The 57,671-nt window shown below is 71.0% G+C and carries 30 protein-coding genes and 1 pseudogene (2 of these 31 cut by a window edge); 16 read left to right on the forward strand and 15 right to left on the reverse strand.

Annotated features, from left to right (window positions below; genetic code table 11):
* Together WMF46_RS34510 and glyA are read left to right on the forward strand one after the other, a co-directional pair.
* Window positions 1-452, forward strand: the 3' end of a protein-coding gene (locus WMF46_RS34510) for a dihydrolipoamide acetyltransferase family protein (RefSeq protein ID WP_437981087.1). It extends 865 nt beyond the left edge of the window; the window shows 452 of its 1,317 coding nt (coding positions 866-1,317); its start codon lies beyond the left edge, outside the window; it ends in the stop codon at window positions 450-452.
* A complete protein-coding gene (glyA, locus tag WMF46_RS34515; RefSeq protein ID WP_437981088.1) occupies window positions 449-1,720 on the forward strand; it encodes a serine hydroxymethyltransferase in 1,272 nt (423 codons plus the stop codon). Before WMF46_RS34510 ends, glyA begins: the two co-directional genes overlap by 4 nt.
* A gap of 130 nt (window positions 1,721-1,850) precedes the next feature.
* On the opposite strand, the gene WMF46_RS34520 is transcribed toward glyA, so the two are convergent.
* Window positions 1,851-2,672, reverse strand: coding sequence for a hypothetical protein (locus WMF46_RS34520; RefSeq protein ID WP_437981089.1), 822 nt, complete (start codon window positions 2,670-2,672; stop codon window positions 1,851-1,853).
* Window positions 2,673-2,877: 205 nt separating this feature from the next.
* On the opposite strand from WMF46_RS34520, the gene WMF46_RS34525 reads away from it, so the two are divergent.
* Complete coding sequence (locus WMF46_RS34525) at window positions 2,878-3,225, forward strand: hypothetical protein (RefSeq protein ID WP_437710128.1); 348 nt, start codon at window positions 2,878-2,880, stop codon at window positions 3,223-3,225.
* Window positions 3,226-3,412: 187 nt separating this feature from the next.
* Window positions 3,413-4,048, forward strand: a complete 636-nt coding sequence (locus WMF46_RS34530) for a hypothetical protein (RefSeq protein ID WP_437903788.1) — start codon at window positions 3,413-3,415, stop codon at window positions 4,046-4,048.
* A 204-nt stretch (window positions 4,049-4,252) separates the two neighbouring features.
* Here the strand turns inward: WMF46_RS34530 and WMF46_RS34535 are convergent, their stop codons facing one another.
* Complete coding sequence (locus WMF46_RS34535) at window positions 4,253-4,591, reverse strand: HU family DNA-binding protein (RefSeq protein ID WP_012239209.1); 339 nt, start codon at window positions 4,589-4,591, stop codon at window positions 4,253-4,255.
* A gap of 351 nt (window positions 4,592-4,942) precedes the next feature.
* Window positions 4,943-17,134, reverse strand: coding sequence for a tetratricopeptide repeat protein (locus WMF46_RS34540; RefSeq protein WP_437981090.1), 12,192 nt, complete (start codon window positions 17,132-17,134; stop codon window positions 4,943-4,945).
* 694 nt (window positions 17,135-17,828) lie between these two features.
* Between WMF46_RS34540 and WMF46_RS34545 the strand changes: the two genes are divergently transcribed.
* Complete coding sequence (locus WMF46_RS34545; protein WP_437981091.1) at window positions 17,829-20,330, forward strand: hypothetical protein; 2,502 nt, start codon at window positions 17,829-17,831, stop codon at window positions 20,328-20,330.
* A 57-nt stretch (window positions 20,331-20,387) separates the two neighbouring features.
* Here WMF46_RS34545 and WMF46_RS34550 read toward each other — a convergent pair whose 3' ends face one another.
* Both WMF46_RS34550 and WMF46_RS34555 read right to left on the reverse strand, forming a co-directional pair.
* Window positions 20,388-21,479: a hypothetical protein gene (locus WMF46_RS34550; RefSeq protein ID WP_437981092.1), complete on the reverse strand. Its 1,092-nt coding sequence runs from the start codon at window positions 21,477-21,479 to the stop codon at window positions 20,388-20,390.
* A 242-nt stretch (window positions 21,480-21,721) separates the two neighbouring features.
* A complete protein-coding gene (locus WMF46_RS34555) occupies window positions 21,722-27,763 on the reverse strand; it encodes an AAA family ATPase (RefSeq protein ID WP_437981093.1) in 6,042 nt (2,013 codons plus the stop codon).
* A gap of 249 nt (window positions 27,764-28,012) precedes the next feature.
* On the opposite strand from WMF46_RS34555, the gene WMF46_RS34560 reads away from it, so the two are divergent.
* Window positions 28,013-32,878 (forward strand): AAA family ATPase, encoded by a 4,866-nt coding sequence (locus WMF46_RS34560; RefSeq protein WP_437981094.1) that lies wholly within the window; start codon window positions 28,013-28,015, stop codon window positions 32,876-32,878.
* A gap of 99 nt (window positions 32,879-32,977) precedes the next feature.
* Here the strand turns inward: WMF46_RS34560 and WMF46_RS34565 are convergent, their stop codons facing one another.
* Window positions 32,978-35,002: a leucine-rich repeat domain-containing protein gene (locus WMF46_RS34565; RefSeq protein WP_437981095.1), complete on the reverse strand. Its 2,025-nt coding sequence runs from the start codon at window positions 35,000-35,002 to the stop codon at window positions 32,978-32,980.
* Between the two features lie 346 nt (window positions 35,003-35,348).
* Here WMF46_RS34565 and WMF46_RS34570 point away from each other — a divergent pair, with 346 nt between their 5' ends.
* On the forward strand, window positions 35,349-36,077 hold the full coding sequence (locus WMF46_RS34570; RefSeq protein ID WP_437981096.1) for an enoyl-CoA hydratase/isomerase family protein: 729 nt from the start codon (window positions 35,349-35,351) through the stop codon (window positions 36,075-36,077).
* Between the two features lie 543 nt (window positions 36,078-36,620).
* On the opposite strand, the gene WMF46_RS34575 is transcribed toward WMF46_RS34570, so the two are convergent.
* The 5 genes from WMF46_RS34575 to WMF46_RS34595 form a co-directional block, all read right to left on the reverse strand.
* Window positions 36,621-37,607 (reverse strand): NAD(P)-dependent alcohol dehydrogenase, encoded by a 987-nt coding sequence (locus WMF46_RS34575; RefSeq protein ID WP_437298591.1) that lies wholly within the window; start codon window positions 37,605-37,607, stop codon window positions 36,621-36,623.
* Window positions 37,608-37,811: 204 nt separating this feature from the next.
* Window positions 37,812-38,795, reverse strand: a complete 984-nt coding sequence (locus WMF46_RS34580; protein ID WP_437981097.1) for a helix-turn-helix transcriptional regulator — start codon at window positions 38,793-38,795, stop codon at window positions 37,812-37,814.
* Between the two features lie 204 nt (window positions 38,796-38,999).
* A complete protein-coding gene (locus WMF46_RS34585) occupies window positions 39,000-39,965 on the reverse strand; it encodes a VOC family protein (RefSeq protein WP_437987964.1) in 966 nt (321 codons plus the stop codon).
* 32 nt (window positions 39,966-39,997) lie between these two features.
* Window positions 39,998-41,335, reverse strand: coding sequence for a group II intron reverse transcriptase/maturase (gene ltrA / locus WMF46_RS34590; protein WP_437981098.1), 1,338 nt, complete (start codon window positions 41,333-41,335; stop codon window positions 39,998-40,000).
* A 1,539-nt stretch (window positions 41,336-42,874) separates the two neighbouring features.
* Window positions 42,875-44,452: a hypothetical protein gene (locus WMF46_RS34595; RefSeq protein ID WP_437981099.1), complete on the reverse strand. Its 1,578-nt coding sequence runs from the start codon at window positions 44,450-44,452 to the stop codon at window positions 42,875-42,877.
* Window positions 44,453-44,763: 311 nt separating this feature from the next.
* On the opposite strand from WMF46_RS34595, the gene WMF46_RS34600 reads away from it, so the two are divergent.
* Complete coding sequence (locus WMF46_RS34600; protein WP_437981100.1) at window positions 44,764-45,000, forward strand: hypothetical protein; 237 nt, start codon at window positions 44,764-44,766, stop codon at window positions 44,998-45,000.
* A gap of 476 nt (window positions 45,001-45,476) precedes the next feature.
* Here WMF46_RS34600 and WMF46_RS34605 read toward each other — a convergent pair whose 3' ends face one another.
* The 3 genes from WMF46_RS34605 to WMF46_RS34615 form a co-directional block, all read right to left on the reverse strand.
* The gene (locus tag WMF46_RS34605) at window positions 45,477-45,626 is read right to left on the reverse strand and encodes a hypothetical protein (protein ID WP_437981101.1); all 150 of its coding nucleotides are present in this window, start codon (window positions 45,624-45,626) and stop codon (window positions 45,477-45,479) included.
* A gap of 325 nt (window positions 45,627-45,951) precedes the next feature.
* Window positions 45,952-46,629, reverse strand: a complete 678-nt coding sequence (locus WMF46_RS34610) for a DNA alkylation repair protein (protein WP_437981102.1) — start codon at window positions 46,627-46,629, stop codon at window positions 45,952-45,954.
* 214 nt (window positions 46,630-46,843) lie between these two features.
* Window positions 46,844-47,386 (reverse strand): hypothetical protein, encoded by a 543-nt coding sequence (locus WMF46_RS34615; protein WP_437981103.1) that lies wholly within the window; start codon window positions 47,384-47,386, stop codon window positions 46,844-46,846.
* Between WMF46_RS34615 and WMF46_RS34620 the strand changes: the two genes are divergently transcribed.
* Window positions 47,385-47,597, forward strand: a complete 213-nt coding sequence (locus WMF46_RS34620) for a hypothetical protein (RefSeq protein WP_437988037.1) — start codon at window positions 47,385-47,387, stop codon at window positions 47,595-47,597. The two genes, WMF46_RS34615 and WMF46_RS34620, sit on opposite strands and share 2 nt — an antisense overlap.
* A 251-nt stretch (window positions 47,598-47,848) precedes the next feature.
* Here WMF46_RS34620 and WMF46_RS34625 read toward each other — a convergent pair.
* A pseudogene (locus tag WMF46_RS34625) lies at window positions 47,849-48,178 on the reverse strand (AbgT family transporter); the annotation flags it as partial.
* A 322-nt stretch (window positions 48,179-48,500) separates the two neighbouring features.
* Here WMF46_RS34625 and WMF46_RS34630 point away from each other — a divergent pair.
* The 7 genes from WMF46_RS34630 to WMF46_RS34660 form a co-directional block, all read left to right on the forward strand.
* On the forward strand, window positions 48,501-49,355 hold the full coding sequence (locus tag WMF46_RS34630) for an ABC transporter substrate-binding protein (protein WP_437981104.1): 855 nt from the start codon (window positions 48,501-48,503) through the stop codon (window positions 49,353-49,355).
* Window positions 49,356-49,426: 71 nt separating this feature from the next.
* Entirely contained in the window at window positions 49,427-51,841 is a 2,415-nt protein-coding gene (locus WMF46_RS34635) for a type VI secretion system Vgr family protein (RefSeq protein WP_437981105.1), read from the forward strand.
* 82 nt (window positions 51,842-51,923) lie between these two features.
* Window positions 51,924-55,112, forward strand: a complete 3,189-nt coding sequence (locus WMF46_RS34640; RefSeq protein ID WP_437981106.1) for a DUF2169 family type VI secretion system accessory protein — start codon at window positions 51,924-51,926, stop codon at window positions 55,110-55,112.
* Window position 55,113: 1 nt separating this feature from the next.
* A complete protein-coding gene (locus WMF46_RS34645) occupies window positions 55,114-56,205 on the forward strand; it encodes a pentapeptide repeat-containing protein (protein ID WP_437981107.1) in 1,092 nt (363 codons plus the stop codon).
* On the forward strand, window positions 56,165-56,863 hold the full coding sequence (locus tag WMF46_RS34650) for a DUF3540 domain-containing protein (RefSeq protein ID WP_437981108.1): 699 nt from the start codon (window positions 56,165-56,167) through the stop codon (window positions 56,861-56,863). Before WMF46_RS34645 ends, WMF46_RS34650 begins: the two co-directional genes overlap by 41 nt.
* A 6-nt stretch (window positions 56,864-56,869) precedes the next feature.
* On the forward strand, window positions 56,870-57,250 hold the full coding sequence (locus tag WMF46_RS34655) for a DUF4150 domain-containing protein (RefSeq protein WP_437981109.1): 381 nt from the start codon (window positions 56,870-56,872) through the stop codon (window positions 57,248-57,250).
* 68 nt (window positions 57,251-57,318) lie between these two features.
* Window positions 57,319-57,671: the 5' portion of a hypothetical protein gene (locus tag WMF46_RS34660; RefSeq protein WP_437981110.1), read on the forward strand. It continues 118 nt past the right edge of the window; the window shows 353 of its 471 coding nt (coding positions 1-353); it begins with the start codon at window positions 57,319-57,321; its stop codon lies beyond the right edge, outside the window.

Here is a 57,671-nt window from a genome sequence, read left to right on the forward strand (position 1 = left end):
TCGAGAACTCGTACGTGGTGCTGCGCGACGTCAACCTCGGCGTGGCGGTGGACACGCCCGGCGGCCTCATCGTCCCGAGCATCAAGCACGCGGACGAGCTGTCGCTGCGGGGCATCGCGAGGAGCATCGACGAGCTGGCCGGGCGCGCGAAGTCCGGCAAGATCACGGCCGACGATCTCGCGAACACGACCTTCACGGTCTCGAACCCCGGCCTCAAGGGGAACCTCTTCGGCGGCGCGATCATCTCGCAGCCGAACGTGGGCATCCTCCGGATGGGGGAGATCAAGAAGCGCGTCGTGGTGGTCACGAAGGACAAGGAGGACTCGATCGCGATCCATCCGGTCATGTTCCTCGCGCTGTCGTACGACCACCGCATCATCGACGGGGTGCTGGCGAACTCGTTCCTCTGGCGCGTCACCGACATCCTCACACGCGGGGAGTTCGAGGTATGAGCGCGACAAGCGAAGTGCAGGGCCTGCGGGCACTCAACGAGGTCGATCCCGAGATCGCCGAGCTGATCCGCCTGGAAGAGCGGCGGGAAGCGGACACGCTCCGGCTCATCGCGAGCGAGAACTACGTGTCTCGGGCGGTGCTCGAGGCGACGGGCTCGGTGCTGACGAACAAGTACTCCGAGGGGTACCCGCACAAGCGGTATTACGAGGGTCAGCAGCAGATCGACGTGGTGGAGGAGCTCGCGCGGACGCGGGTGGCCAAGCTGTTCGGGGCCGACCACGTGAACGTGCAGCCCTACTCGGGCAGCCCGGCCAACCTGGCCGTCTACCTCGCGTTCGCGCAGGCGAACGACACGATCATGGGCCTCGGCCTGCCCGCGGGCGGTCACCTGACCCACGGCTGGTCGGTGAGCATCACCGGGAAGTACTTCAAGAGCGTCCCGTACGGGGTTCGCGAGAGCGATCACCGCATCGACCTGGATCAGGTCCGCGACCTGGCGCGCGCCCACCGGCCGAAGCTCATCTGGTGCGGGACGACGGCGTACCCGCGCACGATCGACTTCGCCGCGTTCCGGGCGATCGCCGACGAGGTGGGGGCGATCCTGGCGGCGGACATCGCGCACATCGCGGGGCTCGTGGCCGCGGGGGTGCACCCGTCGCCGGTGGGCATCGCCGACGTGGTGACGTCGACGACGCACAAGACCTTCCGGGGCCCGCGCGGCGCGATGATCCTCTGCAAGAAGGAGCACGCGGGCGCGATCGACAAGGCGGTGTTCCCCGGCCTCCAGGGCGGTCCGCACAACCACACGACCGCGGCCATCGCGGTCGCGGCGAAGGAGGCCTCGGAGGAAGGGTTCCGGGCCTACGCGAAGCAGATCGTGGTGAACGCGCAGGCGCTCGGGCGCGCGCTGGAGTCGCGCGGCTTCCGGCTCATCACCGGCGGGACCGACAACCACCTCTTGCTGATCGACATGACGCCGAAGGGGATCGCGGGCAAGCCGTACGCGCAGGCGCTCGATCGCGCGGGCATCGTGGCGAACTACAACTCGATCCCGTTCGATCCGCGCAAGCCGTTCGACCCGTCGGGGCTCCGCATCGGCACGCCGGCGGTGACGTCGCGCGGGATGGGCGTCGCCGAGATGGAGCGCCTCGCGGCGTGGATGGATGAGGTGGCGCAGAACGTGAACGACGAGGCGCGCATCACGCGCATCGCCGCCGAGGTCGCGGAGCTCTGCCGCGGCTTCCCGGCGCCCGGCATCCGGCTCTAGCCAGCGCTGCGGCCAGCCACGGCGCTGCGACCGAGGACGCCATGGAGAGCGATCTCCTGGCGTCCTCGGCGCTTTTGTGGCCGAGACCCGAGGACGCCGGGGAGAGCGGTCTCCCGGCGTCCTGGCGGCGTCACTTCACGTAAAGCTGCGCGGCGGCGACGCCCGATCCGGAGGTGGCCTTCACGATGTACTTGGCGTTGATGCCGACGGGGAGCGACCAGCGATAGCAGTTGCCCCGACCGCCGAGCGCGGCGTTCGCGCCGCTCGAGTTGTCCTGCGCCAGCACCGATGAGCCCATCGGGATCGGGGTCAGCGCGACCAGGCTGATGTCGAGCTCGGTAATCCCCGCGCCGACGCCGACGATCGTGTAGCACTTGCCGGGCATCAGCTGGATCTGCTGCTCGAGGGTCTGTCCGGCGCTGAACTGCCCCGCGATCGGCCCTCCCTCCTTCGTCATGCCGGGCGCCTCGGTCGCAGCGAGGCTGTTCAGCGGGATCGTCGCGGCGGAGGCGAGGTTCGGATCGATCGCCGACGCGCTGCCGGAGCTGCTCCCGCCGCTCGGGGCCGGCTGCTGCCCGCCGGTCCCGCCGGTCTGCTGGCCCGGGAGCGGGAACGGCCAGGGAAAGCCGCCAGGCTGCGCCGTCGGGGCAGGCTGCGTCGTCGTCGGAGCAGGCTGCGTGGGGGCGGGCTGCGTCGGGGCAGGCTGCGTCGGGGCGGGCTGGTACCCCGGCTGCTGGTAGCCGGGCTGCTGATACCCCGGCTGCTGGTACCCCGGCTGCTGGTACCCGGGCTGCTGATACCCCGGCTGCTGATATCCAGGCTGCTGGTAGTAGCCGGGCGGGGGCTGGTTCGCGTAGTTCGGCGGCGGCGTGGACGCCTCCCGCTGTTGACAACCAGCAGCGAGGGCGGCGGTGAGGATCAGGGCGGGCAGGACGCCAATCTTACGGAGCAAAAGAACCTCCTCGAATTTCCGGCAGAACGCCGCGTTCAATCTCACTGACGGGCTCGCGACGCAACGGGTGGCTCGCGGGAGCTCCCCGACACGCCCCCCGAAGCCCGCTCAACCGAGCTCCAGGTCCGTCCGCCGGATATCGCTTTGGACGTGGCACGCCCTCGCTTTCATCGCGCCCATCCGACGGATTGATGCTGCTTCTGCCATGATTTCCCGGGTTATTGCGGCCAGGCGCGGCTGGCCGGGGTCAAAAAGTGAGGTAGCCTACGGCATGACCGACCACGGCTCCCGAGCGAAGCTCGATCGTCCCGGAGAGTTTGCTCAGTGGTTCCTGGAACGAGAAATGCTGGCGAGCGCGGGCATGGGGCTCGCGGCCGACAGGGCGCGGCTGCACCTCGGACGCGCGGTCACGTTCCTGGAGCAGGGAATGCTGCGCGAGTCGCTGGTGGAGGCGAACTCTGCAGCGTACCTCGATCAGGCGATCCGACCCGAGGCGCTGCTCATTGCGCGCATGTGCATCCTGCGCGAGTTCGTGGGCGAGTCCGGCGGCTGAGCGGCGCGACGGCGCGAGAGGTCGAACGCCCGCGCCGGCTTGCCGGCAGGCTTGCGCCGCCGGCGCAGCCGCGCAAGACGCCTCGCACATAGCCCCCGCCCCCTGGCGGGTGTATGAGCGCCGCGAGCACAGCTGTCCCATCGAGGAGCCGCGGCGTGCGGCAGGGCTGTGCGCGAGGAGGCCGCAGATGACGGTGACGGGTAGGTCGTTGGGTTCAGCAGTGCTCCTGGCGCTGTCGGTGGCAGCGCTGGGCTGCGGCGGCAGCAGCAAGGAGTCGGAGTTCGCGGACGACGCTCCGGACGCGGGGACGCCGCCGCCCCCGCAGCCGACAGCGTCCGTGCCGCCTCCGGACGCCGGCCTGGCCCCGGTCGCGGTGCCCACGGTGGCGCCCTGCGATGGAGTCCAGTCGCTCGCGATGACGACCATGTTCCAGGGCCGCTCCGCCGGCGAGGCGCCGAAGATGCAGCCGGAAGGGGCGCCCGTCTGCAGCGTGGTGCCCGAGGGACAGACGGCCTCGGGGCAAACCTTCATGCTTCAGCCCGGCAATTGCTACACGTTCCTGGCGCAGGCGCTCCCCACCGTCACCGAGGTGGACGTCCAGCTGGAGCTCGACCTGAACGCCGGAGGACAGCCCGGGCTCGCTGCGTTCAACCTGAAACCGGTGCTCGCCGTCGACTCGGACACCGGGCCGACTGCCGCCATCGGAGCCAAGCAGAGCTGCTACCAATGGCCGTTCCCCATCGCGGCGACGGCCAAGCTGGTTGTCAAGGCGCGCACCGGCTCGGGACCGGTGGCGGCGCAGGCCTACAGCCGCAAGAAGTGAGCTGACCTCGCCGCGGGGGCGGCGGCGGCATCGAGCCGCCCGGCCCTCCCCCGGCGGCGGCGCGCGTCGCCGGGGCGCCGGAAGGGCGCCCCGCCGCGCGCGCTGGGCCCTTCCGCCGCCCCGGCGGTGGCGCGCCGAGGCCATGGAGCAAGAACGGCCACGTCGCCGTGGCCGCCCTGCGCTCCGCTGGGAGATCCCGTAAGACTACAGGAGCGCGTCCTTGATGGCCTTGATCGGCCGAGCGCGGACCGACTTGCTCGCCGGCTTCGCGGCGAAGGTCATCGGCTGCTTGGTAAACGGGTTGATCCCCTGGCGCGCCTTCGTCGCAGGGCGCTTGACCACCCGGAACTTCGCGAAGCCGGGCAGCGTGAACACGCCCGACTTCTTCAGCTCGCGATGACCGATCGTGATGAGGGACTCGAGAACGTTCTTCACCTGCTTGCGGCTCAGCTCATCACCGGCAGCTTCGGTGATGGCCTGGATCAGGCCGCTCTTGCTCAACGTCTTCTTCGCGCCGCCCCCGGCCGTCTTCTTACTTGCCATGGCACTCTCCTCGGACATGAGCTCGCGCGCGACACCTCGCCGCGCACAGCCTCAGTGAACCTTACACACGACACAGGACAAAAAAAGACAAAACTGCGGGGAGAAATAGCGATTTCTGAGACGGGGCATCGCGCGGACCCCTGAAAGACCGCGCCGGAGCGGTGCGCCAGAGGGGCAACCCGCCGCCGGGAAGGGCGGCGGCGCGGCGCCGTCGAGGGCCGGAGAGCGTCAAAAAACGCCTGGAATCGCGCGGTTTTGCGCGCTCCACGGTCCTGCGCGCGCCGCCTGGGGCGGCCGCGGAGGCGGCCGCCGCGACCTGGGCATACCCGCGGAGACGCGCGGGACAGGCCCTCAGCCGGCGCGCAGCTCGTCGAGGAGCGCCCGGGCCGCCTCGAGCGAGCCGTCCTCCGAGACGGACTTGTCGAGCATCAGGCGCGCTTTCCGGCGGTCGCCGGCCGCGAGCGCCATCGCCCCGAGGTGGTAATAGGCGAGCGCCCGCGCGGCGGGCGACGTGCCTCCCTCGCCGGGCTCGGGGGAAATCTTCATCAGGGTGACCGCGCGGTAAGCGCGCGCGGCGATGTCCTCTTCCCCCAGCCCGAGCGCGCTCTCGCCGAGCTCCATGGCGATCTCGCCGTTCTGAGGATCGTTCTCGAGCGCCCTCGTGAGCGCCGTGAGCGACTCGTGCAGATTGCCCTCGGCGTCCTCGATCCGCGCGACGCGGTGGTAGACGGCGCCGAGGTGCCGCGAGCGACGCCCCTTGGCAGCCACGATGAGCTCGGCGGTGACCGCGCGCGCCTCCCTCGAGTCGCCCGCGGCAATGAGCGCGTCCACGAGCAGGAGGGCGACATCGTTATCTTCGGGGCGCAGGGAGCGCGCCTCCCGGAGCGCCACGGCCGCTTGCGCGGCGTCGCCGACGTCGAGCAGCAGGCGGCCGGCGGCGACGAGGAGCGTGAAGCGGCCGGCCACGTCGGACGCCGCGGCGGCGTCCTCGAGCGTGATGGCGGCGAGCTCGCGGCTCGCGCCGATCTCGGCGTAGAGCGCGCGCAGGCGGTCGCGGATCTCGGGATTGCCCGGCGCGGCGCGGAGCGCGCGCTCGAGCCCGCCGCGGGCGTCGCCCAGGTGGCCGGCGCGCGCGCATGCGCCGGCCAGGAGGAGCGCCGTGGCGACGAGGGCGTCGCCCTCCTCGAGCGCGATGAGCCTGCGGTAGACGGCGCTCGCGGCGTCCCACCGCGCGGCGGACTCCTCGAGGCCGGCGAGCGCCTTGAGCGCGGCGCGGTCCTTGGAGTCGGCGTGCAGGAGATCGCCGAGGTGGGCGCGCGCGCGCTCGACGTCGCCAGAGCGCGCGAGGATCTCGGCGAGGCGCAGCCGGAGCGCGCGCGGCGAGGCGGCGCCCGCCGCCTCCGCCGCGGCCTCGCTGGGCGCGCCCGCGGCCTCGGCCTCGGCGGACCGCGCGCCCGCGTGGTCCGCGCGCGCGAGCGCCCGCTCGAGCTCGGCGACGAGCTCGCTGGCGTACTCGGCGCCGCCGAGCGCGTAGGCGCGCTCGAGATCGGCGAGGGCGCGGTCGCCCTGGCCGAGCGCGCCGTGGACCTCGGCCCGCGCGCGGTAGAGCCACGGGTCGTCCGGGCTCGCCTCGAGCGTCGCCGTGAGCGCGCGGGCCGCGCGGGCGTGGTCGGAGACCGCGCCGCACGCGTCGATGAGCGCGATCAAGACGTCGCGATCCCCGGGCGCGACGCGGAGGGCGCGCTCGAGGAGCTCGGCGGCCGCCGCGGCGTCGCCCGCGCGATCGCGGAGGATCTCCGCGGCGCGGCAGAGCGACTCGACGCGCGCCTCGTCGCCGTCGGCGCCGTGCGCCGTGAGCACGTGGAGCTCGGCGAGTGCGTGCCAGGCCTCGCGGGCCGCGTAGCGCGACGCGAGCTCCTCGCGGAGCCGGTCGTTCGCGGGGTAGACGGCGTACCCGGCCTTGAGGGCGGCCTCCGCCGCGGCGTCGTCGCCGCGCGCGCCGTGCAGCTCGGAGAGCTCCAGGGCGAGCTGGGCCGCCTCGCCGCCCTGCTCGGTGCGCAGGAGCTTCTCGAGCGCGTCGATGAGGTCGTCCGCGTTGTCGCGCTTCCGGCTGAGGCGCACGAGCGCGCGGAGCACGTCGCGGTTCGCGCCGTCCCAGTCCGCGGCCCCGAGGTAGACGTCGCGCGCGCCGCGATCGTCGCCGCGCTGCTCGAGGAGGGCGCCGAGGCGCATCGAGATCGACGCGATCGACGCGACGTCCGCGCGATCCTTGGCGGCGTCGAGCTGCAGCGCGAAGAGCTCGCCGAGCTCGTCGGTGCGGCCGGCCTCCTCGAGCATCGTGGCGAGGAGGATGGCGGCCTCCACCTGGGTCGGATCCTCGTCGAGGATGTCGCGGAGCAGGGCCGCCGCCTCCTCCGGCGACTCCCGCGCGAGGAGGCGCGCGCGCTCGAGGCGCAGCGCGCAGCGCTCGGAGAGATCGTCGACGAGGGGCGCCGTCTCCTCGAGCAGCGCGGCGAGGCGCGCGGCGTCGCCGCTCCGCCGGTACACGCCGGCGAGGGGCGTCCAGATCTCGCGCTCGGCGGGCTCGCGGGCGCGGAGCTCCTCGTAGAGGCGCGCCGCGCGGGAGAGGTCGGCGAGCGGGCCGGCGGCGAGCTCCGCGGCGTGCAGGAGCAGCGCGCGCTCCTCCTCGGGCGCCGAGGCGCGCGCGGCGCGCTCGCAGAGCGACGCGGCGGCCGCGAGATCGCCGGCCTCCTCGCGGAGCTCGGCGAGCGCGACGAGCGCCCACGCGGAGCTGGACGGATCGGGCGGATCGGACGATTCGGACGTAGATCGCGCGCCCGAGCCGACGATGCGCAGCAGGATCGACTCGGCCAGCCCGCGATCGCCGAGCGCGCGGGCGGTGCGGACGGCCTCCTCGAGGACCCCGGGGCCCTCGATCTCGGCGAGGAGCAGCAGCGCGTCCACGAGGGCGCGCGGCCGCCCGCTCTGCCGTGCGAGGCGCTCGAAGAGGCGGATCGCGCGCGGGTTCCTCGGATCGGCGCGGAGCGCGTCGCGCAGGATCGCCTCGGCCCGGTCCGGATCGGCGTGGAGGTCGAGCGCCTCTTCGAGGAGCGAGATCGCCTGATCGACCTCCGCCGCGTCCGCCGCGAGCAGCGCGGCCAGGCGGTACCGCGGCGCGGCGCGATCCGCGCCGCCCGCGGGGGCGGCCGGCGCGTCGGCGAGGCCGATGCGCTTGCGGAGGACGTCCGCCTGCGCGGCGCGATCGCCGAGGCGCGCGTAGATGGCCTCGAGCGAGCTCCACACCTGCTCGATGTCGGCGCCCGGGTCGCGGCCCGCGCGGGCGTGGAACGGCGCGCCGGCCGCGATCTTGGCCTCGGCGCGGCGGTAGACGACCGCGGCGCGCTCCTGTTCGGCCGGCGAGAGCTCGAGGGCGCGGCCGAAGCGGAGCAGGAGCGCGACCTCGTACGGCTCCGAGGCCGCCCGGGCGACGAGCCGCTCGACGAGGTCGAGGTACCGCTGCGTCTGGCCCGAGCGGCGCGCGAGCTCGAGGGCGGCGTCGTGCGCGGCGCCGGCGCCCGGCGTGAGATCGAGGGCGCGCAGGCGGGCCGAGAGCGCGAGCTCCGGGCGATCGAGCGGGCCTTCGTACAGCGACGCGAGCTCGCCGAGCGCGGCGGCGGCGTCCTCGGCGGGCCCCTCGGCAGGGCCGGCGAGCCACGCCTCGAGGGCGCGCGCGAGCAGGTCGTGGCGCCCGCGGGCGCGCAGCGCGGCGAGGAGCTTCTCGTGCTCGGCGTCGCTCTCGCGCGCCGCCTCGAAGGCGGACTCGACGTACTCCGCCTCCCGGTCGGGCGCCCCCTGCCGGCGCGCGATCTCGCCGAGCGCGAGCAGGACCTCGGCCCGGCTGAACGAGGTGGAAGACGGGAGGCCCACGCTGGAGCGCGTCGGCGGCATCGTGCTGCGCCGCGCGCCGACGAGCCCCTCGCCCTCGTCGCGGGGCCGGCGCGCGACGAGCAGCAGCGCGCGGTAGGCGCGGTGCGCGCGCTCGAGCTGGCCGTCCTCGAGGGCGAGGCCGGCGAGGCCGTGGAGCGCGTCGGGGTGCGCGGGGTCGACGCGCAGCGCGAGGTCGAACTCCGCCATCGCGCGGGCGCGATCGCCCGTGGCGAGCGCGACGCGGGCGAGCTCGTAGTGGACGAGCGCGCGCTCCTTGGGGCGGCGGGCGCCGAAGTCGGCGATGATCCCGCGCAGGGCCGCGGTCGCGTCGTCGCCCCTGCCGGCGGCGGAGAGGGCGCGGCTCCGCGCGAGGCGCAGCGAGAGGTCGTCCGGCGCGAGCGCGATGGCCTCGTCGAACAGCGGGACCGCGGCGGCGGGCGAGCCGCCGCGCGTGAGGTAGAGGTCCGCGGCCTCGCGGAGGAGCGAGAGCCGGGCGGGCGCCTCGTCGGCGCGCGCGGCGTCGCCCGCGATGAGCGCGGCCAGGGCGCTCCACGCGCCCGAGGCGCGGTAGAGGTACGCGAGCCGCTCGCGCAGCGGCGCGGGCTGCGCGGCGCGGGGCAGCGCGCGCTCGAGGGCGGCGCGGGCGCGATCGGCCTCGCCGGCGGCGAGGTACGCGTCCGCGAGGCGGAGGGCCGCCTGGTGAAGCTCGTCGGGCGCCGCGCCGGCGCAGAGCCGCTCGAGCGCCTCGGCGGCGTCCGCGTGCTCGCCGCGGCGCGCGAGCAGCCGGGCGAGGGCGTCGAGCGCCTCGACGGACCCAATGTCCGCGGCGCGGCGGTAGCTGGCGATCGCGCGCTCGGGCTCGTTGAGCTCGTGCTCGGCGAGGGACGCCGCCTGGAGCCAGAGCTCGGCGGCCGCCGCGCCGGCGTCCGTCGACCCGCGCGCGGCCGCCTGCTCCTCGCGGAGCAGCATGAGCTCCCGGTGCAGCCCGCCCGCCTCGAGGAGCGAGGCGAGCCTGTCGATCGACGCGCCGTGCCCCGGGCTCTCGGCGAGGTTCCGGCGGAGCAGCGCGATCGCCTCGGACGCGCGCGTGGCGTCCGCGAGGAGCTCCGCGGCGTCGTAGCGGAGCGCGACGCGGCGATCGAGATCGCCAGAGACCTCGATCTGCAGCTCGCGCAGGCGCACGAGCTCCTCGCGCCGCCCGGCCGCCCGGAGCAGCGCGGCGAGGCTCTCGCCGACCGGCTCGTCCGTCGGATCGTTCGCGAACAGCCCGCCGTAGAGGGCGATCGCCTCGCCGGGCTCCGCCGCCTCGGCGGCGACGCGCAGCAGCCGGCGCCGCTCGCTCGGCGCGAACGGGAGCGCAGCGCCGCGCCGGCACAGCGCGACGATCTGCGGCCTGTCGCCCGCGCCCTCGAGCATGCCGACGAGCGCGTCGATCGCCCAGAGGGCGGCGCGCGAGGCCGGCCACGCGCCGGGCGCAGGGGGCTGCTCCTCCTCGTCGGCGAGGCGCTGCACGGCGATCTCGAGGAGCTCCGCCGCGATCTCGCGGGCCCGCGCCGCGTCGCCCGCGTCGCGCGCCGCCTCCACGGCCTCGCGGTAGAGGGCGAGGTCGTGCCCAGTCGCCGCGGCGAGCCGGAGCAGCGTCGGGACGAGCGAGGGCCCGCGCCGCCGCCGCAGGAGCTCCGCGAGATCGAGCAGGATCGCGCGGTTCGCCGGGTCGTGGAGGAGCGCGCGCTCGAACGCGCGCTCGGCGGCGTCCTCGTCGGCGCGCGCGTCGCGGTGCCAGCGGCCCACGCGGGCCGTGAGGTCGCGGAGCGTGGCGGCAGGGACGTCGCCGCGGCGCTCGAGCTCGGGCAGCGCGTCGGCGATCGTGTGCCAGCGGCCCGCGAGGTCCGTGAGCCGCAGGAGGCCCTCGGGCGGCTCGGCGCCGGGCGACAGGAGGAACGCGCGGAAGGCGAGCTCGAAGGCGCCCTCCCGGTCGTCGCCCCGCTCCTCGAGCAGCGCCGCGGAGGCCTTCAGGATGGCGACCCGCTCGGCGGCCGTCCCGGCCGCGGCGAGCCGCGGCTCGAGCAGCGCGATCTGGCCGCGCCAGTCGTCCGCGTCGGCGCAGATCTCGAGCAACGCGCCGACGGCGGCGACCAGCGCGCCGCGGTGCTCGGCCGACGCCGGGTCGATGCGGCGGAGCAGCTCCTCGAGCCCCGCGCGCGGCGCGGGCGAGCGCGGGGCGCGCTCGCCCCCTTCGGCCGCCCCCCACTCGCCCTCCCCGCCGCCCTCGGCCCCCGCGCGGCGCGCGTCCCGCTCGGCCTCGTGCGCGCGGCGGTAGCCCTTCACGGCGAGCTCCCACGCGAGCGTGCGATCGCGGTGCGTGTCGCCGAGGCGCTGGAAGAGCTCCACGCTGCGCGCCGCGCCCGCCCCGCCGGGGAGCGCGCCGGCAGCGGACGCCTCGACCTCGAGCAGCGCGACGAGGTCGCCCCAGCGCTCCGCGCGCGTGTAGAGCGCGGCCAGCGCGTCCCCGCTCTCCGGGTCGGGCGCGAGCTCCTCGCGGATGCGGCGCCAGGTGGCGATGGCCTCGTCGGCGTCGCCGAGCTCGCGCTCGAAGAGCCGCGCGACGCGCCCGAGATCGCGCCGGCCGCCCGCGCCGCCGCGCACGGCCGCGCGTCGCTCCAGCACGACCGTGAGCTCGCGGTACCGCCCGCCCTCCTCGAGGAGCGCCGCGAGGCCGTCGAGCGCCGCGAGATCCTGGCGGTCGTCGACGAGGCGCGCCGAGTACGCCGCGATCGCCCGCGCCTCGTCGCCGAGCCGCGAGGACGCGAGCCGCGCGAGCTCGCCGAGGGCCTCGCGCCGCGCCGCCGGGTCCGTCTCGATCGCGGCGAGCGTGTCGAGCACGTCGCACCGCTCGGCGACGCGGTCGGCCTCCGCGAAGAGCCGATCGAGCGCGCGGGCGGCGTCCCGCGCGGCCTCCGCGTCGCCGCTCGCCTCGGCGAGCGAGAAGAGCCGGCGGAAGAGCGCGATCGCCCCGTCGGCGTCGCCGAGCCGATCGCGGCGGAGGAGCGCGGCGTCGCGTACGAGCGAGAGCGCCTGCCGCGCGTCGCCGGCGCGCGGCTCGGCCGCGGCGAGGACCTCGGCGAGGCGGTCGTGCCGGCCGAGGCGCTCGGCAAGCTCGGCGAGCTCCGCGCGATCGCCGGCCTCCGACGGCCTGAGCTCGACGAGCTCGGCGAGCCGCGTGAACGCGCCCGGCTCGTCGCCGAGGGCGTCGCGGCGGAGCCTCACGATCTCGCGCAGCAGCGCCGGGCGGTCGCCGGCGTCGGCGCCCTCGAGCTGGATCTCGAGCACGCGCACGAGGTCCGTGGGCCGCGCCTCCTCGCGGTAATGCTCCGCGAGCAGCGCGGCCGACCGCTGCCGCGCCGCACGCGTGACGCGCGCGCCGGCCTCGCCGGCGGGCGCCTGCTCGGGCGGCAGCGCCCCGAGGATCCGCTCGAGCAGCGCGAAGGCGTCGACGGGGCGCGGCGCCGCGCGGGCGGCGCGCGGCTCCGGGGGCGCGTCGAGGAGCTTCTCGACCACGGGGAGGGCCGACGCTGCGTCGCCGACGCCCTCGATCCAGAGGAGCGCGACGCGCTCGCGGAGCCGATCCGCGGCGTCGCCGGAGAGCCTCGGCAGCTCGGCCGACAGGAGATCGATGAGCGGGCGGTGCCTGCCGTGCCGCTCGTAGAGCCGCTCGAGCGCGGCGCGGGTGCGCGCGTCGCCCTGGAGCGGCAGGAGCTGCTCGAGGTAGCGCATCGTGCGCTCGCCGTCGCCGGCGAGGTCGCGCGCGACGGCCGCGGCGTCCTCCAGCAGGAAGACGCGCTCGTCGGCCGCCGAGGTGCGCTCGAGCATCCCGTCGTAGAGCGCGAAGAGGTCCTCCCAGCGCTCGGCCGCGTTGTAGGCGAGCTTCAGCCGCTCGAAGCCCCACAGCGAGCCGGGCACGAGCTCGACGAGCCGGCGGAGCAGCGCGAGGGCGGCCTCCGGCGCGTCGAACCACTCCTCGTGGTGCTCGACGGCCCGCCGGCCGATCTCCTCGACGATGTCGGGCGGGAGCGCCGCGCCCGCGTCGAGCGCGGCGGCGTGCGCGGCCGCGACGCGCTCGGGCTGCTTCGCCCGGCGGCCGAGCTCCTCGAGCCGATCCCAGAGGGCGAGCTCGCCCGGCAGCTCGGAGACCGCGCGCAGGGCGACGTCGAGGCCGCGCGGCGCGTCGTGGTCGTGGTGATCGAGCAGGCGCTCGAACCAGCCGCGGCGGACGGCGGCGCGCTGCGCGGCCGCGAGGCTGCCCGCGTCGAGCAGGGCGCCCGGCGCGGCGTCCGCCGGCGAGCTCGCGAGGAGCGCCTCCAGCAGCGCGACGCGCGCCTCGGGGTCGTCGAGCGCGTCGCACGCGCGCTCGAGGAGGAGCGCCGCGCGCGCCTGCGTCTCGGGGCGCCCGAGCGCGCGCTGCACGATCTCGATCACCGCGGGCTCGATCGTCCCGGCCTCGATCGCGGGCGCGACCGCGTCGAGCGCGTCCGCCGGCCGATCCAGCCGTTCGAAGAGGAGCGTCGCGAGCTCGACGTCGAGCGCGACGCGCGCGCTGCCCTGGCTCCGGTCGCGGCGCGCCGCGAGCACCTCCGCCGCGCCCTCGTGATCGCCCACCTCGGCGAGGAGGCGCCCCCGCGCCGCGAGCGCGTCGTCGTTCTCGGGATCCGCCTCGAGCAGCCGGGCGTAGAGCGCCGCGGCCGCCGCGCGGTTGCCGATCTCCTCTTCCCACGCGGCCCACGCGGAGAGCGCCCTCGGGCGCTCGGCCTCGTGCCCGCGCTCCACGAGGAGCGTGAAGAGCCAGCGCCGGTCCACGCGGCGCGCAAGCGTGTCGGGGCTCTGCGCGAGGAACGCGCGGAACGCCTCCAGCGCGGCGGCGTCGAGCGCGCCCGGCGCGGCGTCGCCGTCGTCCTGGGGCGAGAGCAGGCGCCGGTAGACGGACGCGGCGTCGTCCTGCCGCTCGGGATCGGCGGCGAGCACGCGCGCGAGCGCCGCCTCGATCGCCCGGGCGCGCGCCGCCGCCTTGCCGGCGGCCGCGCTCCCCTCCCCCTCGGCCCTCATGCGATCGCGGAGATCGAGCGCGGCGTCGACGAAGCGCGACGTCGCGCGCGCCCGGATCGCCGCGTCCTCGAGCGCCGCGAGCGCGGCGAGCGCCTCGTCGTCGGACGTCGCCGTCTCGATCAGGACCTCGCAGACGGCCGCGAGCCGGGCCCAGGCCCCCTGCCCGCGGTAGAGCGCCGCGAGGCGGGCGGCGGCGTCGCGGTGCTTCGGCGCGACGGAGAGCACGCGCTCGTAGAGCTTCTGCGCGCGCTCCGGATCCGCGAGCGGCCCCTCGGCGAGCCCGGCGGCGCGCTGCCAGGCCGTTATCGCGGCGTCGAGGTCGCCCGGAGCGGCCTGCGCCGCCGGGGCGTCCGCCGCGCGCGCCGCGTCGGGCGCGTCGGGCGCGCCCGCGACGCGGAGGCCGAACGCCGCGAGCTCGCCGAGGCGCTCCAGCCCGAGCGCCTCGTCCTGGGGATCGCCCGCGGCGGCGACGCGCCGCTCGAGCACCTCGCGGAGCAGCGCCGGATCGCCCGCGGACAGCGCGAGCGCCTCCATCGCGGAGAGCGCGGCGCCGTCGAGCGCCGCGCCGCTCGAGAGGATCGCGCGGTAGTGCGCGACCGCGCTCGGGACCTCCCCGCCCCTCGCGGCCGCGTCCGCCATGCGCAGCTCGTGGGCGACGCGCGCGTCGGGCGCCACGCCCGGGAGCCGCTCGGCCAGCGCGCCGTAGAGCGCGCCCCACGCGTTGCCCGCCGCGTACGTCTCGAGCAGCGCCTCGTACGCCGCGTCGTCGCCCGGGTCGTCCTCGATGGCCGCGCGGTACGTCGCGGCCGCCCCGGCGAGGTCGCCGACGTCGCGGCGCTGGATGGTGCCGATCGCGTGCAGGAGCTCGCGCCGCCGCGCCGGCGCGCACGGCTGCGCGAGCGCCTCGCGGTAGAGCGCGAGCCGCTCCTCGGGGCTGCCCTGCTCGCGCAGGAGGGCGTCGACGCGCGCGATGAGATCGAGCGACGAGGGCTCGAAGGCGAGCGCGCGGCGGTAGAGGGCGAGCGCCTGCGTCACGTCGCCGCTCGCGAGCAGCGCCTCGCCCGCGCGCCGCGCGAGGTGCGACAGCGCCGGGCTGTCCACCGCGCGATCCCCGAGCGCCCCCGCGAGCGCCGGCGCGCGGCGCGCGGACTCGCTGCCGTGCTCCGTCAGCCGCTCGACCTCGGCGACCCACCGCGCGAGCCGCTCCGGCGCGTGCGCGGTCGCGAGCGAGAGCCCGCGCGCCGAGAGATCGAGCGCCTTCTTCGGGTCCCTGAGCTCGCGCTCGGCCACGGAGGCCGCCTCCTCGAGCGCCGCGAGCCTGCCCGACACGTCGGCCGGCGCCGGCGCGGACGCGCCTGGGGCCCACGCCACGGGCCCGAGCTCCGCCTTCGTCTCGAGCACGCGCACGAGCAGCGGCGCCGCCTTCTCCGCGCGCGCGATCGGCTCCAGCACCGCGCAGGCCGCGAGCCGCTGATCGTCGGTCAGCAGCAGGTGGGAGCTCTGCCGCGACGACTCCGCGGCGGCGGCGCCGTTGCCCGGGGGCGCGCCCAGCATCTTCTCGACCGCGAGCCGGCTCGCTCGGTCGGTCGGATCGAGCGCGAGCGCCTCGCGGTACGCGGCGATCGCGCCGGCCGGATCGTCGAGCCGCGCCATGCGGATCGCGCCGATCCGGGCGAGCACCGAGGCGCGGTCCTGCCCGGCCGCGAGCTCGGCCTCGGCCTCGAGGAGCGCCTCGAGCTCGGCCCAGCGCCGCTCCTGCTCGAGCAGCGGGATGAGCCGCGCGTGCGCCTCGCGCGACGCCCCGAACGCCGCGAGGTAGCGGCGCCAGGCGGCGACGGCGGCGGGCAGATCCGCGAGCCGGGTGCGCAGCTCGGCCGCGCGGAAGGCGAGCTCCCGCGCCGCGCGGCGGTCCGGCTCCGCCTCGGCGCGCCGCTCGAGGACCCACGCGAGGCCCTCGTGCGCCGAGGTGGCCTCGTACAGCCGCTCGAGCGCCGCGAGCGCGGCCGGCTCGCGCGAGGAGCCGGACTCCGCGAGCCTGCGGTAGGCCGCGATCGCGCCCGCGGCGTCGCCGAGCTCCTCCTCGTAGAGGCGCGCGAGCCGCTCCGCCGCGGCCTCGCGCGCCTCGGCCTCCGGCTCGGCCTCGGCGAGCCGCTCGAGCGCGCCCGCGAGCCCGCGCGCGTCGCGCTCGCGCTCGCACAGCTTCGCGAGCCCGCGGGCCGCGCGCCGCGCGGCCGCGTCGTCGGGCTCGCCGTCGAGCGCCTGCAGGAACGACGCGCGCGCCTTCCTGCCGTCCCCGAGGCCCTCGTACAGCTCGCCGAGCTCGGCGGCGATGCGGGCCTTGAGCGGCTTGTCCTTGGCGCCGGCCGACGCGCGCACGAGCACGCGCGCCGCGTCGGCCTGGCGGTCGAGCGCCGACGCGAGCGCGACGAAGCGCTCGCGCACCGCCTCGTCGGACGGGTCGACCGCGAGGATCTGCTCCGACAGCGAGAACGCCGACGCGAGATCGCCGAGCCGCTGGAACTGCAGCTCGACGAGCCGCTTCTGCACCTCGACGCGGCGCGGCCCGCGCAGGTTCTCGATCTGGAGGGCCATCATCCGCGCCGCCTCCTGCGCGTCCCCGCGGCGCGCGTGGGCCGCCTCGAGCGCCGCGGCCGCGCGCACGAGCACGGTCTTGCGCGCGAGCAGGGCCTCACCGGCGCGGAGGGCGGCCTCGTGGTCCGGGTTCTGCGCGAGCACCTCCTCGACGTGGGGCAGCGCCCGCTCGAGCTCCTTGAGCGGGCCGCTGTAGAGGTCGATGAGCCGCGCGCGGATCTCGAGCGCTTCGTCCGGCGGCCCCTCCGCGGTGAGCGCCTGCTCGAGCATCCTCGCGATCTCCTGGTTCCGCCCGGCGCGCGCGTAGCGCGCCTCGAGCTCCCAGCGCGCCGAGGCGTCGCCGGGGTCGACCTTGAGGATCTGCTGGAGCAGCTTGATCGCGCGCTCCTCGTCGCTCGCGCCGTTTCCGTTGACGTCGACGAGCTCGAACGCGCGGCGGAGCAGCGACAGCTGCTCGGCGCGGTCCGGGCGGTGGCCCGCCGCGAGGGCGTAGAGGTCCGCGAGCTTCGCCGGCTCGTTCGCCTCCTGGAGGATGCGCTCGAGCCGGAAGAACGCCTCCTGGTGCGATGGCAGCACGGAGAGCGCCCGCTCGAGGTAGGGGCGAGCGCCGCCGGGGTCGCCGAAGGAGTCGGCGAGGAACTCGGCGGCGCGCACGAGGACCTCGGCCTGGGCGGCCTGCGGGAGCATCCCGAACCGCCGCTCGCCGACGAGGCGCTCGTAGGCGAACGCGAGCTCGGAGAACCGGTCGTGGCGGGCGGAGGCCTCGTGGAGCTTCGCCCAGAGCTCCGGGTGCAGGCTCCCCTTGGCCGCCGCGGCCACGAGCACGTCGAGCGCGGCCGCCTCGTTGTCGATCCCCTGCTCGAGCGCGGCTTCGAGGTTGTCGATACGGAACGAGACGCGCGCGCTCTTCGTGTCCTGCTGCATGTGGATCCGGACCTCGGCTGGCGGTGGAGCAAGGGGGCCGGCGTGCCGGCGCTTCCGTCGAACCTGCGCCCGCAGTGCGCTGCGGAGCGCTGCCCAAGGTAACAGGAGCGTTTCCCAAATGGGTAAATGGGCTCGGGGACGGGGCCGTGGCTCGGGCGGGAGGCCCGATCGTCGCGGGCGGCGGCCCTGCGCGGCGCGGAAGGCGCGTGAGCGTGAGGGAGGGTGGAGTCGAGCCCTGGCGGAGCAGAAGAGAGGAGGAGATGCGACAGCGGTGGCACGCGCGTTCGTCGGGGTGGCGGGCCGCGGCGGACTGCACGGCCGCGCTGCGGCGCCGATCGCGGGAGGGACGGGCTGACGGAACTGCTGGGGTCGGTTGTACGGTCTCGCGCAGTGCCGAGATGGCCGCTGACGCGAAGAGGAATGCTCCGCCCTCGCAGGGGGCTGCCGCGCTGGCAGCTTTTCCGACGGCGTGCGCCTCGGGGGGTCTACGCTGGCCAGCGTGGTTCGCCCGACTCGCGCGCTGGTCCCCCCCGTCCCGGCGTGTCTCGCGGCCGCCGCGCTCTGCGCCTGCGCTTCCGGTGATGGCGGCGCGAGCCGGTCGCAGGCTCCGGCCGCCTTTGCCGTCGTCATGACGCCGCCTGCGCCTGCGTCCGTCTCCGCTCCAGCCGAACCTCCGGAGCTGTCCCCCTGTGAGATGGCGGCCGAGCAGCGCGCCCGTGTGCCAGGGCTGCTCAAGCAGGGGAGGCTCGATCGCGCCGTGCGCGTGATCGAGCGCGCGAATGCGCAGTGCCCGAGCAGCGCGGGCGAGACCTGGGAGGCCCTGGTCACGGCGCTCGCAGAGCTCCGGAGAGGGGCGGAGGCGCGCAAGGTCGCCGACGCCATCGACGCCAGCGCGGGCGCGACGCCGGCGACGCGGCTCGCGGCGCAGCATGCGCGCAGGCTGATCGTCGAGGAGGAGGGCAAGACCTTCGATGACAAGGCGAAAGAGGCGATGCGCAAGGCCTACTCCGCGGCAACGACGGCGTGGCAGGGCAAGGAGCACGAGGCGGCGAGGACGGGATTCCTGGAGGCCTGGTCGCTGTACAGGCCGAATGGGCACGCGCTTTGGTCCGCCGGGCTCGTGACGAAGGAGACCGGGGATGCGGCGGGGGCACAGCGATTGTTCGACAGGGCGCTCGTGGAGCTGGAGGAGGTGGCTGGAAAGAAGGTCGTCCCGTACCTGCCGATCGGCTCTCTGGACGGCACCCTGGCGGTCGCGTGGAGCAGGGATGGGCGCTGGCTTGCCATCGCGACCGGCACGCTCGTGTCGATCAGGGATCAGGCCCTGAACCTTCAAGAGACGGCGCAGCTCGCCGGGCACACCGACACGATCGCCTCTCTCGCGTTCTCACCCGACGGCAAGACCCTCGCCTCGGGCTCCATCGACAACACGGTCCGGCTATGGGACCTCGCCACAGAGGTCGAGATACGCACGCTCGAAGGGCACAAGGACGACGTCATGTCCGTCGCGTTCTCGCCCGACGGCAAGACGCTCGCCTCGAGCTCGATGGACCAGACCGTGCGGCTCTGGAACGTCGCGACAGGGGTCCAGTTGCACGCGCTCGAAGGGCACAAGAGCATCATCGACTCCGTCGCGTTCTCGCCCGATGGCAAGACGCTCGCCTCGGGATCCTGGGACCATACAGTGCGGCTCTGGAACGTCGCGACGGGGACCGAAACGCGCGCTCTCAAAGGGCACCTCCGAGCGGTTACCTCCGTCGCGTTCTCGCCCGATGGCAAGGCCCTCGCCTCCGGCTCCTGGGACGATACCGTGCGGCTCTGGAATGTCGCTTCAGGAACAGAGAAGCGCAAGCTCGAAGCGCACACGGAGAACGTCAGAGCCGTCGCGTTCTCGCCCGATGGCAAGACCCTCGCCTCGAGCTCCGACGACCAGACGGCGTGGCTCTGGAACGTCGCGACGGGAGCCCAGGTACGCCAGCTCGAAGGGCTCACGAAGCCGGTCGACTCGCTCGCGTTCTCGCCCGGTGGCGAGACCCTCGCCGGGAGCTCCATGGACAGGACCGTGCGGCTCTGGCATGTCGCGACAGGCGCCGAGATGCGCAAGCTCGAAGCGCACACGGAACCGTTCAGGTCCTTCGCGTTCTCGCCCGATGGAAAGACCCTCGCCTCGGTCTCCGAGGGCAACAGCCTGCGGCTCTGGCATGTCGCGACAGGTGAGATGCGCAGGCTCGAAGGACACACGAGCGACGTCAAATCCATCGCATTTTCGCCAGGTGGCAAGGTTCTCGCCTCGGGCTCGTTCGACCACACCGTGCGGCTCTGGAATGTCGCGACGGGCGCCGAGATGCGCAAGCTCGAAGGGCACACCAGGCCAGTCATCACCGTGGCGTTCTCGCCGGACGGCAAGACCCTCGCCTCGGGCTCCTGGGACGAGACCGTGCGGCTCTGGAGCACCGCGACAGGCGCCGAGATGCGCAAGCTCGAAGGGCATGATGGCTGGGTTCGGTCCGTCGCATTCTCGCCGGACGGCCAGACCCTCGCCTCGGGCGCCGAGGATCGTGCCGTGCGGCTCTGGAGCACCGCGACAGGGCGCGAAAACCGCAAGCTCGAAGCGCACACCCGCTCGGTCGCGGCCGTCGCGTTCTCACCGGACGGCAAGACGCTCGCCTCGGGCTCCGCGGACGAGACCGTCCGCCTCTGGAGCACCGCGACAGGGCGCGAGGAGCGCAAGCTCAAAGGGCACACGGGCGACGTCACGACCATCGCGTTCTCGCCGGATGGCACCACCCTCGCTTCGGGCTCGACCGACCAGACAGTGCGCCTCTGGAGCATCGCGACAGGCGCGCAGAGGAGCCTGCTCGAGGGGCACACGGGCGCCGTCACGGCCGTCGCGTTCTCGCCGCACGGCAAGGCGCTCGCCTCCTCCTCGGAGGATGGGTTCATTCGTTTCTGGGCTGCCGGCGCCCCGTTGATCTTCCTCCGAGCCGTCTCGCACCGCGACGCTTCCTACGCTTACACACCGGGCATGGCCCCCCTGATCGAGCTCCTCGGCCCCGAGGCCGACGCCGCGATCGACATCCCGGTCTGCCGCGCCGGCGTCCTCAACTTCCCCTTCGACCTGTGCCGCGAGCGCTTCGAGGTGCGCGGTCTGCTCGCCAGGGTGCTCGCGGGCGATCCGTCCTACGCCGTTCCCTAGAGGGCATGCACAGGCGTTCTACGCGTCAGGTGTGCTCCGCGTCGCCGGCGACGAGCGTTACTTCGCCGCTTCGAAGCTGAGCCCGAATCGGGCGCGGCGCGGCGCCGTGCCGGCGAGGTGGATTCTCTCCACGATGCGGCTCACGCACTGCTCGCTGTCGACCCCCGTGTAGCCGGCCAGCTTGGCAGCGCTATCCGGGCTGAGCTCGATGTCGAGCTCCGCGGGGCTCTTCGGCGGCTCGCCGTAGCAATACGGCACCCGGCGCGACAGCACCTCCTCGAGCAAAGCGATCTCCTGCTTGCTCAAGGCCTTCGCGCTCTCCGCGTTTGCCTTCGCGATCACCCGCACCTTGGGCTTGCGTCCCAGGCGGAAGACATCGCACGCGATCCGGCCCTGTTGCGACCTGTCGTTCGCGGCCTCGACCCGCGCCTTCGCCGCATCGGCCTTCTTCTCGCGGTCGGTGTCCATGTAGACCTTCACGAGCGAACAGCACGCGCTCACCGAGCCGCTCGCGCACGCTCGATCCAGCGCCTTCTCGGCGATCGCCGCGTGAATCTTCGCCGGCTCGAGGTCCATGTGCAGCTCGCCGCGGTCCTCGCAAGCGGCGACGTCTCCCGCATTGCAGGCGCGGTCGAAGCTCTCGTCGACCTCCTTGTCGTGGCCGTCCTCTCCCGAAAGCGCCCGGCCGAGCGCGGCGCAGCTCTTCGCGCTCTTCTGGCACGCGGCGCGGAGCTCCTTCAGCTGTACCTCGCGCTTGTCACACGCGCTCTTCGCGCCGAGCTTGCACGCCTCGCCGAACGCCCGCAGCGCAGACCCGAGCGAGAACCCCGGGGTCGTCTTGTCTTCCGCCTTCGCGTGGAGGTCGCCCAGCGTCTCGCACGCGGCCGCCTTGCCCGCCGCGCACTCGGTCTCGCAGGTCTCGATGTCCTGCGCTTCGCTGCACGTCTTCGCCGGAGCGGGGGCCGCGGTCGGCGCGGGCTCGGCGGGCGCCTGGCTCACGACCGGAGCAGGCGCCACGCCGCTCGCACCAGGGGGCGCCTGCGCGAGCGGGGCGGCCGCCGGCGGAGCCGATGGGCCGCAGGCGAGGAGCGAAGCCGCGGCGCAGGACGGGAGGAGTAGGGCAGCGAGGCGCATTTTCACGAGCGCCACCGTACAACCGTTCCGCGCTTGCGAGGCGGGAAAACCGGGATCGCTGGCGGGCCGCCAGCCGGTTCAGCCCCAGCCCGAGCTGCCCGCTGCGCGCAGGATGGCGAAGTACCCGAACCTGCATCGACGAAGCCGACGAATTCAATCGTGATGCTCGCTGACTCAAGGTCAGCGCGATGGGCAACTTGACGGTCCTCCGCTGAGCACCAGGAGACCCGTAGTATCCGCGCAGGGAAGCGTCCGCTCTACGCCGGTGGGAGCAGGGCGCCTTGGTCGTCGGTCGCCGTGTCCGATTCGGCCTCGGCCGGGAGCAAATGGAGCTCGACGATGAACGTGGCGCCTGCGCCTTTCGTGCTCTCGACGCGGATGGTGCCGCCGTGAGCCGCGATGATCAAGCGAACGATGTAGAGGCCGAGGCCGAGGCCGCCGAAGTTGCGGACAGAGACGGCGCGCTCGAAGCGCTCGAAGATCCGGGCATGATCGGCCTCGGCGATGCCCATGCCGTGATCGCGGACGACGAGCAACGCGCGATCGCCCTCGCCGCGCACGGCAACGTGAATGGGGCCTCCGGCGCCGTACTTGATCGCGTTGGACAGGAGGTTGATGAGGACCTGCTCGATGCGAGAAGGATCCCAGTTTCCAATCACGGGCTCGTCCAGTTCCAGCTCGGTGCGGCAGCGGGCGTCGTCGAGCTGCTGGTGCATGCGCTCGACGACCTCGCGCGCCAGGGCCGCCAGGTCGACAGGCGCGCGCGCGAGGGTCAGCCGGCCTGCGTTCAGGCGCGTGACGTCGAGCAGCTCGTTGACCAGGTGGCCGAGGCGCGCGATCTGGCGATCGAGGACCTGGAGCGCGGCGTCGATGCGCTCCGGAGCGACCTCCCCGCGCCGGTAGCGAGGCAAGAGCCGCGCGAGGAGGTGGGCCTGCATCTTCAGCGAGGTGAGCGGGGTCTTGAGCTCGTGCGAGGCGACGAGGAGGAACTCGTCCCGGCGCTCGATCGCCTGTTGGGCCTCGGCGAACAGGCGCGCGTTGTCGAGGGCGAGCGCGGCGCGGCTGCCCAGCTCCTCGGCAAGCCACAGGTCGGCGCGGCCATAGCGGCGCCGGGGCGCGGTCGCCAGCAGGGTCATGACCCCGAAACGCCGGTCGCGCGCGAGGAGCGGGACGCGGAGGAAGGAGTGAACGCCGAGCCGCTCGAGGAGGGGCACCACGCGGACGTCGCCCACCTCGAGCCGGTCCGGCGTGGTCGCTGCCAGGGGCCGCAGCGCCTCGATCACCGCGCCGGCGAGCTCGGCCGGCACGCCCGCGGTGACCGCGGATCCAGGGGTGCCCTGGGCGAGGTCCACGTCGATGACGCACCGGTCGGCCAGCTCGGGGACCGCGAGGTGCGCCACGCTCTCGAGGGTCGCGCCGTAGCCGAGGGCCATCAGCTTGCGGCTCGCCTCGGCGAGGAAGCGCTCGGCGATCTCGGCCCGCTTGCGCTCGGTGATGTCGGTGGAAATGCCGCAAACGACGCCGGGCATGACCTCCTCGCCGAGAGGGAACTTGACCGACAGGAAGGTGCGCTGATCGTCTTCTACCAGCGTCTCCTCCTCGAACTCCAGCGGCTCGCCCGCGTCGAGCACCCGCCGATCATTGGTCTGGAGCACCTCGACACTCGCATTGCGAAAGAGGTCGGCGTCGGTCTTTCCGAGGAGCTCATCGCTCGGCAGGCCGAGGAGGTTGCCCGCCTGGCGGTTGGCGAGCAGGTACCGGCCCTCGCGATCCTTGAGGTAGATGGCCGCGGCGGAGTTGTCGACGATCGCTTGCAGCGTCGCCTGGTTGGCCTTCAGCGCCTGCTCCGCCCGCCGCCGCTCGGCGTTCTCCTGCTCGACCGTGGCATAGAGCATGGCGTTCTCGAGCGAGATGGCCGACTGCGAGGTGAGCAGCTCGATCACGCTGAGCCGCCCCGGGGTGAACGCGCCGGCCACGAGCCCGTTCTCCAGGTAGAGCACGCCGAGCAGCCGGGCCTGCCGCAGGATCGGGAGGCACAGCACCGACCTCGGCCTCTTCTCCGTGAAATACTCGTCCTCGGAGAATGTGTGCCTGGCCGCGGCGTCGTCGAGCAGCACGCGCTCGCGGCTGCGAAGGACGTAGTTGAGGATGGATTGCGGCAGCGCCCCCGGCGCCTCGCCCCCGTCGAACAGGCGCGCCGCGCCCCCGGACGCGGTGATCGCCGCCGCGGTCGATATGCGCTCCTCCCGGATCAGGAGCACATAGCCTTCCTCGGCACCTGCGTGCTCGATCACCGTGCGCAGGAGCATCTCGAGCAGGCGCGGTAGCTTGAGCTCGCCGGAGATGCTCTGAGAGGCCTTGACGACGGACAGGACGTCGAACTGCTCGGCCCGGACGGCGAAGGTGACGGTGGGGGCGATCGGCTTGCGCGGGGCGAGGTGCGGATAGCGCTGGTCGAGTTGCTCGACCTTGGCGTGGGCGCCCCAGCGAAAGTAGGCGGCGCGGGCGTCTCGCAGGTAGGCGACGGCGGGCGTGGGCAGGCCGCGCGCGCGGTAGAACCCAGCCGCGAGCTCGCAGGCGATGGCCTCGTGCTGGACGAAGCCGCCCTCCCGCGCCGACGCGATGGCCTGCTCGTAGAGCCGGATGGCCTCGGGCTCGCGCCCCAGGAGCCGGGCGATCTCGGCGCGGACCAGAGCGTGCTTGTGGAAGAAGTTGTCGGGGCAGCTCGCGGCCCACGCGCCGAGCTGCCGCTCGCAGTCGAGCAGACCCGCGGGGAGCTCCTCTGCCAGGGATGGCCGCGCCCCGTGTTGCTCGTGCGGCGCGCGCGCGTCGCACGAGACAGCCGCGAGCGCCAGCGCGCAATAATAGCAGTTCTCGGCGATGAGCGCCGAGGGCTCGATCCTGAGGGGGTGGTCGGCGATCACACGCGTCGCCGCGGCGAGCGCCTCGCCGGGAGGGCCGAGCACGAAGAGCGCCTGGGCCTTCATGCTGTAATGGAGGCCGCGAGCGCCCCGCAGATGGCCCTCGTCGAGCAGCGCCTCGAAGGCCGACGGGGCCAGATCGGAGCCGTCCACCGTCGCGTAGCCGACCGGCCTCCCTCGCAGCGTCTGGATCATGGCGTGGCCGCTGAGGAGGGGTCCGTGCGCGAACGCGTAATGCGTCCTGCGCACGAAGCCGAGGCGCTCCTCGACTTCGTGGAGCACGTCCTCCAGCGGCCCGCCGGAGAGCAGCTGGAACAGCGGGGCCCAGACACAGTTGAAACACGCCATGTTCAGGTCGCCGGACTCGACCGCGGCGCTGAAGCCGGCGCGCGTGTACGGAGCTGTCTCTCGGTAGTGGCGTGTCCAGAAGACGACGTGCTGTCCGAAGAGGGTGAACACCAGCGCTTTCATGGTGAGGAGGCCGCTCCTGTCCGCCAGGTCGTGGCCGACCTTTCCGAGCAGGTACGCTTCCCTGTATCGCCCGAGCCGCGGGCCGAGCATCCGCGCGAAGGCCGCATAGGCATGGGCGGAGCTCTCGGCGTTGCCGTGGCGCAAACTGAGCTTCACCATGCGAACGACGGCGAGGCAGTGCAGGTCCTGGTCCACGAAGATCGCGGGGCCGGCCACGCCGTGCAGCACGGCCATCAGGAGCTTGCTCGCCGGGTGCTCCATGGGGGGCAGGTGGAGCAGATCCTCGATCGCACGGTCGCGCAGGGCCTGCCAGACGCTCTTGATCTCTTCTGTGACCTGTGACTCGGTGGGATGGGGCGGAAGATCGATATCCCAGGTGCGGAGCCACGAGAGCCCGATCTCCACGGCGTGGTCGCTCCGCCCGCGGGTCTGGTAGAAGGCGACCGCGAGCTCCACGACGGCGGCGCGCTCGATCTTGGTCTTCGCGTGCTCCAAGAGCTCCTCGAGGAGCGGCTCGGTCTCCTCGAAACCGCCGGTGATGTACGCGGCGCGCGCGCGCTCGAGGCTCAGGTCGTAGGTCAGATCGTACCGGGTCTCCCAGCGCTCGCGGGGATCGTTCGCGAGGAGGGCCATGCCGGCGGCGAAGAGGGCCGCGGCGGACTGGTAGGCGGCGGCGGCCTTGGCCTTCCTGCCGGCGCGGAGGTTGAGGGCGGCGAGCTCGTCGCGCTCCGCCTGGGAACGCAGGAGGACGGCGCCGCGGTTGAGGTGGTCCACGATGTCGAAGAGCGCGTCCTCGCGCTCCTCCGGGCGCCGTGCCCTGAGGAGCAGCTGGCCGATCCGGAGGTGCACCTCGGCGAGCTGTCCCGCCGGGATGAGCGAATAAGCGGCCTGCTGCACCCGGTCGTGGAGGAAGCGGTAGGAGGACCCTCTCCTGCAGACGAGCAGCCCTTCCCGCACGGCCTCCTCGAGCGCCTCGCGGAGCTCTTCCGCCGGGCGGCTCGCGACGATCGCGAGGGCGTCGAGGTCCGCGCTGCTGCCGAGGCACGCGGCGAGCTTGAGGGCGTCGCGCGTGGGAACGGGGAGCCGCTTCAGCTTGCCCACCATCAGCTCGACGATGTTGTCGGTGAAGCCCTGGTCGCGGATGGCGGCGAGGTCCCACCGCCACGCGCCCTCGTCGGCGTCGAAGGTGATGAGCCCCTCTTCGTGCAGGGTGATGAGGAACTGGAGCACGAAGAACGGGTTGCCTCCGGTCTTCTCGTAAACGAGCCGGGAGAGCGGCGCGGCCGGGGCGTGGACCGCCTCGGCGACGAGGGCGCCGACGTGGGCGGGGGAGAGCGGCGCGAGGGCGATGTCGTCGACAGGGACGCCGTGCTTCTGCGCCTCGGCCAGCGCGAGCCGGAGCGGGTGCGCAGGGCCGACCTCGTTGTCGCGGTAGGCGCCTATCAGCAGCAGGTGCGCGGCGTCGGCGCGGGTGGCGAGCTGCTCGAGCAGCTGGAGGCTGGCCGCGTCGGCCCACTGGAGATCGTCGAGGAACAGCGCGACGGGGTGCTCCTTCTCGGCGCACGCCGCGACGAACCGCTGGAGCGTCGCGTGCAGCCGGCTCTGCGCCTCGGCGGGCGGGAGCTCGGGCACGGGCGGCTGGGGGCCGAGGAGCAGCGCGAGCTCGGGGAGCAGGTCGGCGAGCAACCCGCCGTTCTGGCCGAGCGCCTCGCGGAGGCGCTGCCGCCAGCGGTCGGCCTGCTCCTCGCTCGCGCACAGGATCTCCCGCGAAAGCGCCCGGAAGGCCTGGATGAAGGCGTGGAAGGGGATGTCGCGCTTCAGCTGATCGAACTTGCCGGAGAGGAAGAAGCCCCGCTCGCGCACGATGGGCCTGCGCAGCTCGGCGACGAGCGACGATTTTCCGATGCCCGAGTAGCCCGACACGAGCACGAGCTCGGGCCGGCCGCTCGCGACCACGCGCCCGAACGCGGCGAGCAAGGCCTCTAGCTCGCGCTCGCGGCCATAGAGCCGCTGTGGGACCTGGAACCGAGCGGGGACGTCGCGCTGTCCGAGCGGAAAGGCCTCGATGGTGCCGCTCGCGCGCAGCCGGCCGACGCACCGGTCGAGGTCGTACCGCAGGCCGAGCGCGCTCTGGTAACGCGCCTCGGCGGCCTTGGCGAGAAGCTTGAGCACGATCGCGGACAGCTGCAGGGGAATCAAGGGCACGAGCGCGTGCGGCGGCCGCGGCGCCTGGGCGATGTGGCAGTGGACCCACGCGACGGGGTCGCTTGCATGGAAAGGCAAGGTGCCGGTCAGCATCTCGTAGAAGGTGACGCCGAGGGAATAAAGGTCCGTGCGCTCGTCGATCCAGCGGTTCATGCGGCCCGTCTGCTCGGGCGCCATGTACGCGAGCGTGCCCTCGATGAGCCCGTCGTATGCGAGCTCCTCGGCCTCGCGGGGCGAGAGGGAGGCAATGCCGAGATCGGTGATCTTCACCTCCCCGGTATCGGGGTTGTGGAGCAGGTTCTGGGGCTTGATGTCCTTGTGAATGACGTGCCGCCGGTGCAGCTCGGCGAGCGCGCCGGCGAAGCCGATGGCCAGAGGCAGGAAGCGCTCGATCGGCATGGGGCCCATGGGGCCACCGAGGCCCCGGTCGAGCGAGCGGCCCCCGAAGTCCTCGAGGACCAGGGTTACCTGGTCGCGGAACGTCTCAATCCCGTACGCCTTGACGACGACCGGCGACTCGAGCGCCCTGGCGATCTCGAGCTCGTGCTGCAGGCGCCCCAGGGCGCGCGGGCTCGCGTGGTCGCGCCGCAGGGCCTTGAGCACCACCGGCAGGCCGTCCTCCTCGCGTCTCGCGCGATAGAGGATCGTATCCGCACCTCGGTGCAGCACCTCCAGCACGCGGTAACGTGGGCTATCGGACATATGTGGAAGGGTCGAGCGCCGGAGCGGCCCCGAGGCGCCGGCCGATGTGCGATGTTGGCAAAAGGACCGCGCTTTGCCACGGGAAACGACGGCGCAATCCTGGGCCCGCTCGCCCGCGACGCCCCGTCATGCCCGGCGAGCCGGACAGACGCCGCGCCGGCGCCGAGGTCATGATAGGATGGGACGTTCTTTCAGCGGCGCAGCTCCTGCGCTCGAGTACGCTCAGGGTCCCTGTCGAGCGATTCGGTGATGCTCACTCTACCCAGCTATCACTCCGTCAGCCGTTTCGATCCGAGAGGCGACTCCGCCCGATACCGCGCCGTCCGCGCGGACGACGGCGCCCCCGTGGTGCTCAAGGTGCTCGGCGCGGGCGGCTCGCGCATCGTGGACCGCGCCCGCGTCAAGCACGAGTACAAGCACATCGCGCGAATCGAGTCCGAGCGCGTCGTCAAGGTCTACGGCCTGGAGGAGCACGACGGGGAGCTCGTCCTCGTCCTCAAGGACAGCGCGGGCGACGAGCTCGAGAGCTACCTCGCGGCGCGCGGCAGTCTCGACGTGAAAAGGTGCCTCGAGCTCGCCATCTCCATGGCCGAGGCGGTGCGCGTGCTCCACGGACACGGGATCGTGCACGGCGCTGTCAGGCCGAAGAGCTTCCTCGTCTCCGGCGACGGTCAGGCCCGGATCCTGAACTACGGGGTTGACGCCGCGGTCACGCGGGAGCGCGAGTCGCTCTACAGCGATGCTGTCATCTCCGACGTGCTCCCTTACATCTCGCCCGAGCAGACCGGCCGGATGAACCGCAGCGTCGACCACCGCTCCGATCTGTACTCGCTCGGCGTGCTCTACTATCGCATGCTCACCGGGGCCGTCCCCTTCCAGGCGAGCGATCCGCTCGAGCTCATCCACGCCCACATCGCCCACATCCCCGAGCACCCCGCGGCGCGAAACGCCGCCGTGCCCGCCGCGCTCGGCGATGTGGTCATGAAGCTGCTCTCCAAGAACGCGGAGAACCGTTATCACTCCGCGAGCGGCCTCCTGGCCGACCTTCACGAGTGTCGGCGGCGCCTCGACCATGGCCAGCTCGATCGCTTCGACCTGGGCCAGCGCGACGCCGCGTACATGCTCCAGATCCACCAGAAGCTCTATGGTCGCGAAGAGAGCATCGAGCGCCTCACCGAGGCGTTCTTCGGGGTCCTGGGCGGCACGCGCAAGATCGTCCTCGTCTCGGGCTACTCCGGCATCGGGAAGTCCTCCTTGGTGCAGGAGATCCTGAAGCCCCTCGCCCGCGAGAAGGGCTATTACATCACCGGCAAGTACGACCAGTTCAATCGGGACCGGCCCCTCGGCCCGGTGCTCCAGGCGTTCGACGCGCTGCTCCGGCAGATCCTCTCCGAGAGCGAGGCGCGCATCGCGCGCTGGCGAGCGGCGATGATCGAGGGGCTGGGGAGCAACGCGCAGGTCATCTGCGAGGTCCTCCCCGCGCTCGAGTTCCTCGTCGGCGAGCAGCCGCCGGTGCCCTCCCTGGGCCCCGTCGAGGCGCAGAACCGCCTCAACCTCACCTTCCAGCGCTTCGTCTCCGTCTTCACGGGGCAGGGGCGCCCCATCGTCCTCTTCCTCGACGACCTTCAGTGGATCGACGCCGCGAGCCTGAGCCTCGTCAACGCGCTGCTCGAGGCCGAGGAGCTCGGGGCCTTCTTCTTCTGCGGCGCCTACCGCGACAACGAGGTGAGCCCCACGCACCCCTTCATCCGCGCCGTCGAGGAGCTCCGGAAGAGCGGCGTCGAGATCGAGCCCATCGTCCTCACCCCGCTCGAGCTCCCGCACGTCAAGGCGCTGATCTGCGACAGCCTCGGGCGCTCGGACTGCGCGCAGCTCGCGGCCCTCGTGCTGAAGAAGACGGGCGGAAACCCGTTCTTCATCAAGCGCTTCCTCAAATCGATCCACGACAGCGGCGCGCTGTCCTTCGATGAGGCCGGCCGCTGGTCGTGGGATCTCGAGGCGATACGCGCCCTCGAGTACACGGACAACGTCCTCGACCTCATGGGGAGCAACATCCGCCGCCTGCCCCCCGCCGCGCAGGACGCGCTCAGGCTCGCTGCGGCCCTCGGCAACCGCTTCGATCTGGGCACGCTCTCGACCGTCAGCGAGTGCTCCATCGACGAGTTTTACGGGCGCGTCGAGCCGGCGCTCAGGGAAGAGCTCATCGCGGGCGACGGCGCGTACCATCGCTTCGTCCACGACAAGATCCAGGAGGCCGCCTACGCGATGATCCCCGTCGAGGAGCGGCCGGGGCTCCACCACCGCATCGGGGTGCTCCTGCGGCAGCAGCTCGGGTCCGACGCGCGCTCTCTCTTCGACGTCGTGAACCACCTGAACCTCGCCGGCGACCTGATCCAGGACCCCGCGGCCCGCGTCGATCTCGCGCGGATGAACCTCGCCGCGGCCGAGCGGGCCGAGGAGAGCGCGGCGTTCGACGCCGCGCTCAAGTACCTGGCCGAGGGCATCGCCAGGCTCCCGGGCGATCCGTGGGCGACGGAGTACGAGCTCAGCTTCGCGCTCACAACGAAGATGGGCCTCATGCAGGGGCTCTCCGGCCGCCCGGACGACGCCCTCCCCACGCTGGAAGGGGCCGTGATCCACGCGAGGAGCCGGCTCGACAAGACGCGGGCCCACGGGCTCAAGGTGCGGGTCCACATCCTCAAGGCCGATCTGCACGCCGCCCTCGAGGAGGGGCTCGTGGCCCTGCGCGCCTTCGGGATCGATCTCCCGCCCTTCCCGTCGGACGAGGCGGTCGCCGGCGACGTCGAGGCGACGCTCAGGTTCCTCGACGGCCGATCGATGGAGTCGCTCTGCGATCTGCCGCGGCTCGCCGACCCCGAGGTCGCCGTCCTGCACAGCGTGCTCGAGGAGATGATCTCGTCCTGCTACTTCCTCGCGAGCAACAACTTCGGCTTCTGCGTGATGAAGATCCTCCGAGACACCGTGCAATACGGCGTCTCGCAAAGCTCGGTCTTCGCCTACGTCGTCTTCGGCCAGATCCTGTGCGTCAGCGGCCGGATCCCGCTCGGCTACGCCTTCGGCGAAGCCGCGGGCGAGATCCTCCGGCGCTATCCGGACAAGCGGAACGACCCGATCCTCGCCTGCATGTGGGGCGCGTTCGTCATGCACTGGCGGACGAGCTACGAGAAGGGGCGAGAGGTCCTGTTCTCCGGCATCCATGCCGGCCTGGAGACAGGACAGTACGTCTGGACCTTCTACTGCATGACCAACGCGAACACGGCGACCCTCCTGCTCGGCCGCCCCCTCGCCGAGATCAAGGCCGAATCGCAGTCGCTGCTGCCCATCAGGAAGTTCGACAGGTGGAATTTCATCACCTGGATGGTCTCCTGCGTTGGCCAGATCTGCGAGAACCTCATGAGCCCGGATCCTGGGCCGACGGAGCTGGCCGGCGAGTGGGTCCAGATCAAAGAGCTCGTCGACAGCGCGGTTCAGGTCAACAACCAGGCCTCGCTCTTCTTCACCATCTTCTACCGCCTCTTCCTGCGCGTGTTCCAGGGCGACCACGCGGGGGCGGCCGCGCTGGCGATGGAGGCGAACCCCACCATCATCGGGATCGCCGGCTGGCAGGGCAACCCGCCGTTCCACTTCTACGGCGGTGTCGCCCTCGTCCAGGCGGCCGACAGCGCGGATCCGGAGACCCGGGAGCGGTACCTCGACAAGGCCCGCGCCCTCGGCGAGAAGGTCGCCTTCTGGGCGAGCCATGCGCCCGACAACATGAGGCACCGCCACCTCCTGCTCGCGGCCGAGCTCGCGCGCGTGCGCGGCGACAGGCGAGAGGCGCTGGATCTCTACGACGAAGGGATCCGCGCGGCTGTCGAGGGCGGCTATCTCCACGACGGCGCCCTCGGCAACGAGCTCTGCGCGCGCTGCTACCTGGCGCTCGGCAGGACCACGAGCGCGCGCGCCTACATGACCGAGGCCCACGCCCAGTATGCGCGCTGGGGCGCCGCGAGCGCCATGGCCCGCCTCGAGCGCGACTATCCCGATCTCGTGCTGCTGCCCGCCCCTACCGGCGCAAGGACCGGCCTTGGGGGAGACCTCGACCTGCGCAGCGTGCTCAAGGCCTCTCAGGCCCTCGCCGGGGAGATCGTCCTGTCCCGGCTGCTCGAGGCGCTGATGCGCATCATGCTCGAGAGCGCCGGCGCGCGCCGCGGCTTCTTGATCCTGAAGGGCGACGGGCGCCTCACCGTCGAGGCCGCCGGCGACATCGCCGGCGGCGTCGAGCGGATCGCCTCGACTCCTCTGGATTCCCGCTCCGATCTGGCCGTCAGCGTGGTCCAGTATGTCGCGCGGACCGAGGACAGCGTCGTCATGGCCGACGCCCCGAGCGATCCCGCCTTCGGATCCGACCCGTATATCAAGGCCGTCCAGCCGCGATCGCTCCTCGCGACGCCCATCTTCCACCAGGGGCGCGTCCTCGGGATCGTCTATCTCGAGAACGCGCTCGCCAGCGCGGTCTTCACGCACGATCGCGTCGAGCTCCTCGGCCTGCTCTCCTCGCAGGTCGCCGTCTCGCTGGAGAACGCCCGCCTCTTCGCCCAGCTCGAGGACAAGGTGGAGGCCCGCACGGCCGAGCTCCGCGCGGCGCACGCCGAGCTCGGCGTGCTCCATGCCGCGCGGGAGCGCGAGCAGGAGGAGCGGATGCTGGAGCAGCGCGCCCTCATCGAGCAGCAGCGCGAGGTCATCCACGCCCTCTCCGCCCCCATCCTCCAGGTCTGGGATGGCGTCCTGGCCGTGCCGCTCATCGGCGCCCTGGACGGCGAGCGCGCCGGCGAGCTGATGCAGAGCCTCCTCAACGCGGTCTCACGCGGCGACGTGCGCTTCGCCCTCCTCGACACCACGGGCGTCGAGACCATCGACGAGGCCGTCGCCGACCACCTCGTCCGCATCATGCGCGCCGTCGAGCTCCTGGGCGTCCGGCCGATCGTCACCGGCATCCGCCCCGCGGTCGCGCGCACCATGACCTCTCTCGACGTCGACCTGCGCTCCCTCCGCACGCACGCCACCCTGCGCGAGGCCCTCAAGTTCTGCATGCGGCGCCTCGCGGGCCGCTGAGCCTGCCGGCTCCGCATCGCGGCGAAGGGCCGCCGCGGGCGCCTCGGCCCAGGGCGCGCGCCGGCGTCGTTCGCGCGCGGCGGCGGGCTCCCTCCGGGCTCAGGGCGAGCAGGTCCCGGTACCGTTGTTCTCCGCGAGCACGCCCTCGGGCGGCCCGTCGAGGCGCTCCACGAACGCCTCGACCTCGCAGCTCGGCAAGCTCTGGTTGCCGATGATCTCCATCCAACCGATCATCCGGGCGCCCAGGCCTCGGAGCGTCGCGAGCGAGCGGTTCCCCGCGACGATGAGGCTACCGAGCTCTGCCAGGCCCTCGAGTCCCGCCAGCCCGAGCAGCGCGTCGTTGTCCAGGACGACGAGCTGGCCCACGCGGACCAGGCCGCCCAGAGCGTCGATATCGACGAGCGATTCGTTGCCCTGGAGCGACACGGTCTCGGTCACGCCGTCGCCCGCGCTGAGCGAACCGAGCCCGTCGAGACTGGTGAGCGCGCGGTTGCCGACGATCTCGATCCCGTTTCGGACGTTGCGGAGGCCGCTCAGGGCCCGGAGATCCGTGAGCCGGGGATTGTTCGCGATCGACAGCAGAGAGAGATCCGAGATCTGCTCCATGCCTGTGAGGCTCACGAGCCCGGTGTTCTGGGCCAGGGAGAGCACCGACAGCTCGGTCACGCCGGCGAGGGCGGACAGGTCCGCCAGGTAGCCACAACCGACGATGGACAGCTCTTGCAGGCGCGTCAGGCCGCCGAGCTCGATCCTGATGAGCTTGGGGTTGGAAATCAAAAAAAGCGACGGCACGTCGCCCGAGTCCGAGCGAAGATGCGCGAAAGCGTCGGCGATCGCCAGCTCGGGATTCGATTCGACATAGGCATACATGACACCACGCAGCGAGAACAAGCCCGTGAGGGTGGTCATCGACGGATTGCCGCTGATGTTGAGGCCGTCGACGGTCTCGAGCCCCCCGAGCCCGATCAGGTCCCGGAGGCGATCGTTCCGCGCGATGGCGATGGATCCCGCATGACGGAGGCGGTCGAGGCCGTACAGCGAGTCCAGCTGCGGGTTCTCCGACAACATGAGGTACTGGACGGTCGTGAGGTTCCCGACGCCGCCCAGCTTGAAGAGCCCGTCGTTCCCGGAGATGTTGAGCTCCTCGAGATCCTCGACGGTCTCCAGGCCGTCGAGGCTGTCCAGCGCGTCGTTGTCGATCACGCTGATCCGCCCGCGGCGCAGGTTCACGGCCCCACGCAGCGACTCCAGCCCGTCGTTGCCCTCGATCCAGAGCTCCCCTTCCTCGAAATTCTCGATTCCTGGCAAGAACAGGAGCGCATCGTTGTCGATCAGGCGGAGCGACCCCCGGCGGAGGCCCTGCAGGCCGTCCAGCGACACGAGGTTGTCATTGCCCTCGATCAACAGCACCCCTTCCTCGAACCTTTCGAAGCCTGACAAGCTATCGAGTTCATTGTTGTCGATCACGTGCACTTCATGGGCGTTCAGCCCGACGCCGGCGACGCTCTCGAGGATCGGGTTCTCACGGATCTCGATGATCCCCTCGACCTGTTGGAGGTTCGGAAGCTTGCCGAGGCGGAGCAGCGACGCGTTCCGCGCCACCTCCAGCTGCGCCCCGACGCGGGATAGGGAGTCGAGGCCGTCGAGGCTCGACAGCTGCGTGGTGTCGCTGATCACGAGGTGGCCCGAGATGGTCGTCAGACACGCGAGCGGGGACAGGTCGGAGACCTCGCCGCCGATGTTGAGCCTGCCATTGAGCACGGTGACGCCGCGCAGCTTCTCGAGAGCCTCTTGGCGATTGACGTTCCAGGTGCCGCTCTCCACGCGGGTCGGGTCGCACCCCGGCTCGGCGCCCCCCGCGCCACCCGCGCCCGCGCCGCCGGCGCCCCCAGCACCCCCGACCCCCGCGGCCCCGACGCCCGGCTCGCTCGGCCCACCTCCCGAGGATGGACCGCCTGAACTGGCACTCGCGCCGATCGCTGGGTCGCCCGAGCTCGATGACGTGGCGCCGGCACCGCCAGCCCCTGCCGTCGATCCGACCTCGCCTTCCTCCGCCGAAAGTCCCTCGATGTCGAGCGCGTCCCGGGCCCCACAGGCCGACGCGAGCGCAATCACCGCAAACACGCCCACCCACCACGGGTTCCGCATGCCGCGAGGTTGGGCTCACGGCGATCCCGCGTCAAGGACGGCCGGGTGCTGGAACTGTGCGCTTACTGCACGGAAATTTTGCAGGAGATGCGGAGCGCGTCGTGCCCGTCTCGCTCGTCTGGGACCGCTGACAGGTCCGCTCAGGGTGGCTGTGGCGTGAAAGCGGTTCTTCGGTGCATGGATCATCTGTTGATAGAGCGCCGCGTTAGCAGGAGGGGTCGCTTGCGATCTCGCACACGCAGCCTGATCACCGCGGCGCTGGGGCCAGGGCGCCAGGGCGCGCGAGCTTGCGCCGCGCTCGTCTCTGCGCGATCGTCTCGCCATGCAATTCGTCGAGGTGCTCACCAGAGACGGCATCGCCGAGGTCACGCTGAGCCGACCGAAGGTCAATGCCATGAACCAGGCGGTGCTCCGCCAGCTGGCCGACGTCTTCCAGCGGCTCGCGGAGGACGACGCCGCGCGCGGCGTGCTCGTCCGCGGCGCAGGCAACTGCCTGTCTGCGGGCCTCGATCTCCGCGAGGTCGCGTCGCTCGATCGAGAGGGGCTCGGGAGCTTCCTTGACGACTTCGACGCCGCCTTCGGCGCCGCTTTCCGTTTTCCGAAGCCGTTCGCCGCCGCCGTTCACGGCCATGCGATCGCGGGCGGCCTCCTGCTCGCGATGTGCGCTGACTTCCTCGCCCTGGGCGCCGGCGACTACAAGGTCGGTCTCCCCGAGCTCGCCGTGGGCATCGCCTTCCCGCGCGTCGCCTTCGAGATCGCCCGGACCGCCTCTCCCGCCCGCGCGCTCCGGAGGCTCGTCTTCGGCGCGGAGCTCCATTCCCCCGCGAGCCTCTTCGACATGGGCGTCGGCGACGCGCTCTCCGCCGAGCCGCTCGAGGACGCGCGCCGCTTCCTCGCCACGGCGTGCGGCCGCCCCGCCGCGGCGTTCCGCCTCGCCAAGGCGAGCCTCCGCAGGGACGCGTGGGAGCGGGTCGCGGCGCAGCCGACGGCCGAGCGGGAGGCCCTGATGGACGCGCTCCTCTCCTCGAAGCAGGCCTTTCTGCCGGCATGAACGCGCAGCCCTCGACGCAGAAAAGCCGTCGCTCGCGCCCCTGAGCAGGCCAGTCACCGACATCCCCGCCTCCTCGCCGTCACGTAGAGTCCGGCGCTCTCATCCAGTCGCGCCGCCACGCCGCACACGACGATTGACCGACGATCCTCCGGACGATCGGGCTCCCTCCTGGAGAGGCGATGTTCGTTCGATCGCCTATCCACGCGTCGAGGTGGCCACCGTCATTGCACAGCCTGCCGGAGCGATGAATCGATGAGACCGCCTGTGCGCGACGAGCGCCCCGACGACCACATTGTCATCGTCGCGTGCGGCGGGCGCAGATCGGCGGACACAGCCGCGATCAAAGTAATGCTGCCGGGAATGACGACTTCACCTAATCGATCAACTGAGCTCACGGGAACGCCCTGATTCACTTATTCATATTGGACGGAACCCTGCGGCTCACTTGATCTTACCGGTGGATCAGCCCCCACGCCACCGCCGCGGTCGCTCTCCTCGATCGGCTGAAGCGCGATCTGGAGACGTGACGCGGGAGGCTCCGCGTCACGACGGCGGGACGACGGCGGTGGCGGGCGTGACCACCACCTTCCCCCGCGCGCGACGGCTCTCCAGATAGCGGACCGCCTCCGGTACCCCGCTCAAGGGATAACGCCGATCGAGCACCGGCCTGACCGTGCCCGCTTCGATCAGCTTCGTCAGGGCGATGAGATCGGCGGCGCTCGGACGCGACGCGTGCGCCTTCATCGCCTTCGACCCGGACCATCGCCCCAGGAGCGCGACCCGCAGAAACGCGCCCGTGGTTCCTCCGACGAGCACGTACGTGCCGCCATCGCGGAGCACGCGCCGGTAGTCCGAGACGGATCGGTAAGCCGCCGCGTCCACGATCAGGTCGTACTCGTGCCCGCTCCGGGTGACGTCCGCGCGCGTGTAGTCGACGACGTGATCGGCGCCCAGCGACCGCACCAGATCGAGGTTCCTGGTGCTGCACACCCCTGTCACCTCCGCGTTCAGGGCCTTCGCGATCTGGACAGCGAACGTCCCCACCCCTCCGGAGGCGCCGTTGACGAGCACCCGCTGCCCGGCCCGAGCCCGCCCGCAGTCGCGGAGCGCCTGGAGCGCAGCCAACGCCGCCAAGGGGACGGCCGCAGCTTCCTCGAAGCTCACGTTCGACGGTTTCGGGGCCAGCGCCTGCTCCGACGTGCAGACGTATTCCGCGAAGCCTCCCCACCCGTGAGCGGACAGATCCCCGAACACCTCGTCGCCCACCCGGAACCGGGTCACGTTCTTCCCCACCGCCTCCACCCGACCGGCGATGTCGGCGCCGGGCACCCGGTGCTTCGGCGCGAAGAGCCCGAAGCCGAGAAACCGAAGGAAGAACGGATCCGCCCGCATCATGTGCCAGTCGGCCGCGTTCACCGACGCGGCCTCGATCCGCACGAGCACACCGTCGTCCCTGAGCGCGGGCATGGGGATCTCCTCAAGCCGCAGGTTGTCCGCCGAACCGTATTCGTACTGAACAATCGCCTTCATCGCATTCTCCCGGGGCGAGCCCCTTCGCCGCCCGCTGCGAGGGTGGTTCCGGAGGCCGCACGCCGCCGCTCCACGCAGGAGCCTTTCAGCTCCTAGCGGGAGGACCGTGCCTCGAGCCGGCCCCTGGCAGCGCCTACCCCTCGTGGCGATGCTCCCCGCGCGCCCCCTCGCCGTCCGCGGCAGCGAGCGTCGCCCCCAGGGCGCTCAGCCCACCGTCGACGGGGGCACGCCGAACCGCTTGCGGAACGCGGCCGCGAACTTGCTCGGGTTCTCGTACCCCACCCGCTGCGCCACCTCGGTCACGTTGCACGCCCGCTGGCGCAACAGGCGATGGGCCTCTTCCAGCCGGTGGTTCCGGAGGTACGCGAAGACCGGCGCGCCGAAGAGCGCGCGGAACCCCGCCTTGAGCTTCACCTCGTTCAGCCCGGCGTGCCGGGCGAGCTCCGGGAGCGTCGGCGGGTCCACCATGCGCGCCAGCAGGGCGTGCCGCGCCCGCTCGAGCCGCGCGATGTCGTGCTGCGAGAGGAGCGGCGACGCTGCGCTCTCGCTCTCCTCCAGCTGATCGACCATGGCCGCCATCAGCTCGAGCCCCTTGGCCTCCAGGTAGAGCTGCCGGGAGAGACCCCTGGCGTCGCAGCCCAGGATCTCGTCGAGCAGCCGGTACAGGGTCGGCGACATGGCGTGCGTCGCGCGCGGGTAACCCCCGGTGTGGGCCACGATCCGCTCGAGGGGCGCAGGCAGGACCTGCGAGCCCAGGAGCTCGCGGAGCCGCCATGCGTCGATGGTGAGGCAGAGGCTGTCCTGATCCTGACCGACGGCCGACTCGTCCCATTCGCACACGAGCTTCAGCGGCCTCTTCACCTGGCCGATGCGGAATGTCCCGCCCCCGAGGAGAAAGCCGTCTCCCTCGCTGCTCCTCACCCGCATGTGGGGTCCTCGCGACAGGACGAACTCCAGCCCCGTCGGCGCGTGGTCGATGACCATCCCCGACGCCCACGCCCACCGGCACCGGCTGGCGGAGAGGGAGATGCCGGAGCGCAGCGTGGAGGCGCTGATGAGGCCCGTGTTGCCCTGCAGGTCCCAGCGCACCTGGCGCTCGAACGGGGTGGGCGTCTCGATGGGCGCGGCGCCCTGGAGGATCCCCGCCGCGAACGTCTCGAGATCGCGCTCGCTTCCCTCGATCCTCATCGCCTCCATGCGGACGTTTTAGCACGTGCCGCGCCCGGCTGGCCGCCAGTGAGGGACCAGCTCACCCTCGGTCCTCGGTCCTCGGACGATGCGCTGGCACGTCGCGACCGCATGGGCGCCCGGGCCCTCACGGGGGAGCCTGCCGGTGCTGGATGGCGTGCTCTGTGCGATCGCGGACGGGCAACGTTCGCTCGCCGGGCGTGCTCAGCCCGCGCTCCGGAAGATGACGGCGGTCCCGAGCGCCGCGCCGGCTGGAACGAAGATGTCCCCGGAGGCCGACTCCCTCAGCGGGAAGCCGTTCTCCTCCAGCAGCTTCCCCGCGGCGCCGACGTCCCGCACCGCGACCGCGTAGGCCACGAAGGCCGGGAGCGCGGGGGCGCGCTCGCCCGGCAAGATCGCCTCCAGATCGGAGTCGGCGACGAGGGTGATCCGGGAGCCTTCGAGATCCAAGACGCGCGTCGGTCCGTCGGCGCGGGCGCTGCGGCCAGTGTACTTCTCGTAGCGGCGCTCGACCTCGGGCAGATCAGCTTCGGCCACGCAGAGCACGGCGTCGACGAGGTCCACCGCGCCGTTCGGATGATCCATGTGCAGCTGCGTCTGCAGCAGCTCCGCCTGCAGGTCCTCCACCATCGCGATCCTCCCCTCGGGGACGCGGCCTGACCCGGCCTCCTCCAGATCGCCGCTGTCGAGCTCGAGCAGGCGGACCGGCGCCATCCGGAGCCCCTCCGCGGTCTCCACCGGCCGCTGCACGGTGTTGACGCCCCCGTGACGGACGCCCTCCGCGCTGAGGCGGCCGGCGAGGGCGGCGGCGTCGGGCGCGCCGAGCACGAGGATGTGCAGGCCCTGGAAGCGCGCGAGGCACGCGGCGATCCTGGCGACCGTCGCGCGGATGGCCTGCATGATCCGCGGCAGGTGCTCGGGGGGAGCCTGGAGGGGGATGATCTTCGCGCCGGCGGGGATCCGGGCGGAGCCGTCGTCCCTGACGCAGGTCATCAGCTCGACAAAGCTGCGCGGGAAGTCGGCGTGGGTGTTCGCCGCGCCGAACGGCCGGGTAGGCTCGCCCTCCACGGGCGACAGCGCGGGGTAGGCGGGCGGCGACAGATGAAAGCCTAGTCGGGTAGGCCGGGGTCGACTACCCCCCGGCCCCCCACAGATCCGGACGTGCGGAATTCCCGCATCCGGCTCTTCGGGACACGGGTTCGCTACGAGCGGGCAGGAGCGGGGTGCGTGATGCGCGGCCGCGGAAGGGGGTACCTCTCCAGCGATCGGTGCATACGCTCCCAGGTCATCTTGGCGTTCTGCGAGCGGCGATCGAGCCACTTGCGCCACACCGCCACGACCTCCCAGGCGAAGCGACGGAGCGCCTCCGAGTTCCCGGTGATCCCGTAGTACTCGTAGTGACCCCGCAGCTTCATGGCCAGGCCCTCCTGCTGGCTGTTCAGCTCATCGTGCATGTGGTCCCTGCACCACTCCGCCACGCGCCGCAGCGCGCGGCTGAAGCGGTCCTTGGCGGTCCTGCGTTTGATCGCCCAGTTGCCTCGCCGCGACCTGCCCCAGTGATGCGTGAAGCCGAGCAGCTCGAACGTCGACGGCCACGTCGGCGACGCCCCGCCGCTCGGCGGGGGTCTCTTCGGCGGCCGCCGGAACGGCAGCAGGCGCGTCTTGTCCGGGTGCAGGCTCAGCCCGTACTTGCCGAATCTCTTCGGTAGCACGGCCATCACCCGGCGCGCGTCTTCTTCCAGTTCGAACAGCAGCACCGCGTCGTCCGCGTAGCGGATGAGATGTGCCCTGCCTCGAAGCCGAGGTCGGACGTCGCGCTCGAACCACGTGTCGAGCACCTCGTGCAGGTAGATGTTCGCCAGGATCGGCGAGATCACACCGCCCTGCGGTGTGCCGGCCTCCGGGTAGCTGACGCTACCGTCTTCCTGCACTCCCGCGTGCAGCCACTTGCTGATGAGACGGAGCAGCACGCCATCTCGTACCCTGCGGCGCAGCGCAGCCATCAGGTGCTGACGGTCCACCGTGTCGAAGAACTTTCGGATGTCGACCTCGATGACCCATCCACCCGCCATCTCCATCGCCTTGTCCCAGAACGACGCGAGCGCTTGGTGTGCCGAGCGGCCAGGCCGGAAGCCGTACGAGCAGTCAAGAAAATCCTGCTCGAAGATGGCTTCCAGCACCATCGCCACCGCGCGCTGCAGGATCTTGTCCTCGAAGGTCGGGATGCCGATCGGGCGTGTTTCCCCGTTGCCCTTCGGGAGGTGGACCCGCCTCACCGGCGGCGCGCGGTACGTGCCCGCCTTGGCTCGTTCCAGCAGCGACCGGAGGTTGTCCTCCAGCTGCTCCGCGTAATGCTCCGCGGTCTGCCGGTCCACGCCGGGCGCGCCGTCCTTGCGCGTTCGTCGGTAGGCTTCGCGCATCCAGTCCAGGTCGATGTGATGGGCGAGCGTCGTCAGCCCCATGCTGGGAGCTTGCCGCGCCAGCTCCGCTATCCGTTCGAGTTTCGTGCAGACGGTTTCGGAGCCCGATGTCTCCTTCATCTTTCCCTCCAACGATCCCGTGTCCCGGTGCTCCCCTTCCCTCCACGGGGTCCCTCGGGTTGGTTCCCCCGCTTCCGCGGTACTACGAATGCACTCCGACTTCCCGCCGCCCCCGCTCCGCTCGCTTGCGCTCCGCTCGGCGGTTCCACCTCTCGGTGGAGGCGGCGGGATCTCCCAGGTTCCTCGGGAAACCCTTGCGTACGTGCCCTGGTCTCTGACCCCGGTGGGTCGCCGCGCCAGGCCCTGCGAGTGGGGGCTACCCGGGCTCGCTCTTGACGCGACGATGTTGCCTTCCGCTACGCTCACGGCGTCGGCCCCACGACTTCCGTTCTTTCGAGGCTCTATCCCACGGCCCGCACGCTCGCTGTCTACGCTTCGCGCCGCCGGTCACCCAGCGCCACGCAAGACTCGCTTCCGGCTGGTGGGCCAACCTTGCCGGACGGGACTCTCACCCGCCGGGTTTCTTCGCGAAGTTTCAGCTCATCGCATCCTCCTCGCCCAGGCTTGGCCTGGCGCACGAGCGACAAACGGGTTGAAACCCCGAGAAAAAACAGAGATTTCACAGGGAGGCGGGGAGGCGGGGAGCGAGAGACGGCAAGAGGGAGAGATTCATTTTTTTCTTCCTCCCCGCCTCCTCGCCTCCCTGTGAAAATTCTCCGGGTTTCAACATGATTGGTGTTCTAGCCGCTCAAGACGCGCGGCGACGCACGTGTGTATATTCGTGAGATCATGGCGAAAGTGGAGGCCGCCCGCGCCACGCGCGGCGAGACGTAGCAGCCGCGCTCAACGGCGGCGCGGGAGTCGCCTCGAACTCACGTTGAACGGTGACCGCAGCCGCACTCACCGCTGCCTTCAGGATACAACATGGCGCTGCAACACGGGCACGGCTCGGGGTCCCCATAGGCCTGTAGGGCTCCCAGCCCATGCGCAGGTGGTGAACGGCCGCAGCTTCTTCGTAGGTGGCCACTTCGATCTTCCACAACAACGTTTCTGCGTCGGGCATGGGTGTGCCATCCGCAAAGCGTGGTGGATGTTCGCCACGGACGAGCGCCACCTCACTTCGATCCGAATTTGACCATACAGTCCAGGTGCTCATGGATGGCGTGACGACGGATCGCACCGCCTCGGGAGGCATGGGCCCAACGCGGGCCCAAGGGCCAAACCCCGGGCCTGGGGAGCTCGCCGTGACCGATCCGTCGCGTCGGGCTGCGGTGGTCGCCTCGCTCGCCAGCACCCTGAGCCGCGCCGTCGCCCTCGGAGATGAGGTCTCGGGCAGCTTTTGCCGTCCGTGCGGGCGGATGTGACGCCCCTTGTCCCCGCCTCCGGATGAGCTGCCCGGCGCTGCGCCATTGCCCTGCGGCGGAGGGCGCCCCGCTCGGCCACACCGGAGCCGCCCTCAGCGTCGAAACAGGCGGAAACCATAAAATTGCTACTGTTTCCGGCCGCCGCTCGTCATCGGTCGTTTTTTCTGGCGGGAATCTCTCCTTGTCAACACCTCGGACAGCCAGAAGCTCGACGATCCAGGACTCTCCTTCGAAGCTAATCGGCGACGGATGACCCCACCGCCCAGGGCGCGATCGCGAGCTGAACATCGATGTTGTCGACCTCGCGGAGCGCCTCGCACCGTCCCGGGTGGAGACCGAGACGCTTGCACGCGGAGAGGAGCGCGACGTGAACCGCCCAGGTAACCTGCGGCGGCTCGGCGAGCAAGGGCAGGAGCGCCACGACCTCGGCGTGGGCGCCGAGCTTCGCGAGCGCGTCGACGGCGCCGTACCGGACCGGCTCGCGCTCGTCGCTGCGCGCCAGGGTGAGGAGCCGGGGGATGGCTTCCTCCTTGAGCGCATGGGCCACGTACGTGTTCAGGGTCTCGAGAGCATGCGTGCCAGTCGTCCCGAGCTCACCGAGGTGCTCCCAGGCGGGCCCCGCGAGGGCCCGGTTCGCAGAGAGCTCGCCGAGCCAGTACATCGCGCTCGTCCTGACGTGAAAGGCAGCATCGCGGGTGAGCCCGAGGAGGGCCTCCTGCTCGTCCCACGCGGCGAGGAGCGACGCGGATCGCTCGCGGATCCAGGGATCCGGATGCCCCGCCAGGAACGCCGCCGCTGCGCCGCGATCCGCCGCAACTCCCGCTGCTCGGAAGCGGTCCGCGAACCGATGCTTCCTCTCCGCCCAGCAGCCGTCGAGATCGGCATAGAGCGCGAGGAGCTCGGCCATCTCGAGATCTGCCCCCGACCCGCGATCGCCGCCGGGCGAGGAGATGGGGCCGCGCGCGGCGGGATCGTCCGCCTCCGACGCGTCCTCGTCTCCCAGGACGCCAAGGAGATGCCGGACCGGATCCATCCACGCGAGGAGAAGCCGCCGCTCGGCCGGCTCGGCGCGGTCGAGCGCCCACCGAAACCTCCCCTCGCAGATCTCGACAGCGCACGCGGCCGCTGCGGCGCGCACCCGCTCGTCAGGGTGCCCGCGGAGCGCGGCGACCGCATCGAGGCAGCGCCGGCTCGGGTAATAGTGGAGCGTCTCCAGCGCAGCGACGGCGACGTCGACCGCGGGATCCACGGCGGCGCGCAGGAGCGGCGCCTCCGCCGCGACGGGCTCCTCCCATACAAGCGCGTCGGCGGCGACCTTGCGGATACCCGCGTCGGGGTGCCCGAGGGCGGCGATCATCAGCGCCTGGAAGCGCGGCTCCGAGAAGCCGAGCGCGAGGGCCTGTATGGCTTCCTTGTGAAGCGGGTGCGCGGAATCCCGGGCGACCGGCTCGACGAGGTCCGCCTGGGCGCGCTCCATGAAGAGCAGCGCGTGACGGCGAAGCACGATGTCGCCCTCCGCCCAGGCGGCCCTGAGCCAGGCGCCGCCCGGCGGATTCCCGGCGCTCCTCAGGATCGCGCCCGCAGCCTCGCGCGCCGCCTCGGGCAACTCGCGCGCCTCCACGATGCGCATGAGCCGCGCCGCCGCGCGCGGGTCCTCGACGCGCGCCAGGGTCGTCGCGATCTCGTCCCGCTCGGCCTCGGGCAGCTCGGGCAGCACCAGCCAGCCGAGGAGCCGCTCGGTCCACGACCGGTCCTCGGCGCGCTGGATCTCGTCGTGGGGAATGGCCTGGAAGCTCTCGCGGCGATCGTTCACGGTGAGGCCCGCGATCCTATCAGCCGGCGAGGCGCTCACCGAGCGGCGGGAACGTGCGCCGGTATCGAGCGGGAAGAGGCGGGTCGAGCGGCGGATCGGCGCGGCCAGGAGAGGCCCGCCGTCGTTGCCGGAGGTCGAGGGCTGGTTGCGCTGCGCCCCAGCAGCGTTTACCGGCGGGCGCGCCGGTCAGCCGTGAACGCGGCCGGCACCTGCTCGACGGGAACGGCCGGAGGCCGCATCAGGGGAGCGGCCCCCACAGCGTGCCGCAAACACCACCCGTATAGTTGATGCGGTCCACGTATCCATACCCCGTGACTGGTGTGTCAGGACACTGGTATCGATTCGTCCCTATCGTGGTCGGGCTCTGGGACGACGGCGAGCCGGTACCCCAACCCGTCCCCACGGGCGTGCTGCACCGGACCGTCGCCGGCGAGCAGAATCCCTGGCCACTGCTCGTGACGCACTGGACCCCCGTCGCGACCTTGTCGCTGGGGCAATCGGTCGTCCAGGCGTGGTTCGTCGTGGACGATGGACCGGGCGTACAGTAGATCCGGAATTGGGAGCGAGACGAATTGCTCTCCCAGCGGGTCGCGAAGCTCCCGTTCGCGCACGTGGGCGAGACGATAGGGGTGCATCCACCGATTCCGCAGCTCCCCGACGACCACCCCGTCCAGCCCGACACCGTCGAAGCCAACGTCGCGTCACCGGTCTCCTCGGTGCTGTCCCACTCATCTCCGTCCGGCGCGTCCATCACGCAGCTCGCATTGGCGAGGGCGACGCACGCGAGGAACGCTGTTACCAATGACCGTGTTCGCATGTTCTCCATCCTTTTGCTGTTGTGGGTGTGATGCCTTCCAGCGGCTCGTCCGCTTCGAGGGATACGGCTCGTCCGCTTCGAGGAGAATGGAGGGCAATCCGACTGGGAGGTGTCGACTCGCTCGCGACGGCACGCTGCAGCGCGGTCGATCGATACCAAGCCGGATCGCGCCATGGGCCGCTGCAGCGCGAGCACTCGCTCGGTCCCTCACCTGTAGAAGTTGGATCCCCTCATGTAGATATCGAGCCGCGGTGTGTAGACGTCGAGCTGGCCCATTCGCCTGCCTCGCCCGCTCCTTCCGGCGTCGAGTCCGGCCGCGAACGCCAGCACGAGCGTCACACCAGTCACGATGAGCACGCGATCGGCTCGTCACAGACGGCGCTTCAAGTCACCTACCCCGTGACTGCATCTCGTTGGCTGGAGTCTAGTGTGCTGCATCGCAAGGCGCAAGATCTGTCCGCACCAATTCGGCGCGCCCGATGCCGGCGCGCGATGGTCTGACAGCACATCATGGAATCATCCAGCACGGGAGTGCGCGTTCATCCTTCCCCCCGGCGCAGTCTGCTCCTGTTGCAATTGGATTGCTCTGCTGTCCTCCATCGCGTCGGGCCTCGCGGCAGGCGGAGCGCAAGCGCGCGAGCATGCGGATTTCACGCCATCGGGAGCGGGGCGAGCCGCCCCCTCACTTGCCCCGCGTCTTCGCCGCCTTCTGCCGCCGCACCATCTCCGCGATCCAGATCGGCGCGAACGGCGGCGTGCAGCCCGGCGACGCCGGGTAGTCCTTGAGCACCTCGAGCCGCTCGCCGATGGCCACCGCGCGGGCGCGCAACCCGGGGTTGTGGATGCCGATCTCGGCGAGGCAGTGGTTCATCGACCACTGCTTCGGGCCCGGCGCCGTCTTCATCTCCGCCTCGATCTGGTCGAGCAGCGCGGAGAGGTCGATGCCGGCTGGGCTCTTCACGACGCGCTCCGTCGTCAGGCTCCAGCCGGCGCGCCCGACCAGCTCGCTCGCGGAGTCCTTCCAGAGGACACGCAGCTCCTCGACGTGGCGCGACGCCTTGACCACGTTGACGATGAACCAGTCGAGGAGCTTGGGATAGTCGATCTCCTGGACCATCGCGTCCAGCTCGTCCGCCGAGAAGGCCTTTGGCTTGAACACGAGCGTCGCCAGGAGGCGGGCGTCGGGGTCCCCGGTGCGCCACAGCTCGCCTGCCAGGGCGTGGTCCGTCTTCAGCTGCTTCGCGAGCGCGCGGAGCTGGGTGAGGTTCACGCCGTGGGCGTCTCCGGCGCGGGCGTTGACCTCGCGCATCTTCTCGTTGCTCAGCGCGGCGAGCTCCCGCAGGACGTCGGTGAGGTTCATGGTCTGGAGCTAACCGTATCCGCGGGCGCCGTCCAGCGGCAGCGGCGCGGCGTCGCCTCGGGTGGCGACGCGGATTGGTTGTTGAACCAGCGTCGTTGTTCCAGGAGGGCCTGGCATGCCCCCGCGGGACGACCAGAGCGTGTCTCATAGTTCTTTGGCGTGCTCGCGGTGCGGCGTGAAAGGCGCCGCGCCCCACCGCGAAGCGTGGGGCGGCTCAGGGCGCCGCGGGCGGCACGGCGAACTCCGCCGGCTGAGCGTCGGAGGTCGTGTCGAGCACGGCCGTCCCGATCGCCTGATCGATGAGAGCGCTGTCGATGTCCTTGACCCAGCTGATCGGCGGCTCGCTGGCAGCCGGGGCCGGACGCATGGCCGGCTCGGTGAAGGTCGCCGTGGGCAGCGCGAACACCGTGAACGTGTAGCTGTCGGTCTTCACCGTCGGCGGGGGATCCGTGTCGAGCAGCGGCGATCCCGGAGCGACGCCCCAGGAGGGGCACGGACCGACGTAGCCGTCGTTGAAGAGCGGGTCGCTGTACTGCTTGGCGCCGGCCACCCCCGTGATGGGGTTCCCGGAGGCAAGCTTCTTCGGCAGCGAGCGCACGCTGGCCGGGATGTTCCAGATCACCCAGTGGTACCCGCGCTCGTCCGGTGGGCTTCCGGTGACCAGCGTGACGTCCTTGAAAACGATGGCGTAACTCTGCGTGCCGTCGGGGCCGGCCGTCCAGTTCAGCTCGGGAGAGGTGTGGTCCACGGGCGGCATGGAAATCCGCGCTGATCAGCAGGAGGACGATGTCGGCTTCATCGCGCCTCGCACCGAGCTCGACCTCTCGTTCGGCGCCGGGATCGAGCCGGCGCTCACTCCATGTACGGACGACACCTCTCGATTCCAGGGCGGCGAGGTGGTTCTCGAGGCACCGCGCGAAAGCGTCGTCCGCCGGGGCAAAGGCCACGAAGAGCTGGATGGGGGGTGACGTTGCCAGCGCTCCGTCGACAAGGCCCTCCGAGTCCTCAGGTGTGACCAATGGCACCACCTCCACCGCCTTCGGCACGCCCTTATAGCCCGGCTTCGTCCCGCGGACCTCGACGCGCGTCCCGACCGAGACCCAGGCGAAGCCCCACTCACGGGGGAGAGACGTACCTCCGAACCGCACCCGCCCGCCCTCGTCGGCGTGATCGCGAGGACCTTCTTCAGGCCGGCGTTGATGAACCCTGAGCGCTCGGCGATGCCGACCCCGAGCAGGGCCACGAGCACCACGCCGAGCGGCGGGAAGCTCGTGAAGGTCTGCACCATGGTCGAGAAGAACTCGGTGATGGCCTTGCCCGAGAGCTGGCTGTGGACCACGAGCGGCTGCTTCGTGCGCGGGTCGATCTCGCTGAACTGGAGCGTGGCGAGCGCCGCGGAGAGGACCACGACGACCGCGGCCAGCAGGATGAAGAGCACGGCCGGATCAGGCAGCTTGTTGCCCGCGCGCTCCAGCGCGTCGAGGACGCGGCTCGCCCCGCGGATCTCGGCGCGGGGCAGGGGGGATTGCTCGGGTTGCTCGCTGGACATGCGCTTATCTCAAAGCGATCACCCCAGGCAGCGTGAAGCGCTGAACATGTGCTGGCGGCTTTGGGCGGACACCGGTCGTGCTCGTACAGAAGCAGCGGATCGCCACCGGCTGCTGCTGGGGCAGCAATGCGCTTCGAGCGTCGCTGTCGCATTACCGCACCGGCGCCGCTCGACGCGCGCGTGGGCCGGGGCGCCATGACATTCCGGCGGCGGGCCCCGGGGTGCGGCCGCCGGAAATCGTCGTGGATACGGCGTGGTCGGGCGGGCGCGCAGCGCGGCACGAACCGTGCTCAGCGCAGCGGGGAGAGGAGACGCAATACGCATGTCCCGCTGCCTCAGCGCCCCGCCGGCCACGGGCGTCCGCCAGCGCGCGGTGGAGTTCCTGGGCCTCTTGCTGGTCTTCGCGCTCGCCCTGTCCGGATGTGGGCGCGGCGACGAGGCGAACGCCGGCGCGTGGCTCGCCCTGGACGCGGCTATCCCGGCCGATTTTCCACGCGAGACGAAGCTCCGCATCGGCGATCCGACCGTGCAGAAGCAGCTGCAGCTGAGCGGCGAGATCGGCGCGCTGCCATTCGCCGCCGGCTGGCAGAACATCAGCGGCGGGCCTCTCACCGTCGAGGCGTTCCGCGCCGGCGCGCTGGACGGCGGCTCGGTCGGCGACACGCCCCCGATCCACGCCACCTTCACCGGGCTCGACGTGAAGATCATCGCGGTGCAGGTCCGGGAGAAGCCGCTCTCCAAGCTGGCGCTCACCAGCCGCCAGGTCGACGTCGCGCCGCTCTCAGGCACCATCCTCTTGCGCTACCTCAACGAATACCGCGACGAGGGCGCCACGTCGATCGAACACGGCGTCCGCGAGAACCTCAGCTTCTTCTACGTGTTCTACGTGCGCACCGCGGCGCTGGAGGACGCGAACAAGGCGGCGGCGCTGCGTGAGTACGTGAAGCGCCGGACCAGGGCCCAGCTGTGGGCCTACGCCAACCCGGACGTGTGGATCGACGCGTATTACGTCAAGGACCAGGGATTGACGGCCGCGGAGGGGCGCTGCCTCGTGGAGAGCGCCGGCAAGCCGCAGTACCCGGGCGACTGGACCGAGGCAATCGCGCTGACCCAGGAGACGGCCGATATGGTCGCCGAGGCCACTGGCCAGACGCGCTTCGACGCCAGGACGATCTAATTGAAACAAATCACGTCTAGAGTATCCTGCGCGTCTGCGCCTGCCGACGTTGCTCACCCGTGAGGATCGCCATGCCCGACAACTTTGTCGTCCAATCAAGCGCCCTGCCCTCTTCCACCAAGCTCGTGGCTTTTCGTGGCACCGAGGGCATCTCGAAGCTCTATCGCTTCGAGCTCTACCTGGTGACGACGAACGATGTCGGCCATGGCATCGACATGGCCGCGGCCCTGGGCAAGCCGGTGACCATCTCCCTGGAGCGGAGCGACGGCGGCGAGAGCTTCCTTCGAAGCGGCATCCTCGGCAGCATCGAGCTCATCAACGACTTTGCCGGTCGGTGCGTCTTCCGGGCCACCATGATCCCGCGCCTCGCCTTGCTCACCCTGGCGGTTCACAGCCGTGTCTTCACCGTGAAGACCATCCCGGAGATCCTCCAGGCCGTCCTTCAAAAGGGCGGCGTCACGGACTGCGCCTTGCAGCTCCAGGGCTCCTATGCCGCCGAAGAGCATGTCTGCCAGTACCGCGAGAGCGACTATGCCTTCATCGCCCGGTGGATGGAGCGAGAGGGCATCTATTATTACTTCGAGCATGGGGAGGGCGGCGAGACGCTGGTGCTGACCGATGACAAATCGGCCCATCAGCCCCATGGCGACAAGCCCATTCGTTATTACCCGCAGCCTGGCGGCGCCAACACCGCGAAGGACACCTTCCACGCCTTCACCTGCCGGCATGACGTCATGCCCAGCTCGGTCCGCCTCAAGGACTACAACTACGCCACGCCGGCCGTACCGATCGCCGGGCAGGCGTCGGTCAGCCCGAGCGGCTTTGGCGAGGTCAGCCTGTACGGCGCGCGGTTCTTCTCGTCGGGCGACGGGGCGCGGCTGGCGCGGATCAAGGCCGAGAGCCTCTCCGCGACCGGCGTCGTCTACCAGGCGACGGGCAAGGCGGCGACGGTGGTCCCTGGGTTCACCTTCGAGATCGAGGACCACCCGCGGGCCGCGTTCAACACGAAGTACCTGACCATCGAGGTCGAGCACTGGTCCAACCAGGCCCCGGACATGCCCGAGCTCCGCGACTTCACGACGTGGACCGAGAACTACCGCATGGAGGCCAAGGCCATCCCCGCGACGGCGCAGTTCCGCGCGCCGCAGGTGACCGAGTGGCCGCGCATCTACGGCACCGAGCCTGCGGTCGTCGAGGGCGGGGCGGTCAGCGACTACGCGCAGATCGACAGCCATGGCCGCTACCGGATCAAGTTCCACTTCGACGAGAGCGACCTGAGCGGGGGGAAGGCGTCGACCTGGGTCCGGATGCTCCAGCCCCATGGCGGCGGCATCGAGGGCTTCCACTTCCCGCTGCGCGCCGGCGTCGAGGTCATGTGCGCCTTCGAGGGAGGCGATCCCGACCGGCCGGCCATCGTCGGGGTCGCGCCCAACGCGCTGACGCCGAGCCCGGTCACGGCGGGGAACAACACGCGGAACGTGATCCAGACGGGCGGGCGCAACCGGCTCGAGCTCGAAGACCAGGCCGGGCAAGAGCGGATCACGCTGTCGACGCCTTATGACAACACCTACCTCCGAATGGGGGCGCCCAACGGCGGCGCCTCGTACGAGGTCAAGTCGGAAGGCCACGCTCATGTGTGGATCGGAGGCAGCTCCGAGAACATCGTGACTGGCAACCGAACGGCGATCACCGTGGGCATCTCCGAGAATATCGTGGGAGGCTTCCGTTTGAGTATCACCGGGGGATACGCCGGGAACTTCATCGCCGGATACGCGCAGAACGTGATCTTGGGCTATCGCCACACATTTGTCTGGGGCAATGAAAAGACGATCATCCGTGGGAAACGAAATACCATCATCGCGAAGGATCGGACCACAACGATCAAGGGCGACGACACGTTCATGCTCGTGGGCGATCGCAGCGCCACCATCAGGGGCAACAGCGGCTTGCGCATCCTTGGGAAGCGTAACACCCAGATCAGAGGCCGCGACGATAGCACCTTCTTCAACGGGCGAGAGACGACGGTCTTCATATCGAACAAAACGACGATCAACGGTACTAGCGAGACCGATGTCAACGGTACGCGACGTACGGATGTCAGCGGTCGCGCCACGAGCAACTTCCGCGGAGGGCGAGAAACCACTGTTCAGGGCCTGAACGTCACAGACGTCACAGGTCAGACCATCAACAAAGTCAAAGGTGGGGTCCGCTCTACAATCAAGGGGTGGAGAAAAAACACTGTCCTCGGCGCTTCCACCAGCACGGTGAGCGGTCTTTACAAGACCGACATCGGGTCACGGGTCGAGAGGATCCGCGGGACAAAAACCGAGAGAATCGATGGGCTGTGGTACAGATATGCCCCTCTCGAGATCAAGAAGGTGACGGCGGCGGAAGTCCAGGCGAGGGGCCTCAAATACAAGTGCGAGCTGTATCGGATCACGTCCCAGCTCGACCTCCACAGGGCGGACTTGCACATCCTGAAGTAATCCACCTACCGCGTGTGGAACAGGCTCGCGCTCAACGCTGAGTCGAACGACCCATCGAGCCCGCTATCCTGGAGTCTGTCGGATGAAAATCGTCAAGCCCATGCGCCTCGGGGTGGTGCCGAGGGTCTTCATGCACCAGCGCACCCCGCACCTCCTGGTCACCACCTTCGTCGGCTTCTCCTATGACCGGCCGGCCCGGCTGCTCTATGAGCCCACGGTCTGGAAGATCGCCATGGAGGAGCTCGGCGAGGACGGCCTCCTCGACGAGTTCAACCCCAAGACCCGGGGCGAGCTCCTCGTCACGGGCCGCTGCTATCCGCCGGGATGCGTCGCCCGCCCCGCGAGCTCGGTCCGCGTCCAGCTAGGAGCCATCGACAAGAGCCTCTACGTCATCGGCGACCGGACGTGGGGTCTGCTCGGCATGTCGGCTCCGGCGCCCTTCACCGAGATGCCCGTCACCTGGCGAAACGCCTTTGGCGGGGATGGCTTTGCCAGGAACCCGCTGGGCAAGGGCCACGGCGACAAAAGCGCGGCGCTCCCCAACATCGAGTCGCCCAAGCATCTCATCCACGCACGCAGCGACAGCCCGATGCCCGCCGGTCTCGACGGCTACGACGTGACGTGGCCCCAGAGGTTCTCCAAGATCGGCACCTACGATGCAGCGTGGCGCGACGAGTGCTTCCCTGGTTTTGCGCGGGATCTGGACCCAACGCTGTTCAACATGGCTCCGGACGACCAGCAGATCGACGGGGTTTTCCGGGGCGACGAGGCCTTCGTGGTCGAGAACATGCACCCCGACAAGCCTCGGATTGAAGGCGCCCTTCCCGGTATTGTTAGTCGATGCTTCGTCGTCCTCAAGGCGAGCGACGGTGTGGAGATCCACGAGCCCGCGATGAAGCTCGACACGGTGCGTCTGTTCCCGCACCGCGAGCGGGGAATCGTTTTCTTCCGCGGCGGCATCGAGATCTCCGAGGACGACGCAGACGACGTGGTGGCCGTGCTGGTCGCTTGCGAAGCCATGGGGGCTCCCAGGCCTGTCGCGTATTACCACGACTACCTGATCCCCCGGCTTGACCGCCTGAACGTCGATCTCCCGGATGACGAGGACGACGTGCTCATGCCCGAGCCCGAGGATCCGGAGGCGCCGCCGCTGCCCGATGACACGCTCTCCGGGCTTGCGTCAAGGCTCAGGCGGGAGGGGTTTCTGGGAGGTACCCCGGCTCGATCCGTCAAGCGCGCGGCTGCGGCTGCGGCCGCGGCCGGCGCCGGTGTTGTCACCACCGGTGTCCACGAAGCGGGAGCAGAGGAGGACCCCGACGTCGAAGCGACCGAGGCCGAGCTCGAGGGGGACCTCGACGTCGAGGCGATCGAGGCCGAGCTCAAGGGGGAGCCCGACGTCGAGGCGACCGAGGCCGAGCTCGCCGAGATGGGGAACGACCCCGAGCACCTCGTCGCCGCAGCCGACGAGGAAGAGGCGGAGCCAGCCACGGACTTCCCAGAGGGCACAGAGGAGGAAGAAGAAAGCTTTGCATGGTCCCAGGCGGACACGGGGGTGAGCCACGAGGCGGACCCGGAGCCAATCGCGTTCACGGCCCCGGCGACGACCCCCAGCCTGGAAGACGACCCCGAGGAGGCCGAAGCGCTTCGCGAGCAGGATGCGCTCGTGGAATGGGGCAAGAAGCAGCTGCTGGACCGTGGCATCGATCCAGAGGCGCACCTCGGCCAGGAAGAACCCTCCGACGATCTTGCTTCCCTCGCTGAATCGGAAGAATCCGACGAGGCCGTGGTCAAGTTGGTCGAGAGCAAGCTCAGCAGCGGGCTTACGGCGCACGGGGTCGACGTCGGTGCGCTGCTCGCGAAGGCGCGTCAGAATGCCGCCGAGCATCCGAGCGAGCTCAGGATGTCGGAGGTCCGCGAGCGCATGCGGCAGTCGCTGACGAGCGAGGGCTTCACGAAGGAGAAGACCGAAGAGCTGGTGTCGTCGCTGGATTGGCAAGCCTTCGAGGACGAGACCCGGGCCGCCGACGACGCGGACCTCGACGACACATACGACCTCCCCGACGAGGCGTCCGAGGTCGCCCACGCAGCGCCCGAGGAGCCGGCTGGGTATCCCCTGCCAGAGGACGAGGCCTGGGGCGGTGAGCCTGCGGAAGACGAGGACCTTGCGTTTGCGGAGGAGCTGGACGAGAAGGCGTCGCGTTTCTCCGAGTGGGGCGAAGACGGGCCGCGGCTCGCGCATCTCTTGGCGGCCTCCGCGCCCCTCGACAGCGAAGAATCCCTGCGACTTCGCCACGAGGTGGAAGCCGGTCACAAGGAGGGGCGGAGCTTCGCGGGGTGCGACCTCACGGGCGCCGACCTCTCTCACCTCGACCTCGAGGGGATCGACCTCGAGGGCGCCAACCTCGAGTCGGCCTTCCTCACCGGGAGCATCCTGCGAAAGGCGAAGCTCACAGGAGCCATCCTGGCGCACGCCAACCTGGAGGCGGCGGATCTCTCGGGGGCCAAGCTCGATGGGGCCAATTTTGGTTCGGCGTGCCTGCGGGACGTGAAGGCCGGGGGAGGCGTCGATTTCGGCGAGGCCGTGCTCGTCAAGGCTGACCTCAGGGGAGCGGATCTATCCGGCGCCAATCTATCGGGTGCCGACCTCTCCGAGGCCAATTTCTGCGACACCAACCTGGAGAACGTCGTCGCAAAAGAGGCGATGTTCCAGCAGGTGGACCTCACGGGAGCGCGCCTCGTGGGTGCGCAGCTCTCGGGGTGCACCTTCAACGAGGTGAATGTGACCGAGGTCGATTTCACCGGCGTCGACCTGAGCTCCGCCACCTTCATCGCCGCCCAGGGCGACGGCGCCGTCTTCCGAAACGTGATGGCAAAGGACCTCGCGAGCGTGAAGGGCTCGTCCTTTGCGGGCGCAAACTTCGCCGGTGCGACGCTCACCGGCGCGAACCTGATGGGGACGAGCCTTGTTGGCAGCGACTTCTCTGACGCCGACATGCGCGGCGCGCTGCTCGATGAGGCTGACTTGACGGAGGCGAGCCTGGATCGCGCGAACCTCGCCGAAGCCATGCTCACCCGCGCCAACCTCACCAGGGCGTCGCTCTACGCCGCTGACCTGAGGCAGAGCATCATGAATCATGCGTGCGTCAAGGGGGCGGACTTCGAGAAAGCCAACCTGTTCAGTGTGTGCGCCGACCGAATGGTTGGTGACGACGACACGAGCTTTGCCGGCGCCAACCTCAAGCGACTTAGGGTGATACCGGCCCAGAGGTAGCATGGATAGGGAAGCGCTGCGCAAGCTGATCGAACAAGAAGAGGTCGTTTCGGAGCTGGACTTGTCGGGCCTCGACCTGTCGGGGCTCGACCTCTCCGGCGGGATCTTTGAAGATGTCCGCTTCACCAACGCCAACCTCACCGGCGTCAAGGTGCGCGAAGCGATTTTTCACCGCTGCGACCTTGCGGGAGCAAATCTGAAAGGGCTGGATTTTCACCTTGGCACCGCTATGGACTGTAGGCTCGTGGGGGCTGTGCTCGCCGACGCCTCGCTGGTTGGAGCGAGCTTCTCGGGCGTGGACCTCGAATCGGCCGATCTGACCGGAGCTGACCTCTCGTCAGCCGCCATCGACCATGCTAAGCTCAAGAACGCCCGACTGGTCCGTGCCAACCTGACCGACGCCAGCCTGTGTCAGGCCGAGCTCGAAGGCGCGGACTTCTCCCAGGCCAACCTGACCAGGGCCGTCTTGTTCCGCCAGGACCTGTCCCAGGCCATTCTCACGGGAACCACCCTCGTGGAGGCGATCCTGATCCAGGTGCGGATGGGGCCCAAGGACTTCCGGCGGATGGACCTGAGCAGGACGCTCTTCACCGACGCCGACCTGCACGGTTGCGACTTCTCAGGGGCCACGCTGACGCAATGCAGCTTCAAGGGCGCCAACTTGACCGGGGCCCGACTGGACGGAGCCGTCGCCCAGCTGGCCGACTTTGTCGAAGCGACCCTGATGAACGCGAGCCTCACCCAGGCCGACCTGAGCCAGTCGATCTTTGTCGACGCGCGTGCTCACGCCGCGAACCTCTCGGGCGCGCGGCTCGAGATGAGCGTCTGGCACCGGGCAAGCTGCCCGGGGGCCCGCTTTTGCCACGCGAACCTGCGCCATGCAGACCTCTCCCACGCCGACGTGTCTTCTGCCGACTTCTCCGGTGCGACGCTCACGCACGCGCGGCTGCATCGTGTGACGGACAAGGGCACGATCTGGCCGCTGACTAAGGCGCTGGCGCACGGCGACGACCAGGAGCTCAAGGAAGCAGAAGACTGGCAGGCCAACGTCCTTGGGAGGCCTGCCGGCAGTCAACGCACCCCTCACTCATGAGGAAACCATGCAGAGCGCAGCAAGAGCGAGACAGTACTATCGGGAAGCCTACGGCGAACACGGAGCCGTGCTCCGCATCGATGGCTCCGCGTACATCGTCGAGACCGAGGATGGCGAGGTCCGCGCGAAGCGCGCGACGAGCTGCCTGCTGGAGCCTGCCACCGGCGACATGGTGCTCCTCACCGCCGTGAATGGCACGCATTACATCCTCGCCGTGCTCGAGCGGGAGGAAGGCGCGCCATCACACCTCGTCTCCGAAGGGGATCTCCAGATTCGTTTGCGGAGCGGCTCGCTGGGCCTCGCGGCGCCGGACGGTGTACACGTGGTATCCGGCAAAGACCTCTCGATGGCCGCATCGACCTTCCGTGTCGAGGCCAAGGAGGGGCATGTCGCGCTGGAGCTGTTCTCGTTCCTCAGCAAGATGGCGCGCGGGGAGGTCCACCGGGCCAAGCTGATCGGCCGGAGCCTCGACTCGACGCTCGAACGGCTGTCGCAGAGGGTGAAGCGCTCCTACCGCATCGTGGAAGAGGCTGACCATGTGCGCGCCGAGCGCATCGACTATGCGGCGAAGGGCAACCTCGCCATCCACAGCGAGAATGCCAAGATCACCGCGTCGCACCTCGTGAAAATCGATGGCGACCAGATCCAGGTAGGGTGACCGGACATGTTTGCCACTACATCGGGCGGTGGACTCAGCTTTGGCATGCCGGATGTCTGCCTCAATCCGCCGAACATCCCCGTCCCCTATCCAAACTTTGCAACCAATCAGGGGACGGGCCTCGCGTACAAGGTGGTCCTGGGGCGCGGCTTCGCCCATACCCTGGCAACCACCATTCCCATCTCCTCCGGCGATAACCCTGGGATTCTTGGCGGCGTGGTCTCCCGTCGCAACATGGGCCCCCGGAAGCACCTCGTCCCCGTTCGCGGGGTGCTCTGGCAGGGAAAACCGGCGGTGCGGCTCACCACTTCGGGCCTTCAGAACCAGATCAACACGAACGGGACGACCATTGTCCCGAGCCAGTTCAAGGTTCTGTTGCTCAAATGACGGCCGCTCGGTCGTCCGCGAGAGCGCCCCCAAATCCAGCGCTGTTCTGACCGCTGAGGGACACGGACGTGGCCATCGACGAACATACCCGCATCCGCCTGGCGATCATTCAAAAGAAGTTCGGCGCTCGCCTGGCCCAGCGCACGAGCGGCTCTAACCCGCCGGATCGGCGCCAGATTTTCATTGATGAATTCCGGCGGATCCTGGCCGACATCTTCGTCCCCATGTTGGAAGCCATCGGCGGCGAGCTCGCCTCGTCAGGCCACGCTCACCGGATCGAGCACGACGTGGGCGAACAGACCCCCAGCATCGAGTTTCACCTCCTGCTCCGCGGCGTGCCGGCGGAGGCGAACAACCTGATCCGCCTCTTCTACAACGCCGAGGCCGCGGGCGACGGAGAGGTGATCGCCGAGGTCAACGT

Source organism: Sorangium sp. So ce117, assembly GCF_051524395.1.
Classification (GTDB): domain Bacteria; phylum Myxococcota_A; class Polyangia; order Polyangiales; family Polyangiaceae; genus Sorangium; species Sorangium cellulosum_B.

Excerpts from the sequence above, each read along its gene's own strand:
- WMF46_RS34555 (WP_437981093.1), bottom strand. The coding sequence starts at position 27,763 with ATGTCCGATAGCCCACGTTACCGCGTGCTGGAGGTGCTGCACCGAGGT.
- WMF46_RS34545 (WP_437981091.1), top strand. The coding sequence starts at position 17,829 with ATGGCGGCCGAGCAGCGCGCCCGTGTGCCAGGGCTGCTCAAGCAGGGG.
- WMF46_RS34525 (WP_437710128.1), top strand. The coding sequence starts at position 2,878 with ATGATTTCCCGGGTTATTGCGGCCAGGCGCGGCTGGCCGGGGTCAAAA.
- WMF46_RS34655 (WP_437981109.1), top strand. The coding sequence starts at position 56,870 with ATGTTTGCCACTACATCGGGCGGTGGACTCAGCTTTGGCATGCCGGAT.
- WMF46_RS34535 (WP_012239209.1), bottom strand. The coding sequence starts at position 4,591 with ATGGCAAGTAAGAAGACGGCCGGGGGCGGCGCGAAGAAGACGTTGAGC.
- WMF46_RS34575 (WP_437298591.1), bottom strand. The coding sequence starts at position 37,607 with ATGAAGGCGATTGTTCAGTACGAATACGGTTCGGCGGACAACCTGCGG.
- WMF46_RS34610 (WP_437981102.1), bottom strand. The coding sequence starts at position 46,629 with ATGAACCTCACCGACGTCCTGCGGGAGCTCGCCGCGCTGAGCAACGAG.
- WMF46_RS34560 (WP_437981094.1), top strand. The coding sequence starts at position 28,013 with ATGCTCACTCTACCCAGCTATCACTCCGTCAGCCGTTTCGATCCGAGA.
- WMF46_RS34640 (WP_437981106.1), top strand. The coding sequence starts at position 51,924 with ATGAAAATCGTCAAGCCCATGCGCCTCGGGGTGGTGCCGAGGGTCTTC.
- WMF46_RS34620 (WP_437988037.1), top strand. The coding sequence starts at position 47,385 with ATGGAAATCCGCGCTGATCAGCAGGAGGACGATGTCGGCTTCATCGCG.
- ltrA (WP_437981098.1), bottom strand. The coding sequence starts at position 41,335 with ATGAAGGAGACATCGGGCTCCGAAACCGTCTGCACGAAACTCGAACGG.
- WMF46_RS34645 (WP_437981107.1), top strand. The coding sequence starts at position 55,114 with ATGGATAGGGAAGCGCTGCGCAAGCTGATCGAACAAGAAGAGGTCGTT.
- WMF46_RS34570 (WP_437981096.1), top strand. The coding sequence starts at position 35,349 with ATGCAATTCGTCGAGGTGCTCACCAGAGACGGCATCGCCGAGGTCACG.
- WMF46_RS34580 (WP_437981097.1), bottom strand. The coding sequence starts at position 38,795 with ATGAGGATCGAGGGAAGCGAGCGCGATCTCGAGACGTTCGCGGCGGGG.
- WMF46_RS34530 (WP_437903788.1), top strand. The coding sequence starts at position 3,413 with ATGACGGTGACGGGTAGGTCGTTGGGTTCAGCAGTGCTCCTGGCGCTG.
- WMF46_RS34540 (WP_437981090.1), bottom strand. The coding sequence starts at position 17,134 with ATGCAGCAGGACACGAAGAGCGCGCGCGTCTCGTTCCGTATCGACAAC.
- WMF46_RS34615 (WP_437981103.1), bottom strand. The coding sequence starts at position 47,386 with ATGCCGCCCGTGGACCACACCTCTCCCGAGCTGAACTGGACGGCCGGC.
- WMF46_RS34635 (WP_437981105.1), top strand. The coding sequence starts at position 49,427 with ATGCCCGACAACTTTGTCGTCCAATCAAGCGCCCTGCCCTCTTCCACC.
- glyA (WP_437981088.1), top strand. The coding sequence starts at position 449 with ATGAGCGCGACAAGCGAAGTGCAGGGCCTGCGGGCACTCAACGAGGTC.
- WMF46_RS34630 (WP_437981104.1), top strand. The coding sequence starts at position 48,501 with ATGTCCCGCTGCCTCAGCGCCCCGCCGGCCACGGGCGTCCGCCAGCGC.